Consider the following 57,215-nt stretch of genomic DNA (forward strand, 5'->3'; position numbering starts at 1 on the left):
CCTGATGTTGATGGCGTGGAGATATCTTCGACTGATGCTGCCAACTATTGGGTTGATATCACTGGAGACGAAACCGGAGAAACTATCTGGGTTCGTTTGGATACTGATGAAGATGGTGATGAAGATTGTTACACCCTGAAGTCCTTCGATATCTTTGTCTATGACAACCCTGATTTCGATGTAGAAGACTTAATGTCTTGTGAGGATGTTGATGAGGAAGGTGGCGCATATTTCAGTTTAATGGATGCGATAGTAATGGAACCTGCACCTGATGGAACTGATTTCACTTTCTATGATGGCGATCCTGATGTTGATGGCGTGGAGATATCTTCGACTGATGCTGCCAACTATTGGGTTGATATCACTGGAGACGAAACCGGAGAAACTATCTGGGTTCGTTTGGATACCGATGAAGATGGTGATGAAGATTGTTACACCCTGAAGTCCTTCGATATCTTTGTCTATGACAACCCTGACATTACCATCACCCCTCCAGATTTTATCTGTGTAGGCGATCAAATTGATCTATCAATGTATGTGAGTAATCCCGATGGAGGGGAATTGACATATTATGATAATATGACGGCTGCTGATGAAGGTGGAATTGACCTTGGTGGCTCAGTGGTAACTCCCGAGCTTGGAACGACGGTTTATTGGGTACGCAGTGAATTGACGTATGGGGATACTGTTTGTTACAGTATTGACAGTATAAGTGTTACTGTGGAAACCTGTATTATCGATCAAGGTTGTACACTTGGTTACTGGAAGAACCATACCGATGACTGGTGCCAAAACACCTATACCATTGGTGAGGAAGAGGTAACTATAGCAACCTGTACCCTGTATGGTGATGTATTTGAGGATGCACCTCTGCATATAGCTGGACTTACTTTATATGCAGCTATCAGTCTTGAAGGTAACAGTAACGGTGAAAACCTGGCTCGTCAGTCAGTAGCCGCCTTATTGAATACCTGTAGTTCTGCAGTAGGTTTTGCTTATTCCAGTGTGTATACCTTAATTGAAGATGTAAATCTTGCCTGGAGTGGAGATTCTCAGACGGAGAAGAGTTTTGCTATGGATTTAGATTATATGAATAATGCAAACTGTCCTCTAGGAGGTTCAGCCAATACTGAGCCTAGTTCAAGTTGTATTAATGGAGCTGAAGCTTCTATCGAAGAAAGCAGTTTCAGGACTATGACTACTGAGGAAGAAACAGTGGACTTTAGAGTATATCCATTGCCATTTACTGCTAACCTTAGCGTTCAGTATGAATTTGGATACACTTCTGACGTCACCCTTGAATTTTATAATATTACCGGTCAGCTGCTACGCACCTATGAGGATAAGCAGGTTACCAAAGGTGATGTTACAGAGCTTACGCTGGATTTTGCCACACAAGCGAACCAGATCTATATTTTGAGAGTGATCACAGATAGGGATGTCTTCTTTAAGAAGATCTTGTCTGGAAACTAGTAATTAGGTTAATTACTAATTTGAATGGGGAAGCAGTCAGTAAAATGGCTGCTTCTTTTTTATTTTATTTTTTTAAATCCAATTTCTAGCAAAACAGTAGTAATGATTATGCTTCAGGGAAGATCTTGCCTGGAGTGGGAAATTATCGACTCCTTAATGAATTCTAAAAACCTGTTAAACTGATTGTAAAGTGGTCCTGAAAAATAATAGCCAAGGCCTTAGTGCGTTTTAAGGCAAACCAGTAAGTATGTTCTAAAAATACCTGAAATTAAGTAGAATCTAAACCCATCGTCATAGACGATAAAATTAAACAATTATGAATTTGAAGTATTTATTTAAAACAGGAATTTTGATGCTATCCCTTGGGCTTTTAGTTTCATGTTCAGATGATGAAGATGATCTTGGTCCGGGAGAACCTGATGCGCAGACCTATGAAACCCAGGTTTACCTAACCGATTCCCCAGTAGATAATCCAGAAGTTCAAGGTGTGTTTGTGACCGTAGCAAGTGTGATGATAAATGGTCAGGCTGTTGAAGGCTTCGAGAAAACGACAATCGAGGTTAGCAGCCTTCATAGTGGTCAAACCGAATTATTGGGAAGTCTTGATCTTGAAAGTGGAACAACTTCAGATATTACCCTTGTACTGGACAATGAGACCGATGCTTCGGGAGAGGCCCCTGGTAATTATGTTCTGACCGCAGAGGGAGAAAAGAAAGCTCTTGCCAGTGGTTCCAATGAATTGAGCTTAAATGACAACGTGGAGATCCACGAAAGCAATGATAACGAAGTTGTACTGGATTTTGATCTAAGAAAGGCTGTGGTAGCTAATGAGAGCGGCGAATATAGCTTTGCATCAGATAGCAGGCTATCAAACAGTATTAGAGCAGTAAACAGTATCGAGACCGGAGCTATTACCGGAAATGTATCTGACTTTGGTAGTGCCAGTGCAGATGCCATAGTGGTATATGCCTACGAGACAGGGACCTATGGGGAATCTGAAACTTCTGCTGATGAAGAGGGACTGCGGTTTTCCAATGCCGTAAACAGTTCCGTTGTCGCTGAGAGTAGCGGAGACTTTGAACTTCATTTTATAGAAGAAGGAGATTATGAATTGCATTTTGTCTCCTATGAAGATTCCGATGCTGATGGACAACTGGAATTCCAGGGAGAACTTGAAGCCGCAATGGCTAATGATGTAGATACGGATCTTCTGAATCTTTCGGTAGATGCAAATACCGAGGTGAACCTGGATGTTGTTATCATCGGGTTGCTAAGTTTGTAAACTGAATTTTCTTCTAAATAATAAAAGTCTCGCCTATTGGCGTGACTTTTATTATTTATGGTTTAAGAAAAGCTTTTTCAGACCAATTTGAATTTAAATAAGCTTTAGTTCCTTTTACTTCTCTGGCCTGTATATTTTGTTATTCGAGTTGCTGACGGATCTTATCTATCGCATTCTGAATATCTTTATCTGGCTCTATAATATTATTGCTACCCCAGAATTCAGGATCACTAAAGCCCGATACATCGTCGGTCATTACCACAGTCGGTTTAATATAACTGTCACTTCTTCTGGGATTGACATCACCTGGATCAGGTTTCCATCCCGTTACTGCCATCTCGCTGTGTACATAATAGCGAGAATTGAATAATTTTCGTTTCCAGTTCACCACGAAGGTAAGATCAGCGCTTCCATACCCGTAGAACCATTTACCATCTTGCTCCTGGTAGTCAATCAGGTATTTTACTTCAATTGGATAAACGCGTGTGCTTCCCGGTTTCTTGCTTACAAAAAGCCTGGAGGCTACCGAGCGGTTATCCACATTCAAATTGAGTTCAGCCCTTATAAGGGTATTGGTTTGGGCATCTATATAGAGCTTTCCGAAATACCAGGGAGCACTCCTTTCCTTGGCTTCAAAATTAACCACATAGAGGTACCTGCCGTCAATCTGGGTAGGTTCATCAAAGTTGAAGCTATAATCACTGATATCATCTATATAAAAAACATATTCCGGGTACTTCATCACATCCACATAGAGGGCGTTGTAGGGCCCTCCACGTAATTTAAGAGCAAGGGTGTCCAATTTATCATAATCGGCCGTTTTACGGGCTCTAATCAGTTCAATCTCTTCTTTACCTGAAGAAGTATATGGTTTCTTATGAATCTTGACCACCGCCTCACTCAGGGAAACGTTCTTGCGTCCTTTCCGGATACTCTCCCTGTAGAAAGCTGTCATGTTGGTACTTTGGTCGAGGTAATTATCCTTGCGTTTGGATAACATACTTCTTACAAGTTTACCAGCATCTTCTGCTTGAAAAATACTGATCTCGCTGAGTTCTTCTACCGAGGGATCCAGGAAGATTTCTGTGCCTTGCTCACTGAAGTATTCAATGGATACATTTTTACTCTCAAAGCCCAGGTAACTTACCCGAACAATGGCCGAAGTTAAATTGGAAGGCACTTTTAGGGAAAACTCACCATCGGCATTGGTAACGGTTGCAATATTGGTATTGAGTACAGTGAGTTGAGCTGAACCCACTGGTCTTTCACGGTCACTGCTAAGCACCTGACCGTTGTATTCGGTATATTCCTGATCCTGTTGCAGGTCCTGGAAATAAGGTGCAGCCTGAATTTCCATGGAAACAGGAAAAACCACTGCCAGTACGTATAATATAATATAAACAAATCTTTTCACTGCAGTAATAGTTTTGATTTACACTCCCTAAGATACTGAATTTTAAGGTCTTTTTAAGTTTTACAAGTGTTAATTTCAGAGTAGATGTAGGTTGGCAGGAAAAGGTAATTTCCCTTTTTCTGATCTTGAAAACTTAGTGTTTAGCATTTTCCCTATTTTGAAGGTTTGATGTTTTCCCTTTTTATCTCTTTGCTTTATACTAAAAGATGTAACTCTCATTCCTCGAATTAGCTGATATCCTCAAGGTACGAAGAATAACTTTTGTGTCGGAAGCGGGTTAATTAGTATATTGGAATCCGAAATAGCTGCGGAATTTTTTTTAATCCGCAGAATCAAGTAATCGAATGAAGAAAGTAGCATTGATTACCGGGGTAACCGGGCAGGATGGGGCTTATCTCAGTGAGTTTCTCCTGAAGAAGGGGTATATCGTTCATGGTATAAAAAGGCGGGCATCACAATTCAATACCAATAGGGTAGATCATCTCTACCAGGATCCCCATGAAGAAGACCGGAATTTTATACTCCATTATGGAGATATGACGGACAGTACCAATCTTATCCGCCTCATCCAGGAAATACAACCGGATGAGATTTATAACCTGGCGGCGATGAGTCATGTGCAGGTTTCCTTTGAGATGCCTGAGTATACAGGTAACACCGATGGTTTGGGAGCACTTCGTTTGCTGGATGCGGTTAGGCTCCTTGGCTTGGAAAAGAAGACCCGGATATACCAGGCTTCCACATCCGAATTATTCGGAAAAGTAAAGGAATCACCGCAATCGGAGACTACCCCGTTCCATCCCAGGAGCCCTTATGGAGTGGCCAAGATGTATGCTTACTGGATTACCGTAAATTACCGTGAAGCCTATGGGATGTTTGCATCCAATGGGATTCTTTTCAATCATGAATCCCCATTGAGGGGTGAAACCTTTGTTTCGCGGAAAATAACCCGGGCCGCTGCCAGGATCGCCTTGGGGCTTCAGGATAAGTTCTACCTGGGCAACCTGGATGCAAAAAGGGACTGGGGGCATGCCAAAGACTATGTGAAAGTAATGTGGATGATCCTCCAGGCAGATCAACCTGAAGACTGGGTGATCGCTACCGGTAAGGCTCATACTGTAAGAGATTTTGTGAAAATGGCTTTCTTGGAAGTGGGGATTAGCCTTGAATTCAGAGGGACAGGAAACCAGGAAAAGGCGTACGTATTAAAATGTGAGCATCCCGATTTTCAGCTGGAACCGGGTAAAGAGGTACTGAGTATAGATCCGAAGTATTTCCGTCCTGCAGAAGTTGATCTTTTAAGGGGGGATGCTACTAAAGCCCGAAACAAACTTGGATGGTCCCCGGAATACAACCTGGAAAGTCTTATAAGAGAAATGATGCAAAACGATGTGGAATTGATGAAGAAGGAGCAGCATCTAAAGGATGGTGGGTATGAAACGATGAATTATTTTGAGTAGTAATTAGATGGATATAAAAAACAAGATATATATCGCCGGACACAAGGGCATGGTAGGCTCCGCTATATGGAGGAAGCTGGAAGCTGAAGGCTATACCAACCTTATAGGAAGAACTTCCAGCGAACTGGACCTTAGAAATCAGGGCTCAGTAGATGCTTTTTTTAAGCAGGAAAAGCCGGAGGTCGTTATCGATGCGGCTGCTAGGGTAGGAGGAATCCTGGCCAATCGGGACCATCCCTATGAATTCCTGATGGAAAATCTTCAGATCCAGAATAATCTTATTGAAACCTCTCACAAAAATGAGGTGCAGAAATTCATTTTCCTTGGTAGTTCCTGTATCTATCCCAAACATGCTCCGCAACCCTTAAAAGAAGAATATTTGCTCACAGGCCCGCTGGAACCGACCAATGAGGCTTATGCTATTGCCAAGATAGCAGGATTAAAAGCCTGTGAAGCTATTAAAAGGCAATATGATAAGGACTTTATCAGCCTTATGCCTACCAATCTTTATGGTCCAAATGATAATTTCGACCTGGAAAGTTCCCATGTCTTACCAGCGATGCTAAGGAAATTTCATGAGGCTAAAATAAATGGGAATAAACCCGTAGTACTTTGGGGAAGTGGTAAGCCCCTTCGTGAGTTTCTATATGTAGATGACCTTGCCGATGCAGTGCACTTTGTCCTGGAACACCAGCTATCGGAAAGCTACTATAATGTGGGTACAGGTAGGGAAATTAGCATAGAAGAACTGGCATTTTTAATTCAGGGAATCGCAGGACACAGAGGGGAGATCAGATGGGATGAAAGCAAGCCCGATGGTACACCACGAAAACTACTGGATGTAAGTAGGCTCAAGGGAGAAGGTTGGAGCGCGAGGACCTCCCTGGAAGGCGGTGTTTCACGAACATATCTGTGGTATGTTAATGGGTGAAACGTGATTTGGTCATTTAGAGCAGTAGTTTATCCATTGACCTTTATGAAATCAATAACAGCAAATTCATTATCGTTTTTTCAGTTCAATTCCGTCAAAGCTTTATGCACGTCTTCAATAGAGCTTTTCATAACATTCTAAGTCTGTCATATCTCTGAACAAAAAATTCCATAAACCATAAAAAACTCCTAATTTAGGCCTCTAAAAAATATTTCATGCTTGCAAAACTAGAAGAGGCTTATCATTTTATATTTGAAAAGGCCTTAATCAAAGAAATATCAGAAGTTGGGACTCTCAAACACGTGGAAGCGGGGGAGAAGATCATCGAAATCGGTGATTATGTCAAGATGATGCCGCTGCTCTTAGAAGGCGCTATTAAAATCATGCGCGATGATAAAGATGGGGATGAACTATTACTGTATTTTCTGGAACGGGGCGATACCTGCGCAATGACCCTTTCTTGTTGTATGGGACAAACCCGTAGTGAGATCCGTGCCGTAGCCGAGCGTGATACCACATTAATAATGATCCCCATCGAAAAGATGGAGGAGTGGACCTCCAAATATAAGAGTTGGCGTAATTACGTCTTTGAAAGCTATCACGCGCGACTGAGCGAGATGCTTGATACCATAGATACCATTGCCTTTATGAATATGGACCAGCGGCTCATGAAATATTTGCAGGACAAGGCCAAGATCAATCAGCATGAGATCGTTAACAATACCCACCAGCAAATTGCCTATGACCTGCATACCTCCAGGGTGGTGATTTCCCGATTGCTTAAGAAATTAGAATTAGAGGGTAAAATAAAGCTTCAACGCAATAGTATTGAGGTGCTTCAACTATAAAATTATAGGTAAAAAAGTAGTATCTTTTCATAAGTTTTCCAAAACACTCTGCTAATATTTTCTTGTGTAACCCTTGTTACTGTAACCGGGGCCTCAAGACAGTACTTTTGCAGCTGTAAAAACTAAACTAAACTTATGGAAATACTTGAGATTCTTGGTTACGTTGGGGCGTTAGCCATCGGAGTTGTTTTGGGACTTATTGGAGGTGGAGGTTCAATATTAACCGTGCCTGTGCTGGTTTACCTTATGGCGGTCAACCCCGTTACAGCCACTGCTTATTCACTTTTTGTGGTTGGATCATCTTCCCTGGTGGGAGCGATAAAGAACATGAAAAAGGGGCTGGTTGACCTACGAACAGCTATTGTATTTGCCATTCCCGCATTTATCGCAGTATACATTACTCGAATGTACATAGTACCGGCGATACCCGAACATTTATTCAATGTTGCCGATTTTGAGATCACCAAGAATATTGGGATCATGCTTTTCTTTGCTATTATTATGATCCTTGCTTCTATCTCCATGATCAGGGAAAAGAAATCCCAAAAACCTGAACCTACAGAGGTTTCCTATAATTACCCTCTTATTATTATAGAAGGAATTGTGGTGGGAGTTCTTACCGGGATCGTAGGAGCCGGTGGTGGTTTCCTTATTATTCCCGCCCTGGTGCTCCTGGCTAAGTTACCCATGAAAAAAGCAGTGGCGACCTCCCTGCTTATCATCGCGGTTAAATCGCTTATCGGATTTATAGGAGATGTTCAGAACCTTGATATTGACTGGATATTCTTACTGGTCTTTACCGGATTATCCATAGCAGGGATCTTCCTGGGTGTATACCTTAACAAATTCATAGATGGGAATAAACTGAAAAAGGCTTTTGGTTGGTTCGTATTGATTATGGGAATTTATATCATGTGGGCCGAACTGGCCTAATTCGGAGCATTCGGATTACTTAAATTCAGATTGAAGTTGTTTGAACCGATTTGGATACATCCTAAGCCCTATAAAAAATAAAAAGATAAAATCCTTTCACCTCAGACTCCCGGAAACACATTGGGAGAAGGTGAGAGGATTTTTTTTAGTTCTTTTTAAGGAAAATATTCTTTGTTCGGATAGGCATGTCTAGCTGCTTTAAAACATATCACGTCTTTCCCTGTCTATAATATTCTTATAATTCAACGGTTTGAAATTTTATTCAGTGACATGAGAAATTTCCTTAAGGACGAATCTAGCTTTTAAGTTCTTATAAGGAATTAACAGGCAAAGCATGAATCCTGCCTCTCTATCTTTGGCTTATTTGTAGTTTCACCCCCTTTTTGAATCAAAGGTATTTGAATTTGGATTATTAAAACTACTGAGGATGTGTGATTTACGACAAAATATGTATTGACTTATACTTTATTAGTGGCACTTTTATTTATTATAATTCCTTTACAAATTTCTTTCCTTATGTAACAGCCGTTACACGAAATTAGGTTAACTTTAACTAAATTAGTGCAAAATTTTATACTATGAATTCCAAACACCAGATACTTATTATAGGCGCCGGTACCGGTGGCCTAATGATGGCTTCACGCCTTAAACGAAAACATAAAGATTTAGATATTGCGATCATCGATCCTGCCAAGACCCATTATTACCAACCAGCTTGGACGCTGGTAGGGGCCGGGACTTACGATTTTGATAAGACGGCCCGCCCTATGGCTGATCTTATTCCAGGAGGAGTAAAGTGGTACCAGGATAAGGTTACTGCGATGGATCCTGATAGTAATTCGGTTTCTACCGAGAAATCCGGGGAGATCGCTTATGATTACCTTGTGGTAGCACCCGGACTTACCTATGATATGAGTCTTGTGCCCGGTCTATCCGAAGCCATAGATAAGGGCAATGTATGTTCGAACTATACCGATCCTAAACATACCTTGGAGGTTCTCAAGAACTTTAAGGGAGGTACCGCTTTGTTTACCCAACCGACCACTCCGATTAAATGTGGAGGGGCCCCGCAGAAGATCATGTACCTTGCAGAGGCTTACTTTAAAAAACATGGGCTCAAGGATAAGACCAACGTAGTATTTGCTACCAATGGCACGGTGATCTTTGCCGTACCGGAGATCAAAGAGACCCTGATGAAGATCGTGGATCGAAAGAATATCAACCTGAAATTCTACCATGCCCTAAAACGCATTGATCCGGAAAAACAGATTGCCTGGTATGAACTTGCGCCTGAGGCTTACGAGCATAATCCTGCCAAGTTGAAGATAGAGAAGGAAGGTAATATGGTAGGGATACATTATGATATGTTGCATCTTGCACCACCATCGGTAGCGCCTGAATTTGTAAGGAAATCCAAACTGGCCAATGCCGAAGGATGGCTGGATGTGGATCATCATTCCCTCCAGCATAATAAATACCCTAATGTATTTGGTTTGGGGGACGTTGCAGCCCTGCCAACAGCGAAAACCGGTGCCGCCATTAGGAAACAGGTCCCCGTAGTGCTCGATAATATAGAGAAACTCATGAAGAATAAAGCAGCCGATAATAAGAAATACAATGGGTATTCTTCTTGTCCGCTGGTTACGGAATACGGGAAAATGGTACTGGCAGAATTTGATTATGAGAACAAGTTTACGCCGGATCCCGAATTAAAGAAAATGCTGGTTTTCGATTCCTCAAAAGAACATTGGCGTTTATGGATGCTGAAAAAATACGGACTACCATACCTTTACTGGAATAAAATGCTAAAAGGCAAGGACGTATAAAGAGCTCCGGTAATTTGAATCTTAAGGCGAAAGATATTGCTTATGTGGGTTTACAGTTGACACTGTTTTTAAGTTTTTTATTAGATATTTCCCTTTTAAGGTTCAGATTACCGGTATGGATTGATTACTTATTACTACCCCTGATCATTCTTGGTGCAGGGGTAGTTCTTATAGGGCTACTTGAGCTCAGAACCAACCTTTCTATATTTCCAAGGCCTTTAAAGAACTCCCAGCTTATCACCCACGGATTGTTTAAATATATTCGGCATCCGATTTATTCAGGGATTTTACTTTCGGCATTTTCCCTGGCCCTGTACCTAGGCTCCGGCTACAAGCTGCTGATAGCCTTCCTATTGCTAATTCTTTTTTATTTTAAAAGCAGATACGAAGAAAAATTGTTGCAGCAAAAATTCCCGGAATACCGGCAATACATGAAACGAAGCGGAAGATTTTTCCCCTGGTTTTCCAACTTGTTAGGAATAGGTGTCCCCATCTTCTTTTTCTAGGACTAATGCCTTTTTGGGATGGGCACCTCTTATTTTCCAGATCTTTTTACCAGGGAATAAAAAGCCCTGGAAAACCAGTACTTTTTTCGGCTTGGCCTTTTTTATTAACCTTTACAATGGGAATAGGATCAGAAACTTCCGGATATATCCTGGTGCTGGGCACGTTTAAAACTATGGTTCAAGCCCTCCTGGCTAAATCAAATTGATCAATTGTTAATTATGGATATCCTTTGGAATTACTTTTATTATTATCATTCCAGCGCGAGATTTTTTCCTAATTTTAAGCTTGGTAAGCCCCTACGCAACATGAAAGAAGTAGGAGGCGAAATATAAATTATACTCGATGGAGAATCTGGATTATGCAAGGCTGCAAATGGCCTTCACCCTTGGCTTTCATATAATTTTTGCCTGTATAGGGATGGTGATGCCTTTCTTCATGGTGGTAGCGCACCACAAATGGTTAAAAACCAGGAACCCGGTTTACCTTAAACTTACTAAAGCCTGGTTAAAAGGGGTAGCTATATTTTTTGCTACCGGGGCGGTCTCAGGGACTGCGCTTTCCTTTGAACTAGGAATGTTATGGCCGGAATTCATGAAACATGCCGGACCTATTTTTGGAATGCCATTTTCCCTGGAGGGGGCGGCCTTCTTTGTGGAAGCTATAGCACTTGGCTTTTACCTTTATGGATGGAAGAAGCTGCCTGAAAAATTCCACTGGTTTACCGGGATTATTGTGGGAGTGGCCGGTGTGGCCTCGGGGATATTGGTGGTTTCAGCCAACGGCTGGATGAACGCCCCTTCCGGGTTTGATTATATCGATGGGGAATTCCTCAATATCGACCCGGTCCAGGCCCTGCTCAACCCGGCCTGGTTCACCCAGGCGCTGCACATGACCCTGGCTGCCTTCGTGGCTACCGGATTTGCTGTGGCGGGCGTACATGCCCTGCAGATCTTTCGTGGGAAAAATATCCAGCTTCATACCAAGGCCTTTAAAATTGCCATTGTCTTTGGAGCTGTGGCTGCATTTTTACAACCACTTAGTGGAGACCTTTCCGCCAAGGATGTGGCCAAGCGCCAACCGGTAAAACTGGCTGCTATGGAAGCGCATTACCAGACACAAAAAGGGGCCCCTCTTTATATTGGCGGTATTGTCGATGAGGAAAACCGGGAGGTCAACTATAAAATTGCGATTCCTGGAGCCTTATCCTTTCTTGCCTTTGGTGATTTTGATGCGGAGGTAAAGGGGCTGAACGATTTTCCGGATGATCAGCTACCCCCGGTTCCTATCGTCCATTATGCCTTTCAGATAATGGTTGGTCTGGGAACATTGCTTATGCTGGCCGGCCTGGTTTATTTTATCAGTCTTAAAAAGAAGCACTGGTTCAAAAGTAGAAAATACTGGTTGCTCTTTATCATTACTGCGCCTCTTGGATTTATCGCATTGGAGGCCGGTTGGGTGGTGACCGAAGTTGGACGCCAGCCCTGGATCATTCACCAGGTAATGCGCACCGAAGATGCGGTGACCCCGATGCCGGGGATGAAATACAGTTTCTTCTTTTACCTCTTTTTATATATTATTCTGGGTGTTACCGTAACCTGGCTTATGAACCGGCAGATGAAAGCCCTCAATAAAGAAGAATAATTATGTTATATATCGTACTGTTTTTCCTTTTGTTCTCTTTGCTGCTCTACGTGCTGTTAGGTGGGGCTGATTTCGGAGCAGGGATCGTGGAGTTGTTTTCCTCCAGGGAGCATCGAAAAGTGACCCGGGATACGATCTACCGCGTGATGGGACCAGTTTGGGAAGCCAATCATATCTGGCTGATCATTTTACTGGTCATTCTGTGGGTGGGATTCCCGGCTTATTTTAATGTGATGATGATCTACCTTCATATTCCACTGGTACTGGTCTTGCTGGGTATTACCATAAGGGGAGTGGCTTTTGTTTTCCGACACTATGATGCGGTGGTAGACAGTTCTCAAATCTGGTATAACCGATTCTTCCGGATAGGGAGTTTGGTTACCCCGGTCTTTCTTGGGATGTCTTTTGCCGCCCTTATTAGCGGAAAAATTATCATCACTGATGATTATACCAATTACGGTTTTTATGACCTTTTTATGGAGCCGTGGTTGCATCTTTTTGGACTGCTGATAGGGCTTTTCTATGCCGCCCTTTGCGCGTTTTTGGCTGCGAATTACCTGATCGCAGAAACCCAGGGGGCCGCCCGGAAACTCTACAGGAAAAAATCAGCTATATATACTGTAGTGCTGGTGATCCTGGGATTGATCCTTCTGGTGTACGGTTACCTGGCAGGCTATAGCTTTATCGAAGATTTTCTTCATAATCCAGTTTCTTTGGCCAGTGTAGGAATTTCAGGTTTATTACTGTTTCCATTATGGCGAAGCATTAGAAGGGGAAGCAGGATCTGGAGTCGGTACCTGGCAGGTCTGCAGGTGGTATTAGTGATGTTTGCTGCTATTTTCGCTCATTTTCCTTATATTATAATTACCGCACAGGAGGAATTGAGCCTTTTGGAGAATCTCGCGCCGAAAGCCACCATTGATAATCTTGCGCTAATGTTGCTCATTGGCGGCTTGGTGATTCTACCAGGATTATTCCACCTGATGAAAAGCTTTAATATGATCAAATTCCTTGATAAGTCTAAAAAGACATAACAAACAATAATGAATAGAAATATATGAGTTCAGCCTCAAAGACACATTGGGAAAAAGTTTATCAGACAAAGAAATATGAAGATGCTACCTGGTACCAGGAAAAACCGAAGGTTTCCCTGGAAATGATTGCTAACCTGGACCTGCCGGAGACCGCCAGGATAATTGATATTGGTGGGGGAGATTCTAACCTTGTGGATTATCTTATGGAGGAGGGATACCGGGATATTTCCGTCCTGGATATTTCTGAGAAAGCATTGGATCATGCCCAGGACCGGCTGGGCGAAAAGGCAGCGCAGGTGAGCTGGATCGCTGCGGATGCCGCTTCTTTTGAACCGGAAAAGTTGTACCATCTATGGCATGATCGTGCTGCTTTTCATTTTTTAACACAGCCGCACCAGATTGAAGGCTATATCCATAACCTGGAGCGGGCAGTAAAGCGTGGAGGCTACGTGGTACTGGCTACCTTTTCCCAGGAAGGCCCCACCAAATGCAGTGGCAGGGAAATAAGGCAGTACTCCATCGAACAGCTCAGCGGCCTTTTGGAAGAAAAATTTGAAACCCTGGAATGTAGAAATGTAGATCACACCACCCCCTCGGGAGGGAAACAGAATTTTACTTTTTGCAGTTTCAGAAAAAAATAGAAGATTATGAAAGATTTTTGGAATGAACGTTATGCCGAAAAAGAGTATGTCTACGGGAAAAAGCCAAACAGCTATTTCCAGGAGAAGTTAGACGAGCTTAGGCCCGGTCGAATTCTTTTGCCGGCTGAAGGGGAAGGTAGAAATGCGGTTTATGCCGCGAGAATGGATTGGGAAGTTTCAGCCTTTGATATAAGCCAGGAAGGAAAGAAGAAGGCCAGAAAACTCGCCAGGGAATATAAAGTTGAACTCGACTATCAGGTAGGGAAGCTGGAGACTCTGGATTATAAGAAAGAGCAGTTTGATGCTATAGGACTGATCTTCGCACACTTTCCCGTGGAGGTCAGAGAACATTATTTTCAGCAATTCGATAAGTACCTGCGCCCGGGCGGAGTGGTGATTTTTGAAGGTTTCAGCAGGGAGCAGATAGAATATCAGAAGCAGAACCCGAAATCCGGTGGACCGAAAGATGCGGAGATGCTCTACACCAAAGAAGAGCTGGAGGTTGATTTTAGAGGGTATATATTCGAAGAGTTTGAAGACATGGAGGTCGAGCTCGATGAAGGGGAATACCATAAAGGCAAAGCTGCAGTGATAAGATTTCTGGCGCGTAAACCATAGGAAAATGCAGTTTTATACTTAACTTAGTTGGTTATAAACGCTAAATTCAATTAAATATGAAAAATGTAATCTTAAAAAGCATGTTTGCCGGTTTGGTATTCATGTTTTTAGCCTGTGGGGAAACCAGTACCGTTGAATCCGGAACTTACCAGGGAACGGTAGATGAAGTAGAGCCCGAAAAAACCGAGATCTACGTAAAGACCGATGATAACAAAACCCTTGAACTTTATTTTACCGATGAAACTGTGCTAAGCAGAGATGGGAATGAAGTGGAATTCTCAGCACTTCAAAAAGGTCAAAAAGTTGAAGTAGAAGTAGAAAAGGTAGGAAAGCGATTAGATCCTATTTCGGTAAAAATTCTGGAATAAAAGATGAATGAAATCCCTGATTTCTGGAGGACAGAGGTATTCCATCCTCTGTCCGTTCATTTTCCCATTGCCCTATTGCTGATAGCTACTTTATTTAAATTGATCTCCCTGTGGACCCGTGACAAACTCTGGCCACAGGCAGGAAGCATTCTTCTGGGGTTGGGCGTGCTTGGCGCATGGATCGCTATCTACACCGGAAACCAGGCCGACGGCATAGTCTCCCGTCAGCTCTGTGACCCTACGGTCTTAAAAGACCACGAGAACATGACCTACATTACAAGCTGGATCTTTACCGGGGCTTTCGCTCTGGACCTGGCTTTTACCTATGGCTTTCTGCCACTGAAAAAAAACATCGTAAATTTTATCCTTATCCTGGCCATGCTCACCGGTTCGGTTTTCCTGGGCTATGCAGGGCATTTAGGCGCTACCCTGGTATACCAGCAGGCTGCCGGGGTTTATACCCCTTCTGAAGATTGCCTGGAGTATAATTGATATCAGGTATGCTTCAAAGGTCAGAGGTAAGTTTTCATCATACCCAAAGCATATAATAAAAAAAGGGCCGTCTGTGACAGCCCTTTAATGTTTCTAACCTACCTGGTCTTAATGGAATTCATAATCTGTACCCGGAACGGTAGAGAAGGAGTTTGGACCAAGGATTTCACAATAGGCTCTTTTTTCCAGTTGTGGGGAAACAGGAGAGTGCACTCCTAAATATTCTTCCACCACATCATGGATATAGTAATCCTTAACCTCTACATCCTTTACATTAGGCATACGGCATAGGTTGTCCAGCGGGTCTCCGGGACGGACACAGGCCGAGATGGTATAATACTGGTCATCCTTCATCTCTTCCCCATTGACCTTTACTGATTTTATCCGCTGTCCTTTTTCTCCCTGGCTATTGAAATCAACTTCCATTCCTGAGAAACGCACCAGCCAACCTCCGAAACGTTCGGTCGCCACCTGGGCAAAAGCATTATGCATTTCTTTTTCCAGCCAGTCTTTGATCTGTTTCCCGGTTGCTTTTCCGGTTTTTACTTTCTCGTTTACCGGAAGCAGGTTCCACAGGTTCGCCCTGGTTATTGGGGCCGGTTTTCCGTCTTCCGGGACAATCGGATTACCAAACCTAAAGCCATTGGAAATGGAAATGTCCGCACCGGTTTTCCAGCGTGCGGCATCGGTGATCATATTATCCATGGGATTTTCAACGGTCAGGTACCTGTAGATAGGGGTTTTGGTATAGCCAACTACGGTTTCCAGGTGCTCCTTATAGGGCGCTTTGGCCTTTTCTACCAATTCGGCTATTTGTGGGTCTGCCGGGTATTTTTCAGGATCGACATCCATCAGCTCATAATCTTCTCTTACGATCTCCCCGTCTACAAAATAGAGGTCCATTTTTCCCACGAAGGAACCAAAGGCTCCCGGCTCGGTTACCCTGGCATATTTGCCCTGGATGGGCTCACGTACCCGTTCATGGGTATCATTCCCCAGAATATAATCCACGTCTTCTACGATCGGATTACTGGCCAGCTCTACCTGTTTGAAAATCCCGAAGTGGGTCACCAAAAACAAGGCGTCAACCCCTTCCTCGTGTTTCACCTTTTTTATCAGGTCCTTCACACTATCATCGATTCCGCTAAAACCGATCCCTTCGCTAAATATCGGGTTCTGACGAACTGGAACATCCGGGTCGTTGATCCCGATAAAGCCGAGTTTTACCCCGTCTATCTCCTTGATCCAGTATGGAGGGAACAGTTCCTTTTTCTCCTTATCATCATGAAACATGTTTTGAGCGATGACTGGTTTTTCAAAGCCTTGAAGGACATCCATCATCACTTCCTTTCCATAGACCACCTCCCAGTTTCCGGGAACGATAAGGTCAAAGTCCATATTTTTGATGATATCCGGAAAGATAGCTCCTTCTGATAGGGCCGCATATCCACTTCCCTGGATAAGATCTCCCCCGTCCACAATTACTGTATTGCCTGGGTTTTTGGCTTTTTCTTCCTTAAAAAGGGTCTGGATATGAGCCAGCCCACCACGATCTCGGAAGATGATGCTGTCATCTTCCCAGAATAGTTCCGGATGCGGATCCAGTTGCCCGTGGATATCTGCAGTTTGCAGGATGGTGATCTTTGTGGTATCGGCCGGGTTCCCGTCTTCCTTTTGACTATTAGAGCCGGAAATACTGTTGCAGGAAGTAAATACTCCCATGCTCAGGATAGCCAGACCATAAAGCATTTTGTTTATTTTATTGTGCATTGTATAGTTTTTAGTGATTGATTTTTTCTTAGAGGCCAAGGCTATAGAAACCTTTTTTCTGTAATTGCAGGTTGTGAAGGATTCCGTTCTCTACTACGGTCATCTCTTTGGGAATCTCCTTGCGATCCACCTGGAATTTGTTTAGGGAGAAACCGCAGGCTACCAGTTCAACACCTAATTTTTGGGCCTGCTCCACAAAAGGAGTCATTTTAGAGGTATTGGTCAGTTGTGAAATATCCTTTCCACAGACGATGACCTGGAATTCTCCGAAGTGGTCTCCGTCTTCCTCAGAAAGAGCCTCCGCGGTGAGCAGGATGGGTTTTAACTGGTCTACTTTCTTGGTAAGGACCACATAATCCTTATTATGGTCGTGGTCTGGTTGTTCCTGGGCAGTTACCTGCGTGCTGAATAAAGCGAGGAACATTGCGAAACTGCTTAATAAAATAGTCTTCATTTTTTTATTGAATTTTATACGCTCTTGCGTATGGTTATTATAATTTTTGGGTTTGACTCAAATCGTTAAATATGAAAAACACGAGTCCGCCCATTATGGCGATATTTTTAAAGAGCGGCCCCAGGGTATTGATTTGTCCTACCTGCACGGTAAGGGTGATCGGCAATAAAACAAGCGCCAGGACCACCGCGGCATACCGGGTTTTATAGCCAATTAACAGGGCGAACCCGGAAAGGAGCATCACCACTCCCGAAAGGATAACCAGTAATTCGGGATTTCCGAAAAAGTAGGCGATCCCTTTAAAACTGGCCTGGTCTATCCGGTTAACGGTTTTCTCTACGTTCAAAAGGTGATTAAAACTTGCTACCAGGAAAATTCCACTAAGCAATACCCTGAATATCTGAACCGAACGCCGGTTTACTAATATTTTAGTTGTCATTCTGTATTAAAGTTATGAAAGTAATTTATTATAGAGCCCTTAGAATCAATATTCTGCAGGCTTTTATAGCGATTAAGCAATCAGAACTTTTGGTGGGGGATAGAATTTATCGTGATAGGCAGAGATCACTGCAGGGTTGCGGTAATCATAATATTGAAAATTCGGTTCTGCCTGGGCGACCGGCCAATCGAGGCTGGAAAAATTAAAAGGAGAATTACAAATGGCATCTGCGCTGATCACCAGCTGATCAGAGGCCTGATTCAAGTCAGCCTGGTGATCGTTCTGGGAAGAATCCAGGGCTTTATTTCCACATAAGGAATTTACCCAGCTTATATTTTCGCTGTCCATCACACTGCCCAGCATCTTGGCATCAAGCATAATGAACTTTCCCAAAAAAACCAGGGCAAAGAAAACGGCTATGTAGGATTTAATTTTCATCAATTAGCTGCCAAATATAATCTTTGAGTCCGAGATGGGATGTGACTAATGTTACATAGTGGTGTAACCCTTGTTACTGATTTCGGGTTTTATATTTACTTCTTTCGCACTCCCATTCCAGAAAAACTTGTTAGAAATGAAATACCAGATTAAATGGCCCCTGGCCTTGATTATCCTTTTGCTGAACCTATCGGTTTACTCTCAGGAGAAAACTCATCAACAAAACGAGGAACCTGAACATTTAAGGGATATCTTTAGAGAGGCTCATCTCCATGGGCATATCAGGAACTACTTTATGAATACCATGAACCGGGATGATCTAAATGACTATTATACCAATGCCACCGGTGGGGCAGTTGGTTTTACCACCGGGAATTACAAGGGATTTGAGGCCGGGGTTAAAGGGATATTTACCTATAAGACCTTTGGAAATGACCTGGGAATGGAAGAACCTGTGACGGGCAAAAACGCCCGGTATGAATATGAGCTCTATGATGTGCTTAATAAAGGTAACTTCAAAGACCTTGACAGGCTGGAAGAATTGTTTATCCGTTATCGCTTCGGTAACTCCTATCTCACTTACGGAAAAATTGAAACCGAGTACACCCCTTTATTGAATCACAGTGACGGCCGGATGAAACCTTTTGCCCATCGCGGAGCCTGGGCACACCTTAACTTCGGAAGACCGCATCAGTTCAATCTGGGCTGGCTTAACGGAATGTCGCCCCGGGCCACTACCGAGTGGTTTGACTTTGAGGAAGGTATTGGACTTTTTTATAACGGGTTTCAACCAGACGGTCAGCAAGCCCACTATCACGAGTATTATGAATCTTCGGGGATGGGAATTTTTAATTACAGGTATAATAAAAATAATTTCACCTTCAAGATATACGATTATTACCTGGATAAAGTGATGAACACTTTATGGACCCAGCTGGATTATGAGTATAAGGATTTTAACCTGGGCATTCAGTATGTGTACCAGTCGCCGTTTTCCTATAATGAGGAACTTGCTTACCAGCACCGTTATGTGCAGCCCAATGAGAACGGACAGGTACTGAGTTCTCAGCTCAGTTGGCAGGAATCGCGTTTAAGACTTGCCCTGGCCTATACTCATGCCTTTGATTCCGGGAGGTTTTTGTTCCCCAAGGAATTGGGAAGGGATCATTTCTTTACCTCTATTTCCCGATCTCGCCTGGAAGGACTGGGGGATGTCGATATCCTCGCCTTAAAGGGTGAATACGCCTTTTTAAAGCCTAACCTGCATTTTGGGGTAGAGATGCAGCAGATCCTTGGCGCCGAGCCGGGAGCTTATCGGTATAATAAATATAATGTGGATGAATCTTTCCAGCTCAATACGCACCTGCGCTATAATGTGGAGGGATTCCTCGATGGGCTGAGCTTTGATCTTTTATGGGTGTACCGGGAAAACCAGAATCATCAGGATCCAGAAAGTATTTTTAATAAAAGCAACTTCAATCAGATCAATTTCGTTACGAATTTCTATTTTTAAGCCAAACTTTATGAATGAATAATGTAAAACTTGGGCTGAAGGAAAACTGGAAGCAATTCAGCTTACTGGTGCTGGTCAACGCCTTTGTAGGAGGCATGGTCGGGCTGGAACGAAGTATTTTGCCGGAGATCGCCGAGAAAGAATTTGAAATAGCCGCGACCACGGCTATTCTCTCTTTTATAGTGGTCTTTGGGGTAGTCAAGGCCATCGCTAACTATTATGCCGGGGCTCTGGCCAATCGCTTTGGTCGTAAAAACCTTTTGGTCCTCGGGTGGGTCTTTGCCATCCCCATTCCTTTTATCTTAATTTTTGCCGAAAACTGGAACTGGATCATCGCCGCCAATGTCCTTCTTGGAATTAACCAGGGCCTTGCCTGGTCCAGTACGGTAGTCATGAAAATAGACCTGGTCGGAGAACGCCAGCGGGGTTTCGCAATGGGACTCAATGAATTTGCCGGGTATTTTGCAGTGGCTGTGGTAGCCTTTTTAACCGGTTGGATCGCCTCTGAATATGGGTTGCGGCCTTATCCTTTTTATCTGGGTATCGGCCTTATGTTACTGGGGCTGTTCTTTAGTATTTTCCTTATCAGGGATACCCGCCATCACGTGGCAAGAGAAGAGGATACCAGCGAGGTGTCCCCGCTAAAGAATATTTTTAAAGAAACCACCTGGACCCATAAAAACCTGGGTTCGGTGAGTCAGGCCGGATTGATAAACAACCTTAACGATGGGATGGCCTGGGGGCTTTTTCCTATTCTGCTCTCTCATAAAGGTTTTAACCTGGAGCAGATCGGTATTGTAACGGCCCTTTATCCTGCGGTTTGGGGAATAGGCCAGTTATTTACTGGAAGAATGGCCGATATATTCAGCAAAAAGGATTTATTGTTTATCGGGATGTTCCTTCAGGCGCTCGTGCTGGTGATGTTGGTATGGGCTCAAACGATGACCCATTATGTCGTCCTTTCAGCACTTCTGGGGTGGGGTACCGCAATGGTGTATCCAACTTTCCTGGCCACCATTGCAGAGAATACCCATCCAAAAGACAGGGCAAAAAGCATCGGGGTATTCCGGTTATGGAGGGACCTGGGCTATGCCATAGGTGCTATTCTTACCGGGGTAATTGCAGATATGGTGAGTATTGAAGCTGCTATCTTGCTCATCGGGATCCTCACCCTTCTTTCTGCCCTGATCATCTTATTTAGGATGGATTACAGGGATAAGGGAGCCATAAAAATCCTGGGTTGGTTCAATACTTAAATTGTGGTTAATTTTAAGGCCGGACCTGCTCAAATAGCCCGGGAACATTAAAAAATTTTGTAACTTACAGTAGGTCAGGGATTGTAACAAAAGTTACTGCTTAGACCTTATGTTTTATATATTTTTGCCACTGAAATTTTAATAATCCGGTTGGAGAAGTACCTAAACATTATTGAGAATTCCTTTACAGGATATTTTAATTACCTGGTCGAGGAAATAAGCAACCCGGGCTGGACCAATTATTTTTATTGGCTTCTGCTCTTGTCATTGATGGTTTGGGTACTGGAGATTTTTATTCCCTGGAGGAAGGACCAAAAGGTTTTCCGAAAAGGATTCTGGCTGGATACGTTCTATATCATATTTAATTTTTTCCTGTTTTCCCTTGTGGGGTATAACGCGATCTCGAATGTAGGGGTGGAATTATTCAATGATCTGCTGGGGCTGTTTGGGATAAGTAATATTGTGGCCATCGAGGTGCAGAATTTTCCCATTTGGGCGCAGTTGTTAATTATGTTCGTCGTGGCTGATTTTATTCAGTGGAATGTACATCGGCAATTGCACATGCGCTCCTGGCTTTGGAAATTCCATAAGGTTCACCACAGTGTAAAGGAGATGGGGTTTGCAGCACAGTTCAGGTTTCATTTTATGGAGACCATCGTTTATAAGACTGTGCAGTATATTCCGCTTGCCATGATAGGTTTCGGTATACAGGAATTCTTTGTGGTCCATATGTTCGCTGTTTTTATAGGACATTTAAACCACGCTAATGTCGGTTGGAGCTATGGGGTTTTAGGTTATGTTTTTAACAATCCTAAAATGCATATCTGGCATCACTCCAAGGAGCTTCCAGAGGCTCATCCTTATGGGATGAATTTCGGGCTTAGCCTGAGCATTTGGGATTATCTCTTTGGTACGGCTTATATTCCACAGGAAGGAAGAGATATAGAACTTGGTTTTGAAGGAGATGATGATTTCCCTGAGGATTTCAAAAATCAGATGCTCTTTCCATTTAAAAAGAATAAACAATCACTAAATAATAATTAAACAGAAATCACGATGAAGATAAAACAGTTTAAAGACGAGCCTTTAGCACATTATTCCTATGCTTTAGTAAGTAACGGAGAGATGGCCCTTGTAGACCCAAGCCGTAACCCAATGCCTTACTATAAGTATGCTGAAGAAAACAACGCAAAGATCGTAGCGGTTTTTGAAACTCACCCTCATGCCGATTTTGTGAGCAGTCACCTGCAGATTCACAAGGAAACCGGAGCGACTATTTACATTAGTGAAATGGTTGGGGTAAGCTATCCGCATACTGGTTTTGATGAGGGACAGAGCGTTAAAATTGGAGGTGCCACTGTAAAACCATTGCATACTCCTGGTCACTCTCCTGATAGTTTGACCTTTATCGCTGAAGAAAACGGAGAAACAGCCATGTTCAGTGGAGATACCCTTTTTATTGGTAATGTAGGTCGTCCTGACCTTCGTGAGAAAGCGGGTAATATGAAAGCTAAAAGGGTAGAATTGGCAAAGGCCATGTATAACACCATGCAAACAAAGTTCAACGAGCTTCCTGACGATACGGTGATCTATCCTGCTCACGGTGCCGGTTCGCTATGTGGTAAGAACATGAGCGATGCTTCATCTAGTACTTTAGGAAATGAACGCCAGGGCAACTGGGCTTTCCGGGACCAGACTGAGGAGGAGTTTGTTGAAGAGATCCTTAAAGATCAGCCATTCATACCAGCTTACTTCGGTTTCAACGTAGATGTTAACCGAAAAGGTGCAATGAATGTCCAACAGGCCAAATACAGCGTGCCGGTAAAATTACTGGTAGAAAGTCTCGATGATGATGCTGTAGTGGTCGATAGCCGTGGCCGGGAAACCTACCGAAAAGGTCATCTTCCCAACAGTATCAACATCATGGGAGTCACAGAAGAGGATAAGCTGGAAACCTGGTTAGGTGCCATTATCGCTCCCGAGGAGCCTTTCTATATGGTGGTATCTAGTGTGGATGATATTGAAGACACCCTGGAAAGAATCGCCAAGATCGGATATGAACAACAAATGAAAGGTATTGTAACGCTTTCAGAAAAAGTATCGCTAACTACCGATTCCTTTGATCACGAAGATTTCAAAAAGAACAAGGATAAATATACTGTGGTAGATGTGCGAAATGAAGCTGAATTGGAAACCGACGGACAATTCATCGAAGGTTCTTTGAACATTCCTTTGAATGAACTTAGAAACAGGGCTGATGAAGTACCAACGAATAAACCAGTGGTTGTACACTGTGCCGGTGGGTTTAGATCCGCAGCCGGAAGCAGCATCCTTGAAAATAAACTTAAAGATGCCAAAGTTTTCGATTTCAGTGAAGAGATCGAAGAGTACAAAGCGGAAACTGCTTAATAGTTCCTGTTTGGTTTTTTTGATAAAAAAGAGGCTGTCTTTAAGGGACAGCCTCTTTTATTTTGGCTTTTACAGCCATAGTTTATCCTCCTTATTCCAGAAGCAGACCATCGCTATCAAATTCCAATTCCGTGTCATTAGCTAATTTGAGCTGGTAACCATCTTCCTGCTTTTCATATTTCACCACTTTCACATCTTTATGATTGGTATTGAGAAAAGTGGCGATCACTTCAGGTAGGGCCTCAGGCCAGAAGCCTTTTTTACTGTTGATACTGGTCGGATGACCTTCAATATCGAAGTCGATTTCGGTGCCGTCAGACATTTTAACCTCGTAAGCATCCTCTTGGTCATCAAGATCCACATGCATGTCCATGATGCTTTCATTGGGAAAGTGCGTGGAAAGCCATGCTGAAATCTCTGCGGAGACTTGCTGTTCTGTCTGGCTTACTGCTGTGCTCATAGCAAATAGGACCAGGAGTCCTGTTAAAATTAATCTTTTCATAATTTACCGGTTTTTTGGTTCATTCTAAGGTAAGCTGATATGCGAAGCTCTTACATTAATATTATGTGAATTCACGCTTTCTTAACACATGGGAAGTGGAAAAATCTTCATGCATAGCTATTGTTTAAAACCTACTTAGTTTTTCTATATTTACATCTGTAGCTTCAAATTTTATTTGAAAACCAATGAATATGGAAAAAAAATTTAGGGTCAAGGTCAACGAAACTTTTGAATTTGAATTTACCCAGGACCAGATTAATGCATTAGATACTCAGCAGGTTTCCGAGGCTAACTTTCATCTGCTAAGGGAAAACCGGAGTTTTAAAGCCAGCATTGCCCAGGCCGATTACCTTTCCAGGCAATACCAGGTAAAGATTAATTCCAATAACTACCGGGTTAAGATATCCAATGAGCTGGATCAGCTTATAGAGAAGATGGGCTTATCCCTGGGTTCTGCCTTAATGGTCAACGATATTAAAGCTCCCATGCCTGGTTTGATTCTCGATGTCATGGTAAATGAAGGGGATCAGGTCAAGCAGGGGGATTATTTGCTGGTCCTGGAAGCCATGAAGATGGAGAACACTTTAAGTGCCCCACGCGATGGGGTGGTAAAAGCGATCTCGGTAGAAAAAGGCCAGGGCGTCGAAAAGAATCAACTGCTTATTGAGATGGATTAAATCGAAAGTTAAAAAGCCTGAATTATTACAAAAGTAAATGTCTGAAATGAAAAAAATATTAGTGGCCAACCGTGGAGAGATCGCTTTGCGGGTAATGAAGACGATACAGAAAATGGGAATTAAAAGCCTTGCTGTATATTCAGAGGCCGATAGGAATGCACCTCATGTAAAGTTTGCTGATGAAGCGGTTTGTATCGGTAAAGCAGCTTCCAGTGAATCTTACCTCAAGGGCGATAAGATCATTGAAGTCGCCAAAAAACTTGGAGCAGACGGGATTCATCCCGGTTATGGTTTCTTAAGTGAAAATGCCGAATTTGCTGAAGCGGTCGAAAAGGCGGGGATTACCTGGATTGGTCCGGGTTCCAAAGCTATTCGCATTATGGGTAGCAAGCTCGCAGCCAAGGATGCCGTAAAGGAATATGACATTCCTATGGTCCCGGGGATAGACCAGGCGATCACCGATGTGGAGAAAGCAAAGAAAATAGCTGGAAAGATCGGCTATCCAATTCTGATAAAGGCCTCCGCAGGTGGCGGGGGGAAAGGCATGCGCATTGTAGAGCGAGAAAAAGATCTGGAAGACCAGATGAAAAGGGCGATCAGTGAAGCAGAGTCTGCATTTGGTGACGGCTCCGTTTTTATCGAGAAATACGTGACTTCGCCAAGACATATTGAAATTCAGGTACTGGCCGATACCTTCGGCAATATTATCCATTTGTTTGAAAGGGAGTGCAGCGTACAGCGAAGGCACCAAAAGGTGGTGGAGGAAGCTCCATCGGTGGTCCTGGATACCAAGACCAGGAAGCTCATGGGTAAAGCCGCGATCAAGGTAGCCCGGGCCTGTGATTATGTAGGAGCCGGCACAGTGGAGTTCCTTTTTGATGAAGATAAGAACTTTTATTTTTTGGAGATGAATACCCGCCTGCAGGTGGAACATCCTGTAACCGAACTCATTACCGGTATTGACCTGGTGGAGCAGCAAATAAAGATTGCCCGGGGAGAAAAATTACCCTTTCACCAGGAAGACCTGGCCATCAGGGGACACGCCCTGGAATTAAGGGTTTATGCTGAAGACCCGATGGAAGATTTTATGCCCAGTGTGGGAAAGCTGGAAAGGTACAGGATGCCTACCGGTCCCGGGATCAGGGTGGACAATGGTTTTGAAGAGGGTATGGAGGTCCCAATTTATTATGACCCGATGCTTAGTAAGCTGATCACCTATGGTAAAACCAGAGAAGAAGCCCTCCAGTTAATGCTCCGGGCCATCAGTGAGTATGAAGTGGAAGGGGTTAGTACGACCCTCCCTTTTGGGAAGTTTGTCTTTGAACATGAGGCTTTTCGAAGTGGAAATTTCGATACCCACTTTGTGAAAAAATATTATTCAGCCGAGAAACTCGAGGAGGCCATAAAAGAAGAAGCCAGGTTGGCAGCTTTGCTTGCCTTAAAACAATATATGCTTGATAAAAAACAGCTTCGGTTACCGCTCACCTAAGATTTCAGGTGAGCAGGATAACCGCTTAAGGATTAATTCTTTCTGAAAAATTTGGCCTCATAGGTGTTGCTGTTTCCAAGATTATCGGTTACGGTAAGCTTAAAGTCATTTTCGGTTTCGGTAACCACCCCATCATCAAAATCATGGGTTAAAGTATTGTTCTTGTATTCATACTCCATCAGGATGAATTTTCCGTTTACCGTGGCCCGGTAACTCTTTATTCCCGAGAGATCATCTGAGATCTTTAGCTTCAGGGTATTGTTGGAAGAGATCCACTGTCCATCCCTGAAATTCACCGGCCTGATCCTTGGGGGAGTGTCATCGGTAGCCAGGGTATAGGTGCCGAAGGTCCTGATTCCCGTAGTAAGGCGATCTCCCTTTTTATATGTGGAAGAGTATTGTGGCCTGTTTCGGTATCCCAATCGGGCGATAAAAAGTTTCTCACGTGCTTCCGGGCTGTACTGGCTTACATCAAATCCCAGGGTGATATTTTTATGGATAGGGGTCTGGTCAGTATGAAAATCTATCGTGTCCCCATTAAAGGCTACATCCAAATAGGTGTCCTGATAGAGGCTTCCGGCAGGGATATAAAAATCAATTCCGTTTTCCCTGGCCGAGTAAGCCTGGTCAGCATTTACGAAATAATCGGTCTTATTTATTTCTTTAGGCGGAAGCTCCCCGTTATTGCGTCCGCGGATCGGGACTCTGATGAGTCTTTCATTTCCGGTGAAATCAGTAACCCTTATTTCATAGGTGTATTCCAGGCTGTCCTTGATGTTTAATTTGCCTTCTGAGACCACCTTGTTATAAACACTTAAGGGATTACCTGGTTCCACAAAGAGTTTTTTGACCCTGCTGCGGTGGTTGCTGTAGTACTTATAATCTATAAGCTGGTTAAGGTGGCGGGTTTCCGCAAAAGAAAAGCGATTGAATTCAATGGAGAAAATATCCGCTCCATTAACCGAGGTTTCAACCTTATATACCCCGTTTTTGTTTGGAGCCATATCCTGCTGGTCTACCGTGGAGACCCCGAAGCCAATGTTACCGCAGGCATCGATTGTTTCAGTGGTATAGCTTCCGTCCTGTAAAGGAATAAGCCGTATTTTTTGGCGTTCTGTAGCGTTGTTAACATGGGACTCGTCATCAAGGGGGTAGGCAAAAAGCGAGTTGATAATAGGGGGACGGGAATCCTTGATTTTAACGCCAAAGAGTTTGGGATTCATCGGGCGCTGATTTCCATCCCTTATTTCGTAATGCAGGTGTGGACCTCCACTTCCCCCGGTATTTCCACTAAGGGCAATCAATTCATTTTGAGAGACCTTAAGGGCTCCAGCTTCAGGGAACAGTTCAATTTCATAGGTCTGGTTGGCATACTGCCGCTTTTTCACATAGGCCTCGATTTCAGGGGAAAATTTTTGCAAATGTGCATATACGGTGGTGTAACCGTTGGGATGTTGCACATATAGGGCTTTTCCGTAGCCATAATGCTGAATATTAATCCTGCTGACATAACCTTCTGCTGCAGCCAGCACTTTTAAGCCTTGGCGCTGCTGGGTTTTAATATCCAACCCGCTGTGGAAATGATTGGAACGCAACTCGCCAAAGGTTCCGGAAAGTACAAGGGGGACTTCCAGGGGAGAAGCGAAATAATCTTCGGGAACACTGGGCTGGCCATAAAGGCTAAGGCCCGTTAATAGTAAGCTTAGAATGGTGATAACTTTCATAATTTCGGATTAACAATAGCAATTTCCTGGTGGTAAATTTAATCAAACTTTATGCAAAAAATAAAGCCTTAAGCCTTAAGATGTTAGCTTTGACTTTGCTATAAAACTAAAATAGCAATAAAAAGTATTGGGATATTTCAAAGCGTATGTTAACTTTGTGGAAATAAGCATTAGATTGCGCTTTTATGAGTGAATTGACAGAAATAGTTGATAATCTTGAAAATAGGATCAGTAAGTTGCTGCATAAGTATGAAGCTATGAAGCAAAAAATGGGTGCTATTGAAGAGGAAATGGCAACATTAAATTCTGAAAATACCCGTCTTAAAGAAGAACTTGAAAGTTCCCAGGGACGCATTCAAACTCTTAAAGCAGCCAATGCAATGCTGGGCAGTAAAGATTACAAGACAGAAACAAAGCTCAAGATAAACAGCTTAATAAGAGAAATTGATCAGTGTATTGTTCAATTATCAGAATAGATAGGCTTCATGGACAAATTAAGAATAAAGATCTCCATTGCAGACAGGGTTTATCCCTTAACCATCGAGCCTCACCAGGAGGAGGGTTTGAGGAAAGCTGCAAAAAAGATCGAAGCCATGATCAAACAATTTGAGCAGAGTTATGCCGTTAGGGATAAGCAGGATGTACTGGCCATGTGTGCCTTACAGTTTGCAGCCCAAACCGAGCAGAAAGATATAGAAGCCGCGGGGGATATGCAGGAAGCTGAAGAAAAGTTAAGATCACTTAACGAGCTCTTGCAACAACACCTGGCCTCTTAAGAAGTTCTTTAAATAAAATAAGGTTACTGCCTGTATTAGTGATTTTTGAGAAACTCAACACGAATTCTTTAAGAAGGGTGAGTTTAAGTTGTAAAAGCGTGCCGTATCCCTCGGGAAAGCGGATTTTTGAGCAGCTTGTTAGCCCTAAACCTGATTTTAAAGAGTTTACTTCAAACCAATACTAATACAGGCTTTTTTTTATATAAATAAATAACATGGAAATCACTACTATAATTATAGGTTTGGTTGTAGGTATAGCCGTAGGCTATGCCATTGCAAAGCTGCTGGAGCGCAAGCAGGCCTCGCGTACTATTAAAAACGCCAAAAAATCGGCTGCAAACATCCTAAAAGAAGCCAGGTCTGAAGGGGAAAGTATTAAAAAGGATAAGATCCTGCAGGCCAAAGAAAAGTTCATCGAGCTTAAGACAGAGCACGAAAAGGTGATCATGGGCCGGGATAAAAAGATCAATGATACCGAAAAGAGAGTCAGGGATAAGGAATCTCAGGTTTCCAGTGAGCTTGCCAAGAACAAGAAACTCAACAAAGAACTGGACGAGAAGTTGAAAGACTATTCCTACCGTACCGAATACCTCGAGAAGAAGCAGGAAGAGATCGATAAGCTTCATAACAGCCAGATACAGCAGTTAGAGGTCATTTCCGGACTATCGGCGGATGATGCCAAGGCGCAGCTCACCGAAGCCTTAAAAGATAGTGCAAAGGCTGATGCTATGGCCTTGATTCAGGATACGGTCGAAGAAGCTAAGCTCACGGCCCAGCAGGAAGCCAAAAAAATTATCATTACCACCATCCAGCGCATAGGAACCGAAGAGGCCGTAGAGAACTGCGTATCGGTCTTTAACCTGGAAAGCGATGATGTGAAAGGTCGAATTATCGGACGGGAAGGGCGTAATATTCGTGCCCTGGAAGCGGCTACAGGGGTAGAGATCATCGTTGATGATACCCCGGAAGCCATAATCCTTTCCTGTTTCGATTCGGTAAGAAGAGAAGTAGCCAGGTTGTCCCTGCATAAACTGGTAACCGATGGGCGTATTCACCCGGCCCGTATTGAGGAGGTCGTTAAAAAGACCAAGAAACAAATTGAAGAGGAAATAATCGATATAGGAAAACGCACCGTAATCGATCTTGGTATTCACGGGCTTCACCCGGAACTCATTAAGATTGTAGGGAGGATGAAGTATCGCTCTTCCTATGGACAAAACCTGTTGCAGCACTCACGGGAAGTGGCTAAACTCTGCGGGGTAATGGCTGCGGAACTCGGGCTCAATCCTAAACTTGCCAAGCGTGCCGGACTCTTGCATGACATCGGGAAGGTACCCGATACAGAAACCGAAGTACCTCACGCTATCCTGGGAATGCAATGGGCCGAAAAATTTGGAGAGAAACCCGAAGTGTGCAATGCCATTGGTGCACACCACGACGAAATAGAGATGAACTCCCTGCTTTCACCTATTGTACAGGTCTGTGACGCAATAAGCGGTGCCAGACCGGGAGCAAGGCGTCAGGTGCTGGATTCTTACATTCAGCGTTTAAAAGATCTTGAGGAGATCGCCTTTGGGTTTCCAGGGGTTAAAAAGGCCTATGCCATTCAGGCGGGTAGAGAATTAAGGGTCATTGTAGAAAGCGAAAAGGTCAATGATGAAAAGGCCAATAACCTTTCCTTTGAGATCTCTCAGAAGATCCAGACCGATATGACCTATCCTGGGCAGGTGAAGATTACCGTAATACGGGAAACTCGTGCTGTCAATATCGCCAAGTAAGTAAACAGGAATACTTCCAATAATATAGATATTAAAAAGCCCTGCAGAAGCAGGGCTTTTTAAGTAATATGGCCAGGGTATCACCCCTTATAATCGTCATCATCAAAGATGTTTTCATAGCTGTTGCCTTTGGTGACAAAGAATTCCCCGGTTACGTACCTGAAATGGCGGTCCAGCTCTGCGATTTCCTTTAGATCCTCTTCATCCAGATTGACCCCCATGCTTTGAATGTTTTCAATGATCCGCTCCTGATTGGTGGACTTTGGAATCACTGCTGTACCTCTAAGTACGCTCCATTTGATAAGGACCTGCCCGGGGCTGGCCCCATGTCTTTTGGCAATCTTTTGAATGACTTTGTTTTCCAGCAGGGAGGGCTCGTTGGGAGCTTTCATCGCCTCAATACGGTCCCCACTGCCTAAAGGAGAATAGGCGGTAAGGTGGATGTCGTGTTTGCTGCAAAATTCAAGTAATTCGGGCTGCTGCAGGTAGGGGTGTAGTTCTACCTGATTCATTTCCGGGATATCTTTTGTCTGCTCCATAAGTTCTTCTAATTTCATGGTACTGAAATTAGAAACACCGATGTGTTTGACCAGCCCCTGCTTTTTAGCCTCGATCATCATTTCCCAGGTTTCGATTATCGGCGCTTCTTCCAGGCTGAGATAATCCTCATCTTTTTCCGGGAAACCAACACCCTTTTTAAAGGCAACCGGCCAGTGAATTAGATAAAGGTCCAGGTAATCCAGTTGAAGATCTTTCAGGGTCTTCTTAAGGGCAGGGATGACGTCTTCTTTTTTATGAGAATCATTCCAGAGTTTTGAGGTTATCCAGACTTCCTCTCTTTTGATCTTCCCCTCTGAAAATACCTCGGAAAATGCCTCCCCAATTTCAGCTTCATTTTCGTAGGTGGCGGCACAATCTATATGCCTGTATCCGTTATTTAGGGCGATCTTTACAGCATTACCTACTTCGCCTTTTCCCGATTTCCAGGTACCCAGACCTATTGCGGGCATTTCGTCGTTATTCTTGAACTTAAGTGTTCTCATATAGTTAAATTTTATAGTTCTGAAAAGTGGCTATAATTTACTAATAATCCTTTTGAAATACCTTTATTTTAAAGGCTTTATCAGAAATTTAATACTTAGGCCCTGGGATGAAACTTTTCGATGACCTGCCGCAGGTGTTTTCGGTCTATATGCATATAGACTTCTGTGGTAGTTATGCTTTCATGACCAAGCATTTGTTGAATGGCCCTGAGATCGGCACCGTTTTCCAGTAAATGCGTCGCAAAAGAATGGCGAAAGGTATGTGGACTGATCTTTTTATCAATACCGGCCTTTTGTGAAAGTTGCCGTATGATGGTAAAGATCATCGCCCGGGTAAGTTTATTACCCCTGCGATTTAAAAATAAAGTATCGGTGGCTTCTTTCTTTACAGGCAAGTGAGGCCTGACCTGCTTTAAGTAGATATTTATGTATTTCTGGGTGTAAGGTGATACCGGCACAAAGCGTTGCTTGTTGCCTTTCCCGGTCACTTTAATAAAGCCTTCTTCAAAGTAGAGATCGGAAATCTGCAAGTTGACCAGTTCAGAAACCCGAAGACCACATCCATAAAGCGTTTCTAGAATAGCGCGGTTCCTTTCTCCCTGCGTCTTTCCCAGGTCTATGGCAGCGATCAGCCGGTCTATCTCTTCGGTAGAGATCACATCAGGAAGTTTTCGACCTGTTTTAGGGGCTTCGATAAGGTCCAGGGGATTGTCTATTCTGTAATCCTCAAAAACCAGGAAATTAAAGAATCCTCTTAATCCGGAAATTAGTCTTGCCCTGGATCGGGGATTAAGGCTCCGGGCCATTTCATAGATAAATTCCTGCAGGATTTCTTCGGTGATATCAACAGGGGAGCTCTTTTTAGCATTAACGTCTACATAGGCGATAAGCTTATGAACATCCAGGCTGTAATTCTCAATTGAATTATCTGAGAGTCCGCGCTCTAAGCGCAGATAAAGGCGATAGTCTTCCAGGGCGCGGGTCCATTTCATGTGTTAAAGATAAAAACAATCCCCTAATAACTTAGTAATACTTTAGGCTTGGCTAACATTTTATTAAGAAGTTGACTCCTACATTTGCCCCTGTAACTAAAAAATCGAATGTGATGAAAAAAACAGTTTTAATTGCAGTATTAGCCGTATTTGGATTGACCTCTAGCGCCTCTGCACAGGAATTTGTATATTTTGGTGTAAAGGGAGGGGTTAATTTTTCCAATATGACCTCTGATGGTTTTGAAGAAGAGAACAGTCGTACCGGCTTTCATTTAGGACTGCTTTCCGAGATTCCTTTGGGAGACCGTTTTTCTCTTCAACCCGAGGTGTTGTATTCTACCCAGGGAACCGAAGCCACTCACAGCAGTTTAGGGAAGGGTGAGTATCAGTTAGATTATATTCATGTCCCTGTCCTTGCCAAGGTTTACCTGATCGATGGCTTATCGCTGGAGGCAGGACCTTCTTTTAACTTCCTGGCAGAAGAGGAATATGAATTTGAAACCTCTGTGGGTGATTCTGAATTTGATACTGAAATGGGAAGTACCTTTGAATTTGGGGGTGCCCTGGGCGCTTCATACAAATTCAATAACGGGTTTTTTGCTTCTGCGCGATATACCCACGGTTTCACCGATGCCTTTGACAGTGATAACTGGGATGATGATGCCGTTAACAACAACGGAATTCAACTCGGGATAGGATTAATGTTTTAAATCAGCTTAGATCATACACCTATGAAAAGCTGGAAAGCGGGAGAGCGATCTTCCGCTTTTTTTTATGCCATAGGTCGGCTTAAGGGTTTTTCTGTATTATAGTGAGATCAATCGCTGAGCTTTGAATTTTTATTAATTTAATGGCACTGATCAATAAGCAATTATGATGAAAAAATTACTCTTTTGCAGCGCCCTGATTTTTTGGGCCGTCTTCCCGGTTCAGGCCCAGGGAGATCTGAAATTGGGAATTAACGGTGGTTTACCTGTAAGTGATGCCGAGGATATTTCGAACTTTCAACTGGGCGGGGAGCTCAGTTACCTTTTCGGGGTGATCAATATCATCGAAGTGGGCCCCATGATCGGATATACCAGGTTTTTTGCCGAAGATATAGCTACCGGCTTTGGGGGAATGGATGCCGAGGATGTCAGTTTTCTCCCCCTGGCCGCTTCAGGACGCTTAGGTCTGGGTATGACCTTTTTAGGGCTGGATATGGGATACGCCGTCAGCCTTACCGAGGATGGAGAGGGCGGATTTTATTACCGGCCAAAAATCGGGGTTGGTTTGGGGATTTTTTCAGTGATAGGTTCATACCAGGGTATAAGCAATAATGGCGAAAATCTCTCTTCAATCAATGTAGGCCTGGAATTTCGTCTATAAAACATTTATAAGGCATTATAAGGTGTTTTGGATTGCGGAATTGATTTTTTTCGTTTCTTGCAGGGTATAAACACTCATCCCCTATGTATAGAAGTCTTTTTTTAGCGCTGGTTTCCATGATGATTTTTGCCAATGTCAGGAGCCAGGCTTTTAAAACCCCGGCTGTGAATTTATCTGTCCAGGCGGGCTACCTGGCCATCGATCCCTCTTATTCCAGTTATTATCCTGAGGTCAGTGGCGAATTTATCAGTGGGGAAGCCGGCTTTTTTATCGGTGTTAATTATAACCTGAGACTGAACAGGGATATTTCTTTAGTTCCTGAAATCAGTTTTATGAGCACTAAAGAATCAGTGCATTATCGCGCCGCCGGGCTTGTGGAATACCGAATCCCAACTACAGGCTTTTATGGTCTGGTTGGTCCGCAGGTGAATATTTTAAGCGGGAATTCCATTAGTATCTATGACAGGGCCGGTTTTGAACTTTCCGGGGGCATTGGTTACGATATCAGTCGCTCTTTTTATCTGGAAGGACGTTACTCTCATGAATTTACCGACCGTTTAAAACCCCAGGTACCCTTTGATAAAGAGGACCATTACAGGTTTCGATCCTATTCGATAGGATTGGGTTTTAGGTTTTAATAAAACTATCTTTTTCGGTTAACAAAAACATCAGTTCAATGGGGAATGGTATTTTCTGACTCGTTATCCATTTACCAAACGGAGTTATGCTTTAACCGGTCCAGAATATAAATTTTGATATCTTTATCCTATGAAGATACTTATAATCAACGGTCCTAATTTAAACCTTTTAGGTACCAGGGAACCCGGTACCTACGGTAATAAAAAATTTGAAGAATACTTTACTGAGCTGCAATTCAAATTCAGGGAGGTCGAGCTTTCCTATTTTCAGTCCAATATAGAAGGGGAGCTCATCGATGAATTACACCGGGCGGTGGGGGAATTTGATGGCATTGTACTTAATGCCGCGGCTTACACGCATACTTCGGTAGGAATTGGAGATGCGGTAAAAGCCATTGAGGTTCCATTGGTCGAGGTGCATATCTCCAATACCCATTCAAGGGAGGAATTCAGGCATAAGTCTTTTATTGCACCGGCAGCAAAAGGAGTGATCCTGGGTTTTGGCCTGCAGAGCTATGATCTTGCCATACAGAGCTTTATCCATTCGAAAAAATGAAAAAAGCCTATATAAACTGGAGTGGTGGTAAAGACGCAGCTTATGCCCTTTATAAGGTGCAAAAGCAGGGTGAGTATGAAGTTCAAAAACTGATGACTACTGTTAATATGGAAACCAGAAGGGTTTCTATGCATGGAATTCGTTTGGAATTAATGCAACAACAGGCCGAAGCTATCGGAATTCCCCTTCAGTATATTCAATTAGCTGGCCAGGTGAGTATGGAGGCTTACAATGAACTCATGGAGGTCGAAATCGGAAAATTGCTCGGTGAAGGTTATAATTACAGCATTTTTGGAGATCTATTTTTGGAGGATCTAAAGCAGTACCGCGAAAAACAGTTGGAAGAAGTAGGCATTAAAGCGGTCTTTCCTTTGTGGAAAGAAGATACCCTGTCCCTGATTCGGGATTTTCTTGAAAAGGGCTTTAAGGCTATAGTGGTTAGCGTAAATGCCAAAGAATTAGACCGCAGTTTCTGCGGAAGGTTGCTTGATGAAAAATTTCTCAGCGATTTGCCCGCAGGGGTGGATCCATGTGGGGAAAACGGAGAGTTTCACACTTTTGTATATGATGGCCCCATATTTGACAGGCCGGTAGCCTTTGAGGTCGGGGAAATTGTCGAAAAAAGCTATACTTCTTCAACAGATGAAGATGATGATTGTTTTACCGATAAACCTAAAAATTGGGATACCCGGTTCTTCTATTGTGATCTGCTCCAAAAAAAATAACCCCGGCAAAGGCCAGGGTCATTGAAAATAAATATATGCTGGATTATATGTGGATCACCTCGTCGTAGGCTGCTGCTACGGCTTCCATTACCGCTTCACTCATCGTTGGGTGAGGGTGAACAGCTTTTAATACTTCGTGACCTGTTGTTTCAAGTTTTCTACCTAAAACCGCTTCAGCAATCATATCGGTAACCCCGGCACCAATCATGTGGCATCCCAGCCATTCTCCATACTTGGCATCGAAGATCACTTTGACAAACCCATCTGATTTCCCTGCAGCTTTGGCTTTACCTGATGCGGAGAAGGGGAATTTACCCACTTTGAGTTCATACCCGGCTTCCTTAGCCTGCTTCTCGGTCATCCCTACAGAAGCTATTTCTGGGGTTGCATAGGTACACCCGGGAATGTTTCCGTAATCCAGGGGTTCCACTTCCATTCCTTTTATCTTTTCAACACAAAGGATTCCTTCAGCTGAAGCCACGTGGGCAAGGGCAGGACCTTCTACGACATCTCCGATGGCGTAAATCCCCGAAACATTGGTTTTGTAAAACTCATCGACAACGATCTTGTCTTTCTCGGTTTTAATGCCCAGTTCTTCCAGGCCTATATTTTCGATATTGGTTTTAATTCCAACAGCGGAAAGAACGATATCAGCCTCCAGGGTTTCTTCACCTTTTTTGGTTTTAACCTTGGCTTTTACTGTTTTGCCGGAGGTATCAAGGCTTTCTACCGAAGAATTGGTCATCACCTTAATGCCTGCTTTTTTCACGCTGCGTTCGAATTGTTTGGAAACATCTTCGTCTTCCAGGGGTACAAGGTTGGGAAGAAATTCAACGATGGTCACTTCCGTTCCCATGGCATTGTAAAAATGAGCGAACTCCACGCCTATAGCTCCGGAGCCTACCACGATCATGGATTTGGGCTGTTTCTCAAGGCTCATGGCTTCACGGTATCCAATTACTTTTTTACCGTCCTGTTTGAGACTGGGAAGTTCCCGGGAACGGGCACCTGTAGCCACGATTATATGGTCTGCCTGGTATTCTTTGGTGTTCTTATCCTTATCGGTTACCGCAACTTTTTTACCCGACTTGAGTTTACCAAAGCCTTCGATAACATCAATCTTGTTCTTTTTCATCAGGAATTGCACACCTTTGCTCATTCCGTTGGCAACATCACGGCTCCGTTTGATCACGGCCCCAAAATCCTTATCGGGATTCTCGAGTTTAAGCCCGTAATCCTCAGCGTGTTTAAGATAATCGAATACTTCAGCGCTTTTTAGCAGGGCCTTGGTAGGAATACATCCCCAGTTCAGACAAACCCCACCGAGATTTTCCTTTTCAACAATTGCGGTTTTAAAACCGAGTTGAGAGGCTCTGATGGCGGTTACATAACCTCCCGGGCCACTACCTAAAACAATAATATCATATTTACTCATAGTCGGAAATTTTTATTGCAGTTATAGAAGTTGCGAATTTAAGGAATAATCGCTTAAACTGAAAGTTTTAAAAGGGCTCTGTTGCTTTAGAAATACCAAAAAATAAAGGCTTACCCTTCCCGGTAAGCCTTTGGTTATCTAAAGATTTGAAAACTACATCTGTATTTTCTCCACATCCTGCTCCTGGAGATCCAGGGCGTTGATCACCGCATTGAAATTCGCCACATCAATGCCGGTGGTTTCCGCGAAATCTGATGGTACGATCACAAACCTGAACACCTGGTCCTGGGTAAAGCCCGCATCGAGATTGCTCAGGTCAAAATTTCCATCTATGATCAGTTCCACATCCACATCGGTATGGTTGTACACATACTGTATGGTTCCCTGGTCAAGGAAAAAGTTCTGTGGGATCAAACTCCAGGTCTCGTAAACATCTCCATTGTCCTCAATTACCTCCAGTCGATAAACCAGGATAGCATCTGAAGTAAGAACCTCTACGTCCTCCGGCAGACTGATAATAGTGGAATGGTAGTTCACATCCCCAAAATAGTCGAAATCCACATCTTCATATTCCAGGGTTTGGCCCACCACATTCACCCCGGGTTCACCATCGGCTCCAGGAGGTCCCGGAGGGCCCTGGTCACCTTCACAGGAGGTAAATAACAATGCGGTGATAAATAATGCTGATAATAATTTTTTCATTTTGATAAGTTTTAATTAGACAATTGCCCCTTAGGGCCTCATAGGTGTTTAGATTTACTTTTTAAATTCAAGGCTGGCGGAATTCACACAATACCGCTGACCTGTCTGAGTAGGTCCATCATCAAAAATGTGGCCAAGGTGGCTTCCGCAGTTGGCGCATAAGATCTCGGTACGGATCATTCCCAGGCTCTTGTCCTGCCGATACTCGATCATGCCGTCTATGGCGCTATCGAAACTGGGCCACCCGCAACCACTCTCGAATTTCGCTTGACTATCGAAGAGTTTGCTGTGACAGCCGGCACAGTAATAAGAGCCGTCCTCAAAGTGCATATTGTATTTTCCGGTATGAGGAGCCTCGGTGCCTTTCTCTCTGAGAACGCGGTATTGCTCTTCCCCGAGTTCTTTTTTCCATTGCTCCTCTGTTTTCTCTATCGCATATTTTTTCATGTTCATCTGTTTTATGTTCTTCCGGTCAGCCCCAAAGCGGCACAACCCTACCTGCACCTTTTTTATTATTTTTCCGGGATAAATTCCATGGCAAGGCCGTTTATGCAGTGTCTTTTTCCCGTTGTATTTCTGGGGCCGTCTCCAAAGACGTGCCCAAGATGTCCTCCGCATCGGGCGCAATGCACTTCGTTATCCTCATACCCGGTGGCAGTCATTCTCCCGTAAGATACCGCCCCTTTAATAGCGCGATCAAAACTCGGCCAACCTGTACCGCTGTCAAATTTGTGTTTTGTTTTGTAGAGCGGGTTCTGGCACCCGGCACAGACAAAGGTTCCGGGCTGTTCAATATCGTTAAGGGGACTTGTAAAGGCCCGTTCTGTTTCTCCTTTTCTTAGGATGCGATATTCTCCTTTAGAAAGTTCAGCTTTCCATTGGGCATCGGTTTTGTTTACCTCATACTGCTGAGGGTCTTTTTCCTTTTTCTGCGCATTGCCATTACAGCTCCATAAGAGCACCGGGATGATAAAAACCAGCAATTTTCTCATAGGTTTTTATTTTAAAGGTACAAAGATTAGGCTGTGAGGAACGTTGTGATTTTGTTAATTACCTTTTTGTCTCCCAGAATCCGGCGGTGTCCCTGGCCCTGGGTAATCATTAATTCACTGTTTTCCAGGGCGCGATCAATCTCATAGGCACAGCTCACATCCACATCCACATCCTGTTGATCATGAATGACCAGGGTAGGAGTTTTGACCGCCCTGGCAGAAACGGCACCGGAATAATTATCCATGTCTTCCCCGAATTTCTCATCGAAATAAGCTTTCATCTTATCGGCAATTGCTTTATTCATTCCAAGGTTTTCATTGAATTCCCGGGTGATGTGGGTCACAGAGTCGGCTGTACCGATAATAATGAGTTTTTTGAGTTGAATGCCCTCTTTTACCGCCCTTAGAGAAGCCATTCCTCCAAGAGAATGTCCAATGGCTGCATCAAAGGGCCCGAATTCTTTATCCAGAAAATGAATGCTTTCTATGAACTGGGTCATGATGCTGGACTTTCCCGGAGCTTTTCCGTGACCGGGAGCATCAAAACTTATGGTGCTGTACCCGGCCTGTACCAGGGCTTCCGCGATCTGAGAGAGTTGTGTGCCGCGCCCGCTCCATCCGTGTACCAGCAAGATCTTATCCGGGGAGTCTCCATAATGGTAAACCACGATTTCCTTTCCGAAGGCGGGTACCTTCATCCGGGTTTGCACCGAATTACGGTCCATCTTCTTTTCTCTTTGTGGAAGTTTATATCTAAACGGGGTAAGGAATAACTTTGCGGCAAAACGACTTGCCAGGAAGGGAGAGGTGTTTTTCAGTAATCTGGCGATAAAACGGATATAACTGGGAATTAGAAGTTGCTGCACCGACAGCTGATCTTTTTTTGATTTGGTCATGGTTATTGGGAATGAAAGGCTGCAAGTTAAGGATTTTTAGTTTCATTACCCCTTATAAACACTGGGATATGATGAACTGGTATTGTTTTTGAATTAAGTTATTTTGTTAAATGATGCTTAAAGCAAGGACAGGGATTTTCTGGCTTTTGTAATTTTAGGTAAACAAAACCAAATATTATGATACTTAAAAGAACATTGATATGGGTAAGTGCAGCTATATTATTTGTAGGCTGTCAGACGAATCCTTTTACAGGGGAAAAGAATTTGAATTTTGTATCTAATGACCAGCTCTTTCCGGCTTCATTTGAGCAGTACGATCAGTTTCTTTCTGAAAACGAAGTGGTGACCGGTACTAAAGAAGCCAATATGATTAAAAGAGTAGGTAATAAAATAGAAACTGCCGCCGAAAGATATTTAAATGCCAATGGTTACCAGGGATTCCTGGAAGACTTTCGATGGGAATATAACCTTGTTAAGGATGATGCGGTAAACGCCTTTGCTATGCCAGGGGGTAAAATAGTTTTTTACACCGGAATTCTTCCTGTGGCAGAAACCGAAACCGGAGTGGCTGTGGTAATGGCCCACGAGATCGCTCACGCCCTTGCCGATCACGGGGCTCAGCGTATGAGTGCAGCACAATTACAACAACTCGGAGCAGTGGCAGGAAGTATAGCTGTTAGCGGCAGGAGCCAGGAAACCCAGCAAATTTTCGCCCAGGCCTATGGACTGGGTACCACCGTGGGAATCATGCTGCCTTTTAGCAGAAAACACGAGACAGAAGCCGACAGGATTGGTTTGACCTTAATGGCTATCGCAGGTTATGACCCTGAAGAAGCCTCGAGATTATGGCAGCGAATGGCAGCCCAAAGTGATGGTCAGGCTCCACCTGAGTTTTTAAGTACTCACCCTTCTAATCAGACAAGAATAAACAATCTTAGAAAATGGGCTCCCCAGGCTAAAGCGGAGGCCAAAAAATATGGAGTTTCCACCTTCGAATAGGGAGGAATACCGATTAAATTTTTAATAAAGCTGCTGGATTCCGGCAGCTTTTTCTATTTTTATCCCGATGAAAAAACTACCCAAAGGGCATAAGAAACTCCTTCACGCCTGGGCTTTTTATGATTGGGCAAATTCGGTGTATAGCCTGGTGATATCTTCGGCCATCTTCCCCATCTTTTATGGTGCCCTTACTATTGTCAGGGATGATCAGGGAAATAAACTGGATGATACGATTCACTTTTTGGGCTTTGATTTCAATAACGATAGTCTTATAAGTTATGTCACGGCCATGGCGTTTCTGGTGGTTTCTTTCCTGAGTCCATTATTATCCGGGATTGCCGATTATGTAGGTAATAAAAAGAACTTTATGAAATTCTTTAATTACCTGGGAGCCCTCTCGTGTATCGGCTTGTTCTGGTTCGATTTGGAATATCTCTGGTTTGGGCTATTATGCTACTTCCTGGCCCTGATTGGATTCTGGGGAAGCCTGGTTTTTTATAATTCGTATTTACCCGATATTGCCTTTAAAGATCAGCAAGATAAGGCTAGTGCTAAAGGCTTTTCCCTGGGGTACATCGGCAGTGTGTTATTACTGGTGATCTGTCTTGTCTTAATTCTAAAATATTCCTGGTTTGGTTTCGAGGATAAGGACTTTCCGACGCGGATCTCCTTTATCCTTACTGGACTTTGGTGGATCGGTTTTAGTCAGTATTCTTATTATTATTTACCAAAAGGGAACAGGCGCACAGGGATTCCCAAAAATATCCTGTTCAATGGTTTCAGGGAATTAAAAGGGATCTGGAAGGCCGTCGGGCACAACCCGATGCTCAAGCGGTATCTGGTGGCTTTCTTTGTATATAGCATGGCCGTTCAAACGATTATGCTTATCGCTACTTATTTTGGTATTGAGGAACTGGATTGGGGGGATCAGGACCCTACAAGCGGATTGATCATCAGTATATTGCTCATCCAGCTGGTGGCCATTGCCGGAGCCATGCTTACTGCACGCCTTGCCCTTAAAATCGGGAATATCAAAACCCTTATTTTCATCAATCTGATCTGGATCAGCATTTGTGGCTATGCCTACTTTATTGTAAGTCCCCAGCAGTTCTATGTGGCTGCCGCAGCAGTGGGACTGGTCATGGGTGGAATTCAATCTTTATCGCGCTCGACCTATTCCAAATTCCTTCCCAGCGACACTGCGGATACCGCCAGCTATTTCAGCTTCTACGATGTATCAGAAAAAATCGGGATCGTCATAGGGATGTTCCTCTACGGAATGGTCGCACAAATTACCGGGAGCATAAGGGATTCGATCTTATTTCTGGTGGTTTTTTTTATAGCGGGGGTGTTTCTTTTGATGCGGGTACCAAAAACAAACCCCGCGCCTTAGCGCAGGGTTTATCCTTTCCTTTTCATAGCAATAGGCCTTAGGCTATTTCGAAGAGATAGCCCCGGATCCCATAGCTTTGAAATCCTGTTTATCGGGACTTCCTTTGTAATGGATATCTCCAGAACCCATTACCTTGGCTTCAAGAGAGGCTGAAGCAAAGACCTCGATATCACCACTTCCCATTACCCGGGCCTGGACATCTTCGGCCTTGAGATCAAAAGCCTGAAAATCGCCGGAACCGGTTACTTTGCACCGAAATACGTTGCTTTTTCCACTTAACATCGTGTCTCCGGACCCGGTAATCTGGCTCTCCAGGTTATCGACATCGAGATTAAGATTGAGGTTTCCAGAACCAGTGAGACTGGTTTTAAAGGAACTAGCCCTGATGGGCGAGGAGTTCCATAGATCACCGGAACCTGTGAGCTTGACCTCATTAAGATCGCTGAAGGCCACGGTAATTTTTATGGATTTATTTTGCGAGGGTTGCAGGTTGATCTTATCTGCCGGCTTTATCCGAAGTGTCCCATCTTTAACCTCTGTAATGATATATTCCATCAGGTTGCTCTCTGCTTCCACTTTGATGTCTCCTTCTTTTCCAGCTACCAGTTCCACATCCATGGATCCAAGCAGGTAAACCTGATCATAATCGGCGGTACTTCGATGCTCTGTGCTGCTGTCCCCATTGCCTTTTATGGTTTCATTTTTCCAAAATTGCGCCTGGGCTGAATTAAAACTAAATAAAAGGCTTGCTAAAATTAAGATTGCTTGTTTCATGATTTTTAAATTTTGATTGATGAATTATTATTTTTTGCTAAAGTGTACATTGGCATAGCTGGAATTAATGCTTACCTGGTTACCGGAATTATTTTCCAGATGATATCCCTGAAGGCTTTTGCTGGTATTCTCTTCGTGGCGTTTTTGCACCTGAAGATCATCCAGCCCCTGAATATTGCCATAACTGGCCTCTATATTAAAATTAAAGGGCTGGTTGGCATCATAACCGATTTTTATACCGGCATAATCGCTGTTGATTTTAATGCTTTTGGCTCCTGTGACCATTTTGGTTATACTGAGGTTGCCGTAATCCACCTTAAGATCTGCAGCGGTAAATACCCGGCCTATTTTGGTGCTCAGGTAATCTCCGTCGCCGATTATTCTCTTTACCTTTTCCACCGTAATGCTCCCATAATCTGCACTGAACTCCAGATTACTTACTTTATTTATTTTGGAGGTCGTATAATCCGCATTGATCTTAAGCCTTTGGGCTTCCTCGATTTCAAACTCACTGTAATCAGCATTGATCTCCGCATTTTTTATGTAACCAAACCTGCTGTTTCTGGTATAGTCAAAATTAAGGTAATTGGAATCCCCTCTGAGTTCGAGAATGTCTATTTTCCCGTAATCACAGGATATCCTCGAGTTCCCCAGCAGCCGGTCGATATATATGCCTCCGTAATCATTGTTAAGTTCCATATTATTGGTTTCCGGGGCTTTTATCACGTAATTGATCTCCATATTCACATTGCTGGAGCCGGAGAAAAGCTTGCTCCACCAGGAGGAGCCCGTATTGCGTGAGATATCGGTCTTGGCGCTAACCCCCGAAGCGTTCTGGTTGAATTCCACTTCTATTTCATCGAGTTTTTCCTGAACCTTTTCAGGGTCATTCCCATTGGTCTTGATAAAGACCTCAATGACCACTCTGTTTTGGTCCCAGGTGGAGATATCGACATTTCCATAGCTGTTGTCTACCTGGAGGTTCGAATTGGCCGCTACGCTGAACTCCCTGGATATCTTCTTTTCCTTGGTGTGTTTTCCACTAAGGTCATTGTTGCAGAAAGTAAGGCCGGGTATGAGGACTACTGCAAGGAGTATTTTATATAATAGTGCTTTCATGACTTTGGGATTTTAGGGATTTAATATGTTCAATTTGGTTTAAAACGTTCTTTAATAGCTCTATTCTTTGCTGGAAATTATTGATCATTGCATAGATAACCCGGTTATCCTGGCCGCTGTTTACCAGGTCTTTTTTGAGTTTTGAATATTCTGTTTCCAGCTTCTCCATCTGGGAAAGGGCATCGTTAATCAAAGCCTTTGTTTCCGGGGTTTTTTCTGCCTCAATATTTTTTAATTCCTTCTCAATGACCGAGGTATAAAAATCCTGGGTTTCTTTCATTTCCGTGGACACACTTGCCAGGTCTCCCTGCTTTTTACTGTTGGTATTGATATGAATATTTCCATAGAGAAAGAGAGCCAGGGCAAGACTTGCCGCTATGCCCATTAATGGGCCCCAGAGGCTCCTTGTCCTGGGTTGCTGGCGTTTTTGTTCTTTGACGGAGTCTTCCAGTTTTTCCAGGAAGCGCTCTTTATGCCCAGCCCTGGGAAGGGCCTGATCGAAATCCAGGTCTTCGAATAGTTCGCTTATTTTATCAGTTTTCATCTTTTTGCAATTTTTTTCGTAAACTTTCCTTTGCCCGTGAAATAGTGGTTCTGCAGTTGGCGTAGGAGATGTTCAGTATTTCACAGATTTCATCTTAATCATATCCTTCGATAAGATGCAGGCTTAATGCGATGCGGTAATTTTCTTTCAGTGCATTTAATGCCCGCATGATCTTTTTTACCTTCTGATCAGCTGGGTTTTCCTCCAGGTCTATTCCCTGGTCCTGATCGGGTTCATTTTTAAGTTCATCGTTATAGCTGAACTCGGTATATTTCGATTTCTTATTGAACGAATTGATACTCAGATTCACTACGATCTTTTTAAGCCAGGCTCCAAAACTCGCGGTTCCTTTAAAACTGTCGATCTTGGTGAAAGCCTTTAAAAAAGCTTCCTGCATCAGATCTTCGGCTTCTGCGCTGTCTTTTACAATCCGAAGGCTGGTATTATACATCGCTTTATAATAGCGATCGTAAATCTCCATTTGTGCCCGCTGATCGCCTTTTCGGCAACGCGCAACAAGATCATTAATATGGGTGATGGTCGGTGTCAAAAAGTATCTTGTTTATTATAAAGATGGCTTATAAACTTGTTTGTTACACTTTTGAAGAAAAAACTTTCTATTTAAGATGGCACAAGAATTGTCTAAAGATAATGAAGATTGCCAATATCATGGTCTAAGCCAGTGAGCTTGAGGCCAAAAGAAAAAGAAACAGATTAAAAACCAAGACTGTTTGTGACAGTTTGACTTAAAATAAATTATGGCGAAAACTAAAATCACCAATTTTGACAGTTTGTCATTGCAGGATATTGATCAGGATGCTGATCTTATTCCACTGATGACGCCTGAAGATGAAGAGGAAATCAATAAAGAAAATCTACCCGAATCTTTACCAATATTACCCTTACGAAATACGGTATTATTCCCTGGGGTGGTGATTCCTATCACCGCCGGAAGAGATGCTTCTATAAAGCTGATCAACCAGGCTAATAATGACAGTAAAATTATCGGGGTGGTCTCTCAAAAGGACGAGGAAGTGGAGAATCCCACCGCCAAGGATATTAACAGGATAGGAGTAGTCGCACGAATTCTTCGTGTACTGAAAATGCCTGATGGAAATACCACCGTAATTATCCAGGGAAAAAAACGCTTTAAAATCGATAAGGTGGTAAGTGAAGACCCTTATCTTACCGCTACGATCACGGAAGTTCCGGAAGCCAGGCCAGCTACTGATAATGAGGAGTTTTCTGCGATTATAGATTCTATAAAAGAACTGGCCCTGCAAATCATAAAGGGGAGCCCTAATATTCCCAGTGAAGCTTCCTTTGCCATTAAAAATATAGAAAGTGCTTCATTTTTGATCAATTTTGTGTCTTCCAATATGAACCTTTCTGTTGAAGACAAACAAAAACTACTGGAAACCAATGATCTTAGGGAGCGGGCACTGGCCACCCTCAGATTTATGAATGTGGAGTTTCAGAAACTGGAGCTTAAAAACGATATCCAGTCCAGGGTTCAAAGCGATATGAGCCAGCAACAGCGGGAATATTTTCTTCACCAACAAATGAAGACCATTCAGGAGGAACTCGGTGGAGTTTCTCACGAGGATGAGATAGAGGAAATGCGCCAGCGTGCCCGGAAGAAGAAATGGGGAGAATCCATACAAAAGCATTTTGAAAAGGAACTTTCCAAAATGCAGCGAATGAATCCGCAGGTAGCCGAATATTCCATTCAACGCAACTACCTTGACCTGTTTTTAGACCTTCCCTGGAATGAATTCAGTAAGGATAAATTCGACCTGAAAAGAGCCAGAAAGATCCTGGATAGGGATCATTACGGATTAGAGGATGTAAAGCGCAGGATCATCGAATACCTGGCTGTTCTGAAGCTTAGGAATGATATGAAATCACCTATTCTTTGCCTTTACGGACCTCCGGGAGTTGGTAAAACCTCCCTTGGGAAATCTGTAGCAGAGGCCCTGGGCAGGGAATATGTCAGGATTTCTCTGGGCGGGCTTAGAGATGAGGCCGAGATCAGGGGACACCGGAAGACTTATATAGGAGCAATGCCCGGAAGGATCATTCAGAGTTTGAAGAAAGCGGGGACAAGCAATCCGGTTTTTGTACTGGATGAGATAGATAAACTCAGCATCGGGAATGCCGGAGACCCGTCTTCGGCCTTGCTGGAAGTACTTGATCCTGAACAAAACAGCGAATTCCATGATAACTTCCTGGAAATGGGCTTTGATCTTTCGAAGGTGATGTTTATCGCCACGGCCAATAACCTGGGTACGATCCAACCGGCCCTGAGAGACCGGATGGAGATCATCAATGTCACCGGCTACACTATTGAAGAAAAAGTGGAGATTGCACGCCAGCATTTACTGCCGAAACAGCTCAAGGAACACGGCATGACCAAGGAACAGCTTAAAATTGCCAAGCCTCAGTTGGAGAAGATTGTGGAAGGCTATACCCGGGAATCCGGAGTACGTGGCCTGGAAAAGCAAATAGCCAAAATGGTGCGCCACGCCGCCAAGAATATCGCTATGGAAGAAGACTATAATATCAAGGTCACCAACGGCGATATTATTGAAGTACTTGGCAGTCCTAAACTCGAGCGCGATAAATATGAAAACAATGAAATAGCCGGAGTGGTAACCGGTCTTGCCTGGACCCAGGTAGGCGGGGACATCCTCTTTATTGAAGCTATTTTATCCAAGGGGAAAGGAAACCTTAATATTACAGGTAACCTTGGGAAGGTCATGAAGGAATCGGCCACCATTGCGATGGAATACATCAAGGCCAATGCCGATGAGCTTGGACTTGACCCCGGCGTTTTTGAAAAATATAACGTGCACATCCACGTGCCGGAAGGAGCGACTCCAAAGGATGGTCCCAGTGCAGGTATTACCATGCTGACCTCCCTGGTATCCTTGTTTACCCAACGCAAGGTTAAGAAAAGCATAGCGATGACCGGTGAGATCACCCTTAGGGGGAAAGTGCTTCCGGTGGGAGGTCTTAAAGAAAAGATCCTCGCTGCCAAAAGAGCCAAGATCAAGGAAATTATTCTTTGTAAGGAGAATGAGCGCGATGTAAAGGAAATAAAAGAAGAATACCTCAAAGGCCTGACCTTCCATTACGTCAATGAAATGAGTGAGGTCATTGACATCGCCATTACTAAACAGAAGGTGAAAAATGCCAAGAAACTATAAGGACTAACACCTTACAGGTGAACGGCCCCCAAAAAGTTAGATACTATTTGGGGGTTTTTTATAAGCCTTATCCGGTAAAACCTTCTTATTTAATTAAATTTGTTCCCTGCATTTAAAGAAAAATTGATGAGTAAAAAGATCACTATTGCCATAGATGGGTTTTCCTCTACCGGGAAAAGTACTGTGGCCAAGCAACTGGCAAAGGAGTTAGGATATATTTATGTAGACAGCGGAGCGATGTATCGTGCGGTGACCCTTTATGCGATGCGAAAACTATTTGTTAGCGATACTAATTTTGATGAAGAATCAATCATAAGGCATCTGCCATTTATTAATGTGAAGTTCATTTTTGACAAGGCCCTGGGCTATGGAGAAATTTATCTCAATGATGAAAATGTAGAAAAGGAAATACGTCTTCTGGAAGTCTCCCAGCAGGTAAGTAAGGTGGCAGCAATTCCCCAGGTTCGGCAAAAACTGGTGAAGCTTCAACAGGAAATGGGTAAGGATAAAGGCGTGGTTATGGATGGCCGTGATATCGGTACGGTTGTCTTTCCGGATGCCGATTTAAAACTCTTTATGACCGCCTCTACGGAAAGACGTGCGGAGCGGCGCTATAAAGAGCTGAAAGAAAGAGGGGATGATATTACCTTCGAGCAGGTGCTATCCAATGTAAAAGAACGTGATTATATGGACACTACCCGGGCTGACTCTCCACTATTGAAAGCAGATGACGCTATAGAGATTGATAATTCCCTTCTCATTTTGGAACAGCAGTATGAAAAAGTACTCCACCTGGCCAAAGATAAAATCGAAGCAGTTGGCTAAAGCTTTGAGAATTAAAAAATAAGTGGTATTTTTGCACTCCTTTTTGGCAAAGATCCGGAAAATCAAAAAGGGGATAAAATCATAATTATAAACACTTCTGTGTTTCATTTGCTAATTTTTCCGGGAAAGCACAGGATACAAATTAATTAATCAGCAATGGCTGAAGAAAACAAAAAACAAGAAATTCAGGACACTCCTGAAGTTCAGGAAGTAGCAGGAATGGATAATTCTTCGCAACCTACCATTACCGAACAGCAGGAAAACCCTGAAAAATTCTTAGAAGAGTTTAACTGGCATAATTATGAAGAGGGCATTGACCCTATTGATGATAAGAAGCTGGAAGAATTTGAGAAATTAGTTTCAGAAAATTTCGTTGACACCTTAGATGACGAAGTGGTAACCGGGAAAGTAATTAATCTTACGGACCGTGATGCTATTATTGACATCAATGCAAAGAGTGAAGGTGTGATCTCTCTGAACGAATTTCGTTACAACCCAGACCTTAAAGTAGGGGATGAAGTAGAGGTATTGATCGATGTTCGTGAAGATTCTACCGGCCAATTGGTCCTTTCTCACCGTAAGGCCCGTGTTATCAAGGCTTGGGATCGTGTCAATAAAGCTCACGACGAAGGACTAATCGTAAATGGTTTTGTAAAATGCAGAACCAAAGGTGGTATGATCGTCGATGTATTTGGAATTGAGGCATTCTTGCCAGGATCTCAGATAGACGTAAAGCCAATCCGTGATTACGATGCTTATGTAGGAAAGACAATGGAATTCAAAGTGGTGAAGATCAATCATGAATTCAAAAACGTTGTGGTTTCTCACAAGGCCCTTATCGAAGCCGATATCGAAGAACAGAAGAAGGAAATCATCGGTCAGCTTGAAAAAGGTCAGGTACTTGAGGGTACGGTTAAAAACATCACTTCTTATGGAGTATTTGTTGACCTTGGAGGCGTTGACGGACTTGTTCACATTACCGACCTTAGCTGGTCTCGTATCAACCATCCAAATGAGATCGTTGAACTGGATCAGAAACTAAATGTGGTAATTCTTGATTTTGATGAGGCTAAAACCAGAATCCAACTTGGTCTTAAGCAATTAAGCAAACACCCATGGGAAGCCCTTGACGAAAACCTGAAGGTTGGAGACAAGGTAAAAGGTAAAGTGGTAGTCATCGCAGATTACGGTGCCTTTATCGAAGTTGCCGATGGTGTTGAAGGACTTATCCACGTTTCTGAAATGTCCTGGAGTACGCACCTGCGTTCAGCACAGGATTTCGTAAATGTTGGCGATGAGGTTGAAGCTCAAATTTTGACTTTAGATCGTGAAGATCGTAAAATGTCTCTTGGAATTAAGCAATTAACTCCAGACCCATGGACCGATATTACTTCTAAATATCCTGTAGGTTCTAAACACAAAGGAATTGTACGTAACTTCACCAACTTTGGTGTGTTCGTAGAATTAGAAGAAGGAATCGACGGATTGATCTATATCTCTGATCTATCTTGGACCAAGAAAATCAAGCATCCATCAGAATTTACCAATGTAGGTGATGAACTTGAAGTTGTGGTGCTGGAATTAGATGTTGAAGGTCGTAAGCTAAGCCTTGGTCACAAGCAGGTTGAAGCCAACCCTTGGGATAAATACGAAACTGAATTCGCTGTGGGTACTAAACACACTGCAGAGATCGCAGAGATCGTAGATAAAGGTGCTACTATAGAATTCAACGAAGATATCACTGCCTTTGTACCAACCAGACATCTTGAAAAAGAAGACGGTAACAAACTCACCAAAGGGGAATCTGCAGAATTCCAGATCATTGAATTCAATAAGGAGTTCAAGAGAGTAGTAGCTTCACATATGGCTATTCACAAAGAAGAAGAACAGCAAATTGTTAAGCAAGCCGCTAAGAAAGCAGCTTCACAAACAAAAGACAAAACCACTATTGGTGATGTTAATGCCGATCTTCAGGCTTTAAAAGATAAGATGGAAGGGAAATAAAACCCTGATGTTATCATACATATGAGCCTCTTTAGCGCATGCTAAAGAGGCTTTTTTTATTCCCCTTCATTTAGAGAGGTGCAATTTATTACATGACCACAGGACTTCTTCTTTCCAGTAAAATATTGTCGTGCCAGAGGCCATCCTTTTTTCCTATCTTCTCCCGGTAACCCACCTGGCGAAAACCCTCGGATCTGTGCAATGCTATACTAGCCTTGTTCTCAGGGAATATTCCCGCCTGTAAGGTCCAGATATGATTCTTTTCACTTCGTGTGATAATCGATCGGAGTAAAAGCCTACCTATTCCTCGACCTCCATGATCAGGATGGACATACAGACTTACTTCACATACTCCTGCGTACACCGGCCGGGTAGATACTGGGGACAACGCCACCCAACCAATTATCTCCTCTTTATATAATGCAAGGATTCGGGAATCCTCCCGGAATTTTTTATTCCAGGTATTCCAGTCTGGGGCGCGGGTTTCAAAGGTTGCTATTCCGGTTTTTATCCCTGCCTGATATATATGCTTTACTGCGGAATAGTCCTCTTTTTGAATGGGTTTGATTTTAATTGTTTCCGGGCTATACATCCTGTATGTTTTAAGGAAAAATAAAACTTAAATTGATAGCACATGGAAGAATTAGGAAAGAAATAAAAAAAGCCGAAAAATAATTTTCGGCTCGCTTGGGAATAACTGGAAGCTGGTTACTAAACGGTTTCAGTTATCCGGACCTTAGCTTCCATTTTTACTTCGGTTTTAATCGATCTTGTAATCAGGCAAATTTCTTCTGCCTTATGCAGCAACTTCATTGCCTTTTCTTCATCTTTGGCATTTTTGATAACCAATTCAGGTTTAAGGACAACCTCACTCATAATAAACTTCTTATCGATGCGTTCCATTTTTCCAACAGATGGACATTTAAAACTTTCAAATTCCAGTTTGGAATATTCAGCAACTGCTGTGAAGGAGGTCATAAAACAACTTACCACAGAAGCAGTGAAAAGATGTTCCGGGGACCAGATGCCTTCAATCCCTCCGGGAAATTCGGGGGGTGTAGCTATTTCAATCTCCTCGTTTAACTGAGGAGAGGAAATTTTCCCTTTTCGGGTTTCCGTCCATTCAAGGTCCAGGTTATAATAGTGTGCTTGTGGTTCCATTTATATATAGTTTTATAAGAAGAACCAAACCGGTTCTTCCCGATTATTTTTCAGTTTCAGCGGCTTGTGCCTGAGCCTGATGATAATTCACTTCTTCCCAGGCGCCACCGTTATAGCATTCAATGCCCATCTGAGAAAGCATTTGCGTAGCAATACCGCTACGGTTTCCAGTTCTGCAACACAGAATAAGTGGTTGTTTCTGCGCTTTTATCTGGTCCATATGCTTATTTAATTCCTGAAGCGGTATATTCAGGGAATCGGCAACATGCCCACCTGCAAATTCCGGTCTTGTACGTACATCGATCACCGTTGCTCCATCTTTAATCATTTGAGTAAAATCCATATTGTTTTTCTTTTTCGGTTTTTTCTTAAAACTGCTAAACAATAAGGCACCCATAAAAGCACCATATAAAGAGGCATTCAAAGGATCGGATGAAATTGCACATCCTCCACTTTCACAGCCAATGGTACTGTAATAGATAAACCCGGCAAGTGCCCCAACACCTAATCCGGCTATAATAAGTTTGTTATTGTTTAGTAACTGCATGTTCTTTTTCAGCCGCAAAAATAAGGCCTTTGTAAAGCGCTCACAGTTACATTTGTTACAATAATAACTTACGATAAATACACTAACGCTAGCTAATGATCATGAACTTCCTGCTATGAGGTTCAGACCTGGTTAAAGATTAAATCCCTGGCCAGCTTCAATTCATTTTCTGAGATCGTATGCGGCCGGTTTTCATAGATTTTTACACTGACATCGGCATTCATATTATTTAAGATCTCTGCTGTTCTTTTAACCCGTCCTACCGGAACATGAGAATCCGGGTCTCCGGTGCCAATAAATACAGGGGTAGCCTCAAAATCTCCGGAGTAATTTTCAGGATCAAGGGTTTCCCCAATAAGACCACCGGTAAAGGCTGTTATCCCGCCATATCTCCTGGCATTTCTAGCCGCAAATTCCAAACAGAGGCAGGCGCCTTGGGAAAACCCAAGGAGATAGATATCCCTGGAATCAAATCCTTTTTCCTTCAGCTCTTCAATGATATCTTTGAGAAGGTCCAGGGCAGAAGAAAGCCAGGGCTCATTTTCATCTACCGGAGCCAGAAAAGAGTAGGGGTACCAGGTATTATTCCGTGCCTGGGGAGCGATCAGGGCAAAATTCTCTAAAGCCAAATGGGATTCCAGGTTTAAAATATCTTTTGCAGTGGCACCACGCCCGTGTAAGAGTATAAGTACTTTTTTAGCCTCATTAAGTGCTTTTCCGGCCGTGTGCAATTCTTTTTTATGCATATTATTGTCTTAATTTCGGGAGTAAACCTTCGATTCGCTCCCGGGAGGATTCATATTTTTTTGGCAGCTTCAAACTGCTTCCCAGTTCTTCCAGGCTTTCATCCCGGGTAAAACCAGGATTATCCGTGGCAATTTCAAAAAGCACTCCGCCTGGTTCTCTGAAATAAAGAGAATAGAAATAATCCCGATCTATTTTGCCGGTGATATGAAGACCCGCTTCCACAATCCTGTTTCTGAAGTATTGCTGGGATTCCTCATCTTTAACCCTAAAGGCAATGTGGTGGTTGGTACCTGCCGCATTAACCCCTGGTCCGGCAGCGGGATCCTCCAACAAGTCTATGATTGAGGCATTTTTAACCGATGGCGTTTGATACCGGTAACGATTTCCTTCTTTTCCTATATATTCATAACCAAAGATATCGGTAAGTATTGATGCGGTTGGCCCCTGGTGGTTAAGGAGCAGGCTAGCACTGTGAAATCCTTTAAAAGCCACATCCTGGCTAATATTATTAGTATGCCAACCTTGTCGGAGATCTGGAGTACTGGGGATAATCAATTTTAATCTTAGCCCATCGGGATCTTGGAAAGGAAGCACCTTCTCTCCGAATTCATGGTAGGGATCTTCGTGGTGAACGTTATAATCTTCAAAGCGTTTTTGCCAGAACTCCAAACTTCCTTCTGCAACAGCATATCCGATTTCGGTAGCCATTCCCACGCCATTTTTTCCTTTTTTGGCCCTGGGCCACGGAAAAAATGTAAGAATGGTACCAGGGGATCCTTTTTTATCACCAAAATAAAAGTGATAGGTTTGAGGATCATCGAAATTCACTGTCTTTTTAACCATGCGAAGACCAAGCACCTCGGTGTAGAAGTCATAATTCTTTTGGGGGTCCCCGGCAATGGCGGTGATATGATGTAAACCGAGAATTTTATTTTCCATCCCTTGCTTTTATAACTTAAAGAAATAAAATTCAGGATGAAATCCGGTTAAATTAATGGTAAAATATGGGAAATGTGATATCAGCTAAGCAAGAACAGGCTTTTTGCGCCGATAATATTTCACGGCTTCAAACCAAATCACTGCAATAAAACCAGTAAGGATACTCAAAGCTAATTGTTCAAAATTCAGTTTTTCAAAATCAAAGAATTGTGAAAAGAATGGTATATAAATGATGGTTCCGGTAATTGCAATGCTGATCCCGATGATAAGAGGGACCAGGATATTCCTGTTCTGAAGGCTTTCCCAGGCTGAATAGTAGAAAGACCGGTTTACCAGGGTAAGAAAAATATTGGCGGAGATCAGGCTGCTAAAAACCATTGTTCGGGTGATGTTTTCATTGAATCCATTTGCAAGGGCATACTGGTAAATAAAAAGACAGCCAAGGGTAATTAGCAACCCCTGGATTATACTTACCGTAAGTTCTTTTGCCTTGAAGAAAGTCGTGGTAAAAGGCCTTGGTTTTTTTTGCATGCTGTTCTTCTCCGGGGGTTCATTTTCATAAATGATAGAGCAGGTGGGGCCCATGATTAATTCCAGAAATATAATGTGAACCGGCGAGAATATCGCGGGATATTTCCAGGCCAGGGCTAAGGGTATAAAAACGGTGAGGATTATCGGAATATGAATCGATATGATATACTGTATGGCTTTTTTGAGATTGGTATAAATCTTTCTTCCCATTTCCACGGCTTGCACCATTTTCGAAAGATCATCTTCCTGAAGAATAAGCGAGGCTGCTTTTTTTGCGATTTCACTACCTTTTTTTCCCATGGCAATTCCGATATGAGAAGCCTTAAGAGCTGGTCCGTCATTAACTCCATCACCAGTCATAGCCACAATCTCACCCTTTGCTTTAAAACCCTCTATGATTCGCATTTTTGCCTCCGGGAACATCCTTGCAAATATTTCGTAGTCATCCAAACCTCTCATAAGTTCAGCCTCATTTAATTGCATCAATTCTTCGCCGGTGATAACCTTTTTATGCCCGTTAAATCCAACCTGTTGAGCAACCGCAGCGGTTGTTTCGGGATTGTCTCCGGTAACGATTTTCACCTTAATTCCCGCGGTATAAAAATCCTGAAAAACCTTGCCGATATTAGCTTTTGGAGGATCATAAAAACCGACGAGTCCCTTAAATCTGAATTTGAAATCCTGCTGTCGCTCAGGGAATTGGTCACCCTGGAAGCTTGTCCTGGCCACCCCCAGGAGACGATAACCATCCCTGGCCAGCTGGTCCATGGCTTTGGTGATCTCTTCCTTCTGCTCTGACTCCAACAGGGAGACCTCCAGAATTGCTTCCGGTGCGCCTTTTGCGGCGATAATCCTGTCCCCTTTTTTATTCTGAAAAATATGAGTCATCATCGGCGGTTTTCCCTCCAGAGGATATTCATGGTACATTTTAAATTCACCTCTACAATCAGGACTAATATGCTTTTGATAAGCCTGATGTATGGCCACTTCCATCGCATCGAAGGGGATAGGTTCGCTTGCCCACATTGCAGTCTCCACAAGGTCCATTATCTCAGAGGAAGAAGCCTTATCCGGGGACTCTGAGATGCCCTCTCCGGAAGTATAAACTTTGGCCAGGCTCATTTTATTCTGGGTGATAGTTCCAGTCTTATCCGTGCATATTACCGTAGCACTACCGAGTGTTTCGACTGTTTTCATTTGTTTGACCACAATACCCATTTTCATAAGTCTCCAGGCACCCATTGCCATAAACGTGGTGAAGGCTACCGGAATTTCTTCTGGGAGAATACTCATGGCAAGAGTCAGGGCCATTAGCAAACTTTCAAGAACATCTGTGGTTCTGATATAATTTATGACCCATACCAGGAGGAAAATCACACTCCCGGCAAGGACCATTTTTTTTACAAAATTATTGATCTGGATTTCCAGGGGCGTTTTCTCCTGGCTAAGCGCTTCCAGGCTTTTACCTATTTTTCCCAGTTCAGTTTTATTACCTATGGCAATTACCCGGGCAATGGCAAGGCCTGTCTCTACCTGAGTTCCCATAAAAATTTTGTTATCCTGGGTTTCAGCTGATTTGGAAACCGAAAAAGCTTCGCCTGTCAGGATTGATTCATTTACCGAGAAATCATTGGCCTGAATAATTTCACCATCGGCGGGAATACTGCTGCCTTCTTGCACGATGATGTGATCTCCGATAACTATTTCTCCAATATTTACTTCCTGGGTTTTTCCGCCACGAATTACCTTGCAGGTTGGCCGGGTAAAGGCTTTAAGTTTTTCTAGAGCACTTCGGCTTCGGGCATCTTGAAATAAGGAAATTGCAGCCACTAAAACGATGGCTACTGAGAGAAAAATACCATCATCATGATTGCCAGTAAGGAAATAAATCAAGGCTGCTGCAAAAAGCAGGAGAATCATTGGCTCGCCTATAAGCGTTTTAAGTGCATCCCAAACCGGGGTTTCCTTTTTAAAATCCAAAGTGTTTCGGCCGTGGGCTGTGCGTGAAATTTCAACTTGTTCAGGATTTAATCCCTGAATATGATGGAGGTTTTCGGCCATTTGGAGGCTTGCATTTTAGATATGCATCTGCAATTTTTTTGTAATATCGGAGGTCTTGTTGTCGCTATAGACCCCAAAAGCATTCACAAGGATTCCTTTGACCTCGTGTTTTTCTGAAGAAACTCCAAAAACAATCATCTCATCTCCGGGATCGGTAGGACCTTCAAAACGGTAGATTTCATCGATTTCGAATTCATCTGGAGAGAGTTCAATACTGGAGTGATTGCATATGATGCAGTTCTTATCGGTCAGGAGGGTGAAGTCTGTGGTGTAACCCCGGCGGATTAGGTCATTAATGGCTTCACTGGCGGTATCATAGTTG

General features: G+C 43.2%; 57 protein-coding genes, 1 other RNA gene and 1 pseudogene (1 of these 59 only partly in view). 34 read left to right on the top strand and 25 right to left on the bottom strand.

Annotation, left to right across the window (positions count from 1 at the left end; translation table 11 throughout):
• Positions 1-1,473, top strand: a 1,473-nt coding sequence (locus ACW6NC_RS14645) for a T9SS type A sorting domain-containing protein (RefSeq protein ID WP_457867143.1), incomplete at its 5' end; no start/stop codon positions are given.
• Positions 1,474-1,789: 316 nt separating this feature from the next.
• The gene (locus ACW6NC_RS14650) at positions 1,790-2,755 is read left to right on the top strand and encodes a DUF4382 domain-containing protein (protein ID WP_457867145.1); all 966 of its coding nucleotides are present in this window, start codon (positions 1,790-1,792) and stop codon (positions 2,753-2,755) included.
• Between the two features lie 139 nt (positions 2,756-2,894).
• On the opposite strand, the gene ACW6NC_RS14655 is transcribed toward ACW6NC_RS14650, so the two are convergent.
• A complete protein-coding gene (locus ACW6NC_RS14655; RefSeq protein WP_457867146.1) occupies positions 2,895-4,169 on the bottom strand; it encodes a carboxypeptidase-like regulatory domain-containing protein in 1,275 nt (424 codons plus the stop codon).
• Positions 4,170-4,513: 344 nt separating this feature from the next.
• On the opposite strand from ACW6NC_RS14655, the gene gmd reads away from it, so the two are divergent.
• From gmd to ACW6NC_RS14715, 12 genes are all read left to right on the top strand, one after another.
• Positions 4,514-5,629: a GDP-mannose 4,6-dehydratase gene (gmd, locus tag ACW6NC_RS14660; RefSeq protein ID WP_457867148.1), complete on the top strand. Its 1,116-nt coding sequence runs from the start codon at positions 4,514-4,516 to the stop codon at positions 5,627-5,629.
• Between the two features lie 7 nt (positions 5,630-5,636).
• On the top strand, positions 5,637-6,560 hold the full coding sequence (locus ACW6NC_RS14665) for a GDP-L-fucose synthase family protein (protein WP_457867150.1): 924 nt from the start codon (positions 5,637-5,639) through the stop codon (positions 6,558-6,560).
• 215 nt (positions 6,561-6,775) lie between these two features.
• Positions 6,776-7,408, top strand: coding sequence for a Crp/Fnr family transcriptional regulator (locus ACW6NC_RS14670; protein WP_457867151.1), 633 nt, complete (start codon positions 6,776-6,778; stop codon positions 7,406-7,408).
• A 135-nt stretch (positions 7,409-7,543) separates the two neighbouring features.
• Complete coding sequence (locus tag ACW6NC_RS14675; protein ID WP_457867153.1) at positions 7,544-8,341, top strand: sulfite exporter TauE/SafE family protein; 798 nt, start codon at positions 7,544-7,546, stop codon at positions 8,339-8,341.
• 578 nt (positions 8,342-8,919) lie between these two features.
• Complete coding sequence (locus ACW6NC_RS14680; protein WP_457867155.1) at positions 8,920-10,167, top strand: FAD-dependent oxidoreductase; 1,248 nt, start codon at positions 8,920-8,922, stop codon at positions 10,165-10,167.
• 14 nt (positions 10,168-10,181) lie between these two features.
• Positions 10,182-10,673, top strand: coding sequence for a methyltransferase family protein (locus ACW6NC_RS14685; RefSeq protein ID WP_457867156.1), 492 nt, complete (start codon positions 10,182-10,184; stop codon positions 10,671-10,673).
• 343 nt (positions 10,674-11,016) lie between these two features.
• Positions 11,017-12,315 (top strand): cytochrome ubiquinol oxidase subunit I, encoded by a 1,299-nt coding sequence (locus tag ACW6NC_RS14690; RefSeq protein ID WP_457867158.1) that lies wholly within the window; start codon positions 11,017-11,019, stop codon positions 12,313-12,315.
• A gap of 2 nt (positions 12,316-12,317) precedes the next feature.
• Positions 12,318-13,349, top strand: a complete 1,032-nt coding sequence (locus ACW6NC_RS14695) for a cytochrome d ubiquinol oxidase subunit II (RefSeq protein ID WP_457867160.1) — start codon at positions 12,318-12,320, stop codon at positions 13,347-13,349.
• A 23-nt stretch (positions 13,350-13,372) separates the two neighbouring features.
• On the top strand, positions 13,373-13,990 hold the full coding sequence (locus tag ACW6NC_RS14700; protein WP_457867162.1) for a class I SAM-dependent methyltransferase: 618 nt from the start codon (positions 13,373-13,375) through the stop codon (positions 13,988-13,990).
• Between the two features lie 6 nt (positions 13,991-13,996).
• The gene (locus tag ACW6NC_RS14705; protein ID WP_457867163.1) at positions 13,997-14,608 is read left to right on the top strand and encodes a class I SAM-dependent methyltransferase; all 612 of its coding nucleotides are present in this window, start codon (positions 13,997-13,999) and stop codon (positions 14,606-14,608) included.
• A 56-nt stretch (positions 14,609-14,664) separates the two neighbouring features.
• The gene (locus ACW6NC_RS14710; protein WP_457867164.1) at positions 14,665-14,976 is read left to right on the top strand and encodes a hypothetical protein; all 312 of its coding nucleotides are present in this window, start codon (positions 14,665-14,667) and stop codon (positions 14,974-14,976) included.
• Positions 14,977-14,979: 3 nt separating this feature from the next.
• On the top strand, positions 14,980-15,468 hold the full coding sequence (locus ACW6NC_RS14715; RefSeq protein ID WP_457867166.1) for a DUF2231 domain-containing protein: 489 nt from the start codon (positions 14,980-14,982) through the stop codon (positions 15,466-15,468).
• Positions 15,469-15,576: 108 nt separating this feature from the next.
• Here the strand turns inward: ACW6NC_RS14715 and ACW6NC_RS14720 are convergent, their stop codons facing one another.
• The 4 genes from ACW6NC_RS14720 to ACW6NC_RS14735 all read right to left on the bottom strand — a co-directional run bounded on the left by ACW6NC_RS14720 (position 15,577) and on the right by ACW6NC_RS14735 (position 18,569).
• A complete protein-coding gene (locus ACW6NC_RS14720; RefSeq protein ID WP_457867168.1) occupies positions 15,577-17,238 on the bottom strand; it encodes a bifunctional metallophosphatase/5'-nucleotidase in 1,662 nt (553 codons plus the stop codon).
• 28 nt (positions 17,239-17,266) lie between these two features.
• Positions 17,267-17,692, bottom strand: a complete 426-nt coding sequence (locus ACW6NC_RS14725; RefSeq protein WP_457867170.1) for a DsrE family protein — start codon at positions 17,690-17,692, stop codon at positions 17,267-17,269.
• A 37-nt stretch (positions 17,693-17,729) separates the two neighbouring features.
• On the bottom strand, positions 17,730-18,131 hold the full coding sequence (locus ACW6NC_RS14730; RefSeq protein ID WP_457867171.1) for a DoxX family protein: 402 nt from the start codon (positions 18,129-18,131) through the stop codon (positions 17,730-17,732).
• 72 nt (positions 18,132-18,203) lie between these two features.
• Positions 18,204-18,569, bottom strand: coding sequence for a hypothetical protein (locus ACW6NC_RS14735; RefSeq protein WP_457867172.1), 366 nt, complete (start codon positions 18,567-18,569; stop codon positions 18,204-18,206).
• A 136-nt stretch (positions 18,570-18,705) separates the two neighbouring features.
• Between ACW6NC_RS14735 and ACW6NC_RS14740 the strand changes: the two genes are divergently transcribed.
• The 4 genes from ACW6NC_RS14740 to ACW6NC_RS14755 all read left to right on the top strand — a co-directional run bounded on the left by ACW6NC_RS14740 (position 18,706) and on the right by ACW6NC_RS14755 (position 23,747).
• The gene (locus tag ACW6NC_RS14740) at positions 18,706-20,082 is read left to right on the top strand and encodes a hypothetical protein (RefSeq protein WP_457867174.1); all 1,377 of its coding nucleotides are present in this window, start codon (positions 18,706-18,708) and stop codon (positions 20,080-20,082) included.
• 14 nt (positions 20,083-20,096) lie between these two features.
• Positions 20,097-21,338 (top strand): MFS transporter, encoded by a 1,242-nt coding sequence (locus ACW6NC_RS14745; protein WP_457867175.1) that lies wholly within the window; start codon positions 20,097-20,099, stop codon positions 21,336-21,338.
• 150 nt (positions 21,339-21,488) lie between these two features.
• A complete protein-coding gene (locus ACW6NC_RS14750) occupies positions 21,489-22,382 on the top strand; it encodes a sterol desaturase family protein (RefSeq protein WP_457867176.1) in 894 nt (297 codons plus the stop codon).
• A gap of 12 nt (positions 22,383-22,394) precedes the next feature.
• A complete protein-coding gene (locus ACW6NC_RS14755; RefSeq protein WP_457867177.1) occupies positions 22,395-23,747 on the top strand; it encodes an MBL fold metallo-hydrolase in 1,353 nt (450 codons plus the stop codon).
• 91 nt (positions 23,748-23,838) lie between these two features.
• Here the strand turns inward: ACW6NC_RS14755 and ACW6NC_RS14760 are convergent, their stop codons facing one another.
• The gene (locus tag ACW6NC_RS14760; protein WP_457867179.1) at positions 23,839-24,249 is read right to left on the bottom strand and encodes a PepSY-like domain-containing protein; all 411 of its coding nucleotides are present in this window, start codon (positions 24,247-24,249) and stop codon (positions 23,839-23,841) included.
• A 191-nt stretch (positions 24,250-24,440) separates the two neighbouring features.
• Here ACW6NC_RS14760 and ACW6NC_RS14765 point away from each other — a divergent pair, with 191 nt between their 5' ends.
• The gene (locus ACW6NC_RS14765) at positions 24,441-24,926 is read left to right on the top strand and encodes an acetyl-CoA carboxylase biotin carboxyl carrier protein subunit (RefSeq protein WP_457867181.1); all 486 of its coding nucleotides are present in this window, start codon (positions 24,441-24,443) and stop codon (positions 24,924-24,926) included.
• 46 nt (positions 24,927-24,972) lie between these two features.
• Complete coding sequence (gene accC / locus ACW6NC_RS14770; protein WP_457867183.1) at positions 24,973-26,415, top strand: acetyl-CoA carboxylase biotin carboxylase subunit; 1,443 nt, start codon at positions 24,973-24,975, stop codon at positions 26,413-26,415.
• A gap of 32 nt (positions 26,416-26,447) precedes the next feature.
• On the opposite strand, the gene ACW6NC_RS14775 is transcribed toward accC, so the two are convergent.
• The gene (locus tag ACW6NC_RS14775; RefSeq protein ID WP_457867184.1) at positions 26,448-28,139 is read right to left on the bottom strand and encodes a M23 family metallopeptidase; all 1,692 of its coding nucleotides are present in this window, start codon (positions 28,137-28,139) and stop codon (positions 26,448-26,450) included.
• Between the two features lie 185 nt (positions 28,140-28,324).
• On the opposite strand from ACW6NC_RS14775, the gene ACW6NC_RS14780 reads away from it, so the two are divergent.
• The 4 genes from ACW6NC_RS14780 to rny all read left to right on the top strand — a co-directional run bounded on the left by ACW6NC_RS14780 (position 28,325) and on the right by rny (position 30,693).
• Complete coding sequence (locus ACW6NC_RS14780; RefSeq protein WP_457867187.1) at positions 28,325-28,615, top strand: hypothetical protein; 291 nt, start codon at positions 28,325-28,327, stop codon at positions 28,613-28,615.
• Positions 28,616-28,624: 9 nt separating this feature from the next.
• Positions 28,625-28,915 carry a cell division protein ZapA gene (locus ACW6NC_RS14785; RefSeq protein WP_081212205.1) on the top strand — a complete coding sequence of 97 codons (291 nt, stop codon included), beginning with the start codon at positions 28,625-28,627 and terminating at the stop codon, positions 28,913-28,915.
• A 52-nt stretch (positions 28,916-28,967) separates the two neighbouring features.
• Positions 28,968-29,082: non-coding RNA, 6S RNA (gene ssrS, locus ACW6NC_RS14790), on the top strand.
• Positions 29,083-29,130: 48 nt separating this feature from the next.
• On the top strand, positions 29,131-30,693 hold the full coding sequence (rny, locus tag ACW6NC_RS14795) for a ribonuclease Y (protein WP_457867189.1): 1,563 nt from the start codon (positions 29,131-29,133) through the stop codon (positions 30,691-30,693).
• 80 nt (positions 30,694-30,773) lie between these two features.
• On the opposite strand, the gene ACW6NC_RS14800 is transcribed toward rny, so the two are convergent.
• On the bottom strand, positions 30,774-31,736 hold the full coding sequence (locus ACW6NC_RS14800) for an aldo/keto reductase (RefSeq protein WP_457867191.1): 963 nt from the start codon (positions 31,734-31,736) through the stop codon (positions 30,774-30,776).
• A 95-nt stretch (positions 31,737-31,831) separates the two neighbouring features.
• Positions 31,832-32,728 (bottom strand): site-specific tyrosine recombinase XerD, encoded by an 897-nt coding sequence (gene xerD / locus ACW6NC_RS14805; protein ID WP_457867192.1) that lies wholly within the window; start codon positions 32,726-32,728, stop codon positions 31,832-31,834.
• 113 nt (positions 32,729-32,841) lie between these two features.
• Here xerD and ACW6NC_RS14810 point away from each other — a divergent pair, with 113 nt between their 5' ends.
• The 5 genes from ACW6NC_RS14810 (at position 32,842) to ACW6NC_RS14830 (ending at position 36,015) form a co-directional block, all read left to right on the top strand.
• A complete protein-coding gene (locus tag ACW6NC_RS14810) occupies positions 32,842-33,438 on the top strand; it encodes a porin family protein (protein WP_457867194.1) in 597 nt (198 codons plus the stop codon).
• A gap of 163 nt (positions 33,439-33,601) precedes the next feature.
• Positions 33,602-34,096, top strand: coding sequence for a hypothetical protein (locus tag ACW6NC_RS14815; RefSeq protein ID WP_457867195.1), 495 nt, complete (start codon positions 33,602-33,604; stop codon positions 34,094-34,096).
• Between the two features lie 83 nt (positions 34,097-34,179).
• Positions 34,180-34,734, top strand: a complete 555-nt coding sequence (locus ACW6NC_RS14820) for an outer membrane beta-barrel protein (protein ID WP_457867197.1) — start codon at positions 34,180-34,182, stop codon at positions 34,732-34,734.
• A gap of 130 nt (positions 34,735-34,864) precedes the next feature.
• Complete coding sequence (gene aroQ, locus ACW6NC_RS14825; protein ID WP_457867199.1) at positions 34,865-35,290, top strand: type II 3-dehydroquinate dehydratase; 426 nt, start codon at positions 34,865-34,867, stop codon at positions 35,288-35,290.
• On the top strand, positions 35,287-36,015 hold the full coding sequence (locus ACW6NC_RS14830; RefSeq protein WP_457867200.1) for a Dph6-related ATP pyrophosphatase: 729 nt from the start codon (positions 35,287-35,289) through the stop codon (positions 36,013-36,015). The genes aroQ and ACW6NC_RS14830 overlap by 4 nt, the downstream gene beginning before the upstream one ends.
• Before the next feature lie 43 nt (positions 36,016-36,058).
• Here the strand turns inward: ACW6NC_RS14830 and lpdA are convergent, their stop codons facing one another.
• The 5 genes from lpdA to ACW6NC_RS14855 form a co-directional block, all read right to left on the bottom strand.
• Positions 36,059-37,450, bottom strand: a complete 1,392-nt coding sequence (gene lpdA, locus ACW6NC_RS14835; protein ID WP_457867202.1) for a dihydrolipoyl dehydrogenase — start codon at positions 37,448-37,450, stop codon at positions 36,059-36,061.
• A 153-nt stretch (positions 37,451-37,603) separates the two neighbouring features.
• Positions 37,604-38,152 (bottom strand): collagen-like protein, encoded by a 549-nt coding sequence (locus ACW6NC_RS14840; protein ID WP_457867204.1) that lies wholly within the window; start codon positions 38,150-38,152, stop codon positions 37,604-37,606.
• 54 nt (positions 38,153-38,206) lie between these two features.
• Entirely contained in the window at positions 38,207-38,599 is a 393-nt protein-coding gene (gene msrB / locus ACW6NC_RS14845; protein WP_457867206.1) for a peptide-methionine (R)-S-oxide reductase MsrB, read from the bottom strand.
• 65 nt (positions 38,600-38,664) lie between these two features.
• The gene (gene msrB / locus ACW6NC_RS14850; protein WP_457867208.1) at positions 38,665-39,144 is read right to left on the bottom strand and encodes a peptide-methionine (R)-S-oxide reductase MsrB; all 480 of its coding nucleotides are present in this window, start codon (positions 39,142-39,144) and stop codon (positions 38,665-38,667) included.
• Positions 39,145-39,170: 26 nt separating this feature from the next.
• The gene (locus ACW6NC_RS14855) at positions 39,171-40,040 is read right to left on the bottom strand and encodes an alpha/beta fold hydrolase (RefSeq protein ID WP_457867209.1); all 870 of its coding nucleotides are present in this window, start codon (positions 40,038-40,040) and stop codon (positions 39,171-39,173) included.
• 177 nt (positions 40,041-40,217) lie between these two features.
• Here ACW6NC_RS14855 and ACW6NC_RS14860 point away from each other — a divergent pair, with 177 nt between their 5' ends.
• Both ACW6NC_RS14860 and ACW6NC_RS14865 read left to right on the top strand, forming a co-directional pair.
• Positions 40,218-41,039, top strand: coding sequence for a M48 family metallopeptidase (locus ACW6NC_RS14860; RefSeq protein ID WP_457867211.1), 822 nt, complete (start codon positions 40,218-40,220; stop codon positions 41,037-41,039).
• A 67-nt stretch (positions 41,040-41,106) separates the two neighbouring features.
• Positions 41,107-42,432, top strand: a complete 1,326-nt coding sequence (locus ACW6NC_RS14865) for an MFS transporter (protein ID WP_457867213.1) — start codon at positions 41,107-41,109, stop codon at positions 42,430-42,432.
• 42 nt (positions 42,433-42,474) lie between these two features.
• On the opposite strand, the gene ACW6NC_RS14870 is transcribed toward ACW6NC_RS14865, so the two are convergent.
• From ACW6NC_RS14870 to ACW6NC_RS14885, 4 genes and pseudogenes are all read right to left on the bottom strand, one after another.
• Positions 42,475-43,206, bottom strand: coding sequence for a head GIN domain-containing protein (locus tag ACW6NC_RS14870; protein ID WP_457867214.1), 732 nt, complete (start codon positions 43,204-43,206; stop codon positions 42,475-42,477).
• Positions 43,207-43,233: 27 nt separating this feature from the next.
• Positions 43,234-44,325: a hypothetical protein gene (locus tag ACW6NC_RS14875; RefSeq protein ID WP_457867216.1), complete on the bottom strand. Its 1,092-nt coding sequence runs from the start codon at positions 44,323-44,325 to the stop codon at positions 43,234-43,236.
• Positions 44,306-44,869 carry a DUF4179 domain-containing protein gene (locus ACW6NC_RS14880; protein WP_457867217.1) on the bottom strand — a complete coding sequence of 188 codons (564 nt, stop codon included), beginning with the start codon at positions 44,867-44,869 and terminating at the stop codon, positions 44,306-44,308. The genes ACW6NC_RS14875 and ACW6NC_RS14880 overlap by 20 nt, the downstream gene beginning before the upstream one ends.
• Positions 44,859-45,419: pseudogene (locus ACW6NC_RS14885) on the bottom strand (RNA polymerase sigma factor). The gene ACW6NC_RS14880 and the pseudogene ACW6NC_RS14885 overlap by 11 nt, the downstream one beginning before the upstream one ends.
• Before the next feature lie 208 nt (positions 45,420-45,627).
• On the opposite strand from ACW6NC_RS14885, the gene lon reads away from it, so the two are divergent.
• The 3 genes from lon (at position 45,628) to rpsA (ending at position 50,907) form a co-directional block, all read left to right on the top strand.
• Positions 45,628-48,078 carry an endopeptidase La gene (gene lon / locus ACW6NC_RS14890; protein ID WP_457867219.1) on the top strand — a complete coding sequence of 817 codons (2,451 nt, stop codon included), beginning with the start codon at positions 45,628-45,630 and terminating at the stop codon, positions 48,076-48,078.
• Between the two features lie 126 nt (positions 48,079-48,204).
• The gene (gene cmk, locus ACW6NC_RS14895) at positions 48,205-48,903 is read left to right on the top strand and encodes a (d)CMP kinase (protein WP_457867220.1); all 699 of its coding nucleotides are present in this window, start codon (positions 48,205-48,207) and stop codon (positions 48,901-48,903) included.
• A 156-nt stretch (positions 48,904-49,059) separates the two neighbouring features.
• Complete coding sequence (gene rpsA / locus ACW6NC_RS14900; protein ID WP_457867222.1) at positions 49,060-50,907, top strand: 30S ribosomal protein S1; 1,848 nt, start codon at positions 49,060-49,062, stop codon at positions 50,905-50,907.
• Positions 50,908-50,995: 88 nt separating this feature from the next.
• Here the strand turns inward: rpsA and ACW6NC_RS14905 are convergent, their stop codons facing one another.
• The 7 genes from ACW6NC_RS14905 to ACW6NC_RS14935 all read right to left on the bottom strand — a co-directional run.
• Positions 50,996-51,499 (bottom strand): N-acetyltransferase family protein, encoded by a 504-nt coding sequence (locus tag ACW6NC_RS14905; RefSeq protein ID WP_457867224.1) that lies wholly within the window; start codon positions 51,497-51,499, stop codon positions 50,996-50,998.
• A gap of 119 nt (positions 51,500-51,618) precedes the next feature.
• The gene (locus ACW6NC_RS14910; protein WP_457867225.1) at positions 51,619-52,068 is read right to left on the bottom strand and encodes an OsmC family protein; all 450 of its coding nucleotides are present in this window, start codon (positions 52,066-52,068) and stop codon (positions 51,619-51,621) included.
• Between the two features lie 43 nt (positions 52,069-52,111).
• Entirely contained in the window at positions 52,112-52,615 is a 504-nt protein-coding gene (locus ACW6NC_RS14915; protein WP_457867227.1) for a rhodanese-like domain-containing protein, read from the bottom strand.
• Between the two features lie 122 nt (positions 52,616-52,737).
• Positions 52,738-53,361, bottom strand: a complete 624-nt coding sequence (locus ACW6NC_RS14920) for an alpha/beta hydrolase (RefSeq protein ID WP_457867229.1) — start codon at positions 53,359-53,361, stop codon at positions 52,738-52,740.
• A 1-nt stretch (position 53,362) separates the two neighbouring features.
• On the bottom strand, positions 53,363-54,301 hold the full coding sequence (locus ACW6NC_RS14925; RefSeq protein WP_457867231.1) for a ring-cleaving dioxygenase: 939 nt from the start codon (positions 54,299-54,301) through the stop codon (positions 53,363-53,365).
• Positions 54,302-54,385: 84 nt separating this feature from the next.
• Complete coding sequence (locus ACW6NC_RS14930) at positions 54,386-56,893, bottom strand: cation-translocating P-type ATPase (protein WP_457867232.1); 2,508 nt, start codon at positions 56,891-56,893, stop codon at positions 54,386-54,388.
• 15 nt (positions 56,894-56,908) lie between these two features.
• A protein-coding gene (locus ACW6NC_RS14935) for a phosphoribosylpyrophosphate synthetase (protein ID WP_457867234.1) crosses the window boundary here: on the bottom strand, positions 56,909-57,215 show its 3' portion. Its footprint extends 14 nt past the window's final position; the window shows 307 of its 321 coding nt (coding positions 15-321); the start codon falls outside the window, past its right edge — the gene reads right to left on this strand; the stop codon is at positions 56,909-56,911.

Source organism: Salegentibacter profundi (assembly GCF_054121475.1).

What these genes read in the sequence shown, in the direction of transcription:
- ACW6NC_RS14650 (WP_457867145.1), top strand. Translation starts at nt 1,790, where the DNA reads ATGAATTTGAAGTATTTATTTAAAACAGGAATTTTGATGCTATCCCTT.
- gmd (WP_457867148.1), top strand. Translation starts at nt 4,514, where the DNA reads ATGAAGAAAGTAGCATTGATTACCGGGGTAACCGGGCAGGATGGGGCT.
- ACW6NC_RS14665 (WP_457867150.1), top strand. Translation starts at nt 5,637, where the DNA reads ATGGATATAAAAAACAAGATATATATCGCCGGACACAAGGGCATGGTA.
- ACW6NC_RS14670 (WP_457867151.1), top strand. Translation starts at nt 6,776, where the DNA reads ATGCTTGCAAAACTAGAAGAGGCTTATCATTTTATATTTGAAAAGGCC.
- ACW6NC_RS14675 (WP_457867153.1), top strand. Translation starts at nt 7,544, where the DNA reads ATGGAAATACTTGAGATTCTTGGTTACGTTGGGGCGTTAGCCATCGGA.
- ACW6NC_RS14680 (WP_457867155.1), top strand. Translation starts at nt 8,920, where the DNA reads ATGAATTCCAAACACCAGATACTTATTATAGGCGCCGGTACCGGTGGC.
- ACW6NC_RS14690 (WP_457867158.1), top strand. Translation starts at nt 11,017, where the DNA reads ATGGAGAATCTGGATTATGCAAGGCTGCAAATGGCCTTCACCCTTGGC.
- ACW6NC_RS14695 (WP_457867160.1), top strand. Translation starts at nt 12,318, where the DNA reads ATGTTATATATCGTACTGTTTTTCCTTTTGTTCTCTTTGCTGCTCTAC.
- ACW6NC_RS14700 (WP_457867162.1), top strand. Translation starts at nt 13,373, where the DNA reads ATGAGTTCAGCCTCAAAGACACATTGGGAAAAAGTTTATCAGACAAAG.
- ACW6NC_RS14705 (WP_457867163.1), top strand. Translation starts at nt 13,997, where the DNA reads ATGAAAGATTTTTGGAATGAACGTTATGCCGAAAAAGAGTATGTCTAC.
- ACW6NC_RS14710 (WP_457867164.1), top strand. Translation starts at nt 14,665, where the DNA reads ATGAAAAATGTAATCTTAAAAAGCATGTTTGCCGGTTTGGTATTCATG.
- ACW6NC_RS14715 (WP_457867166.1), top strand. Translation starts at nt 14,980, where the DNA reads ATGAATGAAATCCCTGATTTCTGGAGGACAGAGGTATTCCATCCTCTG.
- ACW6NC_RS14720 (WP_457867168.1), bottom strand. Translation starts at nt 17,238, where the DNA reads ATGCACAATAAAATAAACAAAATGCTTTATGGTCTGGCTATCCTGAGC.
- ACW6NC_RS14725 (WP_457867170.1), bottom strand. Translation starts at nt 17,692, where the DNA reads ATGAAGACTATTTTATTAAGCAGTTTCGCAATGTTCCTCGCTTTATTC.
- ACW6NC_RS14730 (WP_457867171.1), bottom strand. Translation starts at nt 18,131, where the DNA reads ATGACAACTAAAATATTAGTAAACCGGCGTTCGGTTCAGATATTCAGG.
- ACW6NC_RS14735 (WP_457867172.1), bottom strand. Translation starts at nt 18,569, where the DNA reads ATGAAAATTAAATCCTACATAGCCGTTTTCTTTGCCCTGGTTTTTTTG.
- ACW6NC_RS14740 (WP_457867174.1), top strand. Translation starts at nt 18,706, where the DNA reads ATGAAATACCAGATTAAATGGCCCCTGGCCTTGATTATCCTTTTGCTG.
- ACW6NC_RS14745 (WP_457867175.1), top strand. Translation starts at nt 20,097, where the DNA reads ATGAATAATGTAAAACTTGGGCTGAAGGAAAACTGGAAGCAATTCAGC.
- ACW6NC_RS14755 (WP_457867177.1), top strand. Translation starts at nt 22,395, where the DNA reads ATGAAGATAAAACAGTTTAAAGACGAGCCTTTAGCACATTATTCCTAT.
- ACW6NC_RS14760 (WP_457867179.1), bottom strand. Translation starts at nt 24,249, where the DNA reads ATGAAAAGATTAATTTTAACAGGACTCCTGGTCCTATTTGCTATGAGC.
- ACW6NC_RS14765 (WP_457867181.1), top strand. Translation starts at nt 24,441, where the DNA reads ATGGAAAAAAAATTTAGGGTCAAGGTCAACGAAACTTTTGAATTTGAA.
- accC (WP_457867183.1), top strand. Translation starts at nt 24,973, where the DNA reads ATGAAAAAAATATTAGTGGCCAACCGTGGAGAGATCGCTTTGCGGGTA.
- ACW6NC_RS14775 (WP_457867184.1), bottom strand. Translation starts at nt 28,139, where the DNA reads ATGAAAGTTATCACCATTCTAAGCTTACTATTAACGGGCCTTAGCCTT.
- ACW6NC_RS14780 (WP_457867187.1), top strand. Translation starts at nt 28,325, where the DNA reads ATGAGTGAATTGACAGAAATAGTTGATAATCTTGAAAATAGGATCAGT.
- ACW6NC_RS14785 (WP_081212205.1), top strand. Translation starts at nt 28,625, where the DNA reads ATGGACAAATTAAGAATAAAGATCTCCATTGCAGACAGGGTTTATCCC.
- rny (WP_457867189.1), top strand. Translation starts at nt 29,131, where the DNA reads ATGGAAATCACTACTATAATTATAGGTTTGGTTGTAGGTATAGCCGTA.
- ACW6NC_RS14800 (WP_457867191.1), bottom strand. Translation starts at nt 31,736, where the DNA reads ATGAGAACACTTAAGTTCAAGAATAACGACGAAATGCCCGCAATAGGT.
- xerD (WP_457867192.1), bottom strand. Translation starts at nt 32,728, where the DNA reads ATGAAATGGACCCGCGCCCTGGAAGACTATCGCCTTTATCTGCGCTTA.
- ACW6NC_RS14810 (WP_457867194.1), top strand. Translation starts at nt 32,842, where the DNA reads ATGAAAAAAACAGTTTTAATTGCAGTATTAGCCGTATTTGGATTGACC.
- ACW6NC_RS14815 (WP_457867195.1), top strand. Translation starts at nt 33,602, where the DNA reads ATGATGAAAAAATTACTCTTTTGCAGCGCCCTGATTTTTTGGGCCGTC.
- ACW6NC_RS14820 (WP_457867197.1), top strand. Translation starts at nt 34,180, where the DNA reads ATGTATAGAAGTCTTTTTTTAGCGCTGGTTTCCATGATGATTTTTGCC.
- aroQ (WP_457867199.1), top strand. Translation starts at nt 34,865, where the DNA reads ATGAAGATACTTATAATCAACGGTCCTAATTTAAACCTTTTAGGTACC.
- ACW6NC_RS14830 (WP_457867200.1), top strand. Translation starts at nt 35,287, where the DNA reads ATGAAAAAAGCCTATATAAACTGGAGTGGTGGTAAAGACGCAGCTTAT.
- lpdA (WP_457867202.1), bottom strand. Translation starts at nt 37,450, where the DNA reads ATGAGTAAATATGATATTATTGTTTTAGGTAGTGGCCCGGGAGGTTAT.
- ACW6NC_RS14840 (WP_457867204.1), bottom strand. Translation starts at nt 38,152, where the DNA reads ATGAAAAAATTATTATCAGCATTATTTATCACCGCATTGTTATTTACC.
- msrB (WP_457867206.1), bottom strand. Translation starts at nt 38,599, where the DNA reads ATGAAAAAATATGCGATAGAGAAAACAGAGGAGCAATGGAAAAAAGAA.
- msrB (WP_457867208.1), bottom strand. Translation starts at nt 39,144, where the DNA reads ATGAGAAAATTGCTGGTTTTTATCATCCCGGTGCTCTTATGGAGCTGT.
- ACW6NC_RS14855 (WP_457867209.1), bottom strand. Translation starts at nt 40,040, where the DNA reads ATGACCAAATCAAAAAAAGATCAGCTGTCGGTGCAGCAACTTCTAATT.
- ACW6NC_RS14860 (WP_457867211.1), top strand. Translation starts at nt 40,218, where the DNA reads ATGATACTTAAAAGAACATTGATATGGGTAAGTGCAGCTATATTATTT.
- ACW6NC_RS14865 (WP_457867213.1), top strand. Translation starts at nt 41,107, where the DNA reads ATGAAAAAACTACCCAAAGGGCATAAGAAACTCCTTCACGCCTGGGCT.
- ACW6NC_RS14870 (WP_457867214.1), bottom strand. Translation starts at nt 43,206, where the DNA reads ATGAAACAAGCAATCTTAATTTTAGCAAGCCTTTTATTTAGTTTTAAT.
- ACW6NC_RS14875 (WP_457867216.1), bottom strand. Translation starts at nt 44,325, where the DNA reads ATGAAAGCACTATTATATAAAATACTCCTTGCAGTAGTCCTCATACCC.
- ACW6NC_RS14880 (WP_457867217.1), bottom strand. Translation starts at nt 44,869, where the DNA reads ATGAAAACTGATAAAATAAGCGAACTATTCGAAGACCTGGATTTCGAT.
- lon (WP_457867219.1), top strand. Translation starts at nt 45,628, where the DNA reads ATGGCGAAAACTAAAATCACCAATTTTGACAGTTTGTCATTGCAGGAT.
- cmk (WP_457867220.1), top strand. Translation starts at nt 48,205, where the DNA reads ATGAGTAAAAAGATCACTATTGCCATAGATGGGTTTTCCTCTACCGGG.
- rpsA (WP_457867222.1), top strand. Translation starts at nt 49,060, where the DNA reads ATGGCTGAAGAAAACAAAAAACAAGAAATTCAGGACACTCCTGAAGTT.
- ACW6NC_RS14905 (WP_457867224.1), bottom strand. Translation starts at nt 51,499, where the DNA reads ATGTATAGCCCGGAAACAATTAAAATCAAACCCATTCAAAAAGAGGAC.
- ACW6NC_RS14910 (WP_457867225.1), bottom strand. Translation starts at nt 52,068, where the DNA reads ATGGAACCACAAGCACACTATTATAACCTGGACCTTGAATGGACGGAA.
- ACW6NC_RS14915 (WP_457867227.1), bottom strand. Translation starts at nt 52,615, where the DNA reads ATGCAGTTACTAAACAATAACAAACTTATTATAGCCGGATTAGGTGTT.
- ACW6NC_RS14920 (WP_457867229.1), bottom strand. Translation starts at nt 53,361, where the DNA reads ATGCATAAAAAAGAATTGCACACGGCCGGAAAAGCACTTAATGAGGCT.
- ACW6NC_RS14925 (WP_457867231.1), bottom strand. Translation starts at nt 54,301, where the DNA reads ATGGAAAATAAAATTCTCGGTTTACATCATATCACCGCCATTGCCGGG.
- ACW6NC_RS14930 (WP_457867232.1), bottom strand. Translation starts at nt 56,893, where the DNA reads ATGGCCGAAAACCTCCATCATATTCAGGGATTAAATCCTGAACAAGTT.